At 62.1% G+C, this 55,780-nt stretch carries 52 protein-coding genes, 1 tRNA gene and 3 pseudogenes (2 of these 56 cut by a window edge); 19 read left to right on the top strand and 37 right to left on the bottom strand.

The features are described from left to right. The 16 genes and pseudogenes from ACWTU7_RS06020 to ACWTU7_RS05945 form a co-directional block, all read right to left on the bottom strand. On the bottom strand, positions 1-453 hold the start of the coding sequence (locus tag ACWTU7_RS06020) for an ABC transporter ATP-binding protein (RefSeq protein WP_455838126.1). Its footprint begins 486 nt before the window's first position; only the first 453 of its 939 coding nucleotides appear in the window; it begins with the start codon at positions 451-453; its stop codon lies off the left edge, out of view. Then, positions 450-1,613: an ABC transporter permease gene (locus ACWTU7_RS06015; RefSeq protein WP_455838125.1), complete on the bottom strand. Its 1,164-nt coding sequence runs from the start codon at positions 1,611-1,613 to the stop codon at positions 450-452. The genes ACWTU7_RS06020 and ACWTU7_RS06015 overlap by 4 nt, the downstream gene beginning before the upstream one ends. A gap of 251 nt (positions 1,614-1,864) precedes the next feature. Then, complete coding sequence (gene osmF, locus ACWTU7_RS06010; RefSeq protein WP_455838124.1) at positions 1,865-2,776, bottom strand: glycine betaine ABC transporter substrate-binding protein OsmF; 912 nt, start codon at positions 2,774-2,776, stop codon at positions 1,865-1,867. 278 nt (positions 2,777-3,054) lie between these two features. Beyond that, positions 3,055-4,275, bottom strand: coding sequence for an MFS transporter (locus tag ACWTU7_RS06005; protein WP_455838123.1), 1,221 nt, complete (start codon positions 4,273-4,275; stop codon positions 3,055-3,057). Then, complete coding sequence (nusB, locus tag ACWTU7_RS06000) at positions 4,272-4,772, bottom strand: transcription antitermination factor NusB (protein WP_029353406.1); 501 nt, start codon at positions 4,770-4,772, stop codon at positions 4,272-4,274. Before nusB ends, ACWTU7_RS06005 begins: the two co-directional genes overlap by 4 nt. Further along, a complete protein-coding gene (gene ribH, locus ACWTU7_RS05995) occupies positions 4,769-5,263 on the bottom strand; it encodes a 6,7-dimethyl-8-ribityllumazine synthase (RefSeq protein WP_029353404.1) in 495 nt (164 codons plus the stop codon). The genes nusB and ribH overlap by 4 nt, the downstream gene beginning before the upstream one ends. An 88-nt stretch (positions 5,264-5,351) precedes the next feature. Beyond that, a pseudogene (locus ACWTU7_RS05990) lies at positions 5,352-5,489 on the bottom strand (CopG family transcriptional regulator); the annotation flags it as partial. A 26-nt stretch (positions 5,490-5,515) separates the two neighbouring features. Next, the gene (locus ACWTU7_RS05985; protein ID WP_455838122.1) at positions 5,516-6,133 is read right to left on the bottom strand and encodes a riboflavin synthase; all 618 of its coding nucleotides are present in this window, start codon (positions 6,131-6,133) and stop codon (positions 5,516-5,518) included. Then, the gene (gene ribD, locus ACWTU7_RS05980; RefSeq protein WP_095521729.1) at positions 6,133-7,263 is read right to left on the bottom strand and encodes a bifunctional diaminohydroxyphosphoribosylaminopyrimidine deaminase/5-amino-6-(5-phosphoribosylamino)uracil reductase RibD; all 1,131 of its coding nucleotides are present in this window, start codon (positions 7,261-7,263) and stop codon (positions 6,133-6,135) included. The genes ACWTU7_RS05985 and ribD overlap by 1 nt, the downstream gene beginning before the upstream one ends. A gap of 2 nt (positions 7,264-7,265) precedes the next feature. Next, on the bottom strand, positions 7,266-7,742 hold the full coding sequence (nrdR, locus tag ACWTU7_RS05975) for a transcriptional regulator NrdR (RefSeq protein ID WP_065008049.1): 477 nt from the start codon (positions 7,740-7,742) through the stop codon (positions 7,266-7,268). A gap of 147 nt (positions 7,743-7,889) precedes the next feature. Continuing rightward, positions 7,890-8,474: a hypothetical protein gene (locus ACWTU7_RS05970; protein ID WP_455838300.1), complete on the bottom strand. Its 585-nt coding sequence runs from the start codon at positions 8,472-8,474 to the stop codon at positions 7,890-7,892. An 85-nt stretch (positions 8,475-8,559) separates the two neighbouring features. Beyond that, positions 8,560-9,873, bottom strand: coding sequence for a serine hydroxymethyltransferase (gene glyA / locus ACWTU7_RS05965; protein WP_029353390.1), 1,314 nt, complete (start codon positions 9,871-9,873; stop codon positions 8,560-8,562). 363 nt (positions 9,874-10,236) lie between these two features. Beyond that, the gene (locus ACWTU7_RS05960) at positions 10,237-11,490 is read right to left on the bottom strand and encodes a L,D-transpeptidase family protein (protein ID WP_065008046.1); all 1,254 of its coding nucleotides are present in this window, start codon (positions 11,488-11,490) and stop codon (positions 10,237-10,239) included. Between the two features lie 328 nt (positions 11,491-11,818). Beyond that, the gene (ldtR, locus tag ACWTU7_RS05955) at positions 11,819-12,334 is read right to left on the bottom strand and encodes a transcriptional regulator LdtR (RefSeq protein ID WP_095485756.1); all 516 of its coding nucleotides are present in this window, start codon (positions 12,332-12,334) and stop codon (positions 11,819-11,821) included. A gap of 255 nt (positions 12,335-12,589) precedes the next feature. Beyond that, on the bottom strand, positions 12,590-13,012 hold the full coding sequence (locus ACWTU7_RS05950) for a DUF6163 family protein (RefSeq protein ID WP_127212047.1): 423 nt from the start codon (positions 13,010-13,012) through the stop codon (positions 12,590-12,592). Continuing rightward, positions 13,009-14,052: an enoyl-CoA hydratase/isomerase family protein gene (locus tag ACWTU7_RS05945; RefSeq protein WP_455838121.1), complete on the bottom strand. Its 1,044-nt coding sequence runs from the start codon at positions 14,050-14,052 to the stop codon at positions 13,009-13,011. Before ACWTU7_RS05945 ends, ACWTU7_RS05950 begins: the two co-directional genes overlap by 4 nt. A 206-nt stretch (positions 14,053-14,258) precedes the next feature. Between ACWTU7_RS05945 and hemB the strand changes: the two genes are divergently transcribed. Both hemB and ACWTU7_RS05935 read left to right on the top strand, forming a co-directional pair. After that, positions 14,259-15,290 carry a porphobilinogen synthase gene (hemB, locus tag ACWTU7_RS05940; RefSeq protein ID WP_455838120.1) on the top strand — a complete coding sequence of 344 codons (1,032 nt, stop codon included), beginning with the start codon at positions 14,259-14,261 and terminating at the stop codon, positions 15,288-15,290. Between the two features lie 217 nt (positions 15,291-15,507). Beyond that, a complete protein-coding gene (locus ACWTU7_RS05935) occupies positions 15,508-16,152 on the top strand; it encodes a dihydrofolate reductase family protein (protein ID WP_455838119.1) in 645 nt (214 codons plus the stop codon). 244 nt (positions 16,153-16,396) lie between these two features. On the opposite strand, the pseudogene ppk2 reads toward ACWTU7_RS05935, so the two are convergent. Continuing rightward, positions 16,397-17,310: pseudogene (gene ppk2, locus ACWTU7_RS05930) on the bottom strand (polyphosphate kinase 2). Between the two features lie 259 nt (positions 17,311-17,569). Between ppk2 and ACWTU7_RS05925 the strand changes: the two are divergent. After that, a complete protein-coding gene (locus tag ACWTU7_RS05925; protein WP_455838118.1) occupies positions 17,570-18,613 on the top strand; it encodes an aldo/keto reductase in 1,044 nt (347 codons plus the stop codon). A gap of 34 nt (positions 18,614-18,647) precedes the next feature. Here ACWTU7_RS05925 and ACWTU7_RS05920 read toward each other — a convergent pair whose 3' ends face one another. Next, complete coding sequence (locus tag ACWTU7_RS05920; RefSeq protein ID WP_455838117.1) at positions 18,648-19,619, bottom strand: glycosyl transferase family 90; 972 nt, start codon at positions 19,617-19,619, stop codon at positions 18,648-18,650. Between the two features lie 200 nt (positions 19,620-19,819). On the opposite strand from ACWTU7_RS05920, the gene ACWTU7_RS05915 reads away from it, so the two are divergent. Continuing rightward, positions 19,820-19,978 (top strand): hypothetical protein, encoded by a 159-nt coding sequence (locus tag ACWTU7_RS05915; RefSeq protein WP_023798419.1) that lies wholly within the window; start codon positions 19,820-19,822, stop codon positions 19,976-19,978. A gap of 55 nt (positions 19,979-20,033) precedes the next feature. Here ACWTU7_RS05915 and ACWTU7_RS05910 read toward each other — a convergent pair whose 3' ends face one another. Then, on the bottom strand, positions 20,034-20,294 hold the full coding sequence (locus ACWTU7_RS05910; RefSeq protein ID WP_455838116.1) for a DUF982 domain-containing protein: 261 nt from the start codon (positions 20,292-20,294) through the stop codon (positions 20,034-20,036). Positions 20,295-20,352: 58 nt separating this feature from the next. Then, positions 20,353-21,018 carry a GntR family transcriptional regulator gene (locus ACWTU7_RS05905; RefSeq protein ID WP_455838115.1) on the bottom strand — a complete coding sequence of 222 codons (666 nt, stop codon included), beginning with the start codon at positions 21,016-21,018 and terminating at the stop codon, positions 20,353-20,355. Between the two features lie 161 nt (positions 21,019-21,179). Between ACWTU7_RS05905 and ACWTU7_RS05900 the strand changes: the two genes are divergently transcribed. Continuing rightward, complete coding sequence (locus tag ACWTU7_RS05900) at positions 21,180-22,439, top strand: multidrug efflux MFS transporter (protein ID WP_455838114.1); 1,260 nt, start codon at positions 21,180-21,182, stop codon at positions 22,437-22,439. A gap of 41 nt (positions 22,440-22,480) precedes the next feature. Beyond that, a complete protein-coding gene (locus ACWTU7_RS05895) occupies positions 22,481-22,855 on the top strand; it encodes a DUF423 domain-containing protein (protein WP_455838113.1) in 375 nt (124 codons plus the stop codon). A 49-nt stretch (positions 22,856-22,904) separates the two neighbouring features. Here ACWTU7_RS05895 and ACWTU7_RS05890 read toward each other — a convergent pair whose 3' ends face one another. Both ACWTU7_RS05890 and ACWTU7_RS05885 read right to left on the bottom strand, forming a co-directional pair. After that, positions 22,905-23,063 carry a hypothetical protein gene (locus ACWTU7_RS05890; RefSeq protein WP_455838112.1) on the bottom strand — a complete coding sequence of 53 codons (159 nt, stop codon included), beginning with the start codon at positions 23,061-23,063 and terminating at the stop codon, positions 22,905-22,907. 61 nt (positions 23,064-23,124) lie between these two features. Beyond that, the gene (locus ACWTU7_RS05885) at positions 23,125-23,268 is read right to left on the bottom strand and encodes a hypothetical protein (RefSeq protein WP_455838111.1); all 144 of its coding nucleotides are present in this window, start codon (positions 23,266-23,268) and stop codon (positions 23,125-23,127) included. 142 nt (positions 23,269-23,410) lie between these two features. On the opposite strand from ACWTU7_RS05885, the gene ACWTU7_RS05880 reads away from it, so the two are divergent. After that, positions 23,411-24,493, top strand: coding sequence for a LacI family DNA-binding transcriptional regulator (locus ACWTU7_RS05880; protein WP_455838110.1), 1,083 nt, complete (start codon positions 23,411-23,413; stop codon positions 24,491-24,493). A 10-nt stretch (positions 24,494-24,503) separates the two neighbouring features. Here the strand turns inward: ACWTU7_RS05880 and ACWTU7_RS05875 are convergent, their stop codons facing one another. Beyond that, positions 24,504-25,679: an OpgC family protein gene (locus ACWTU7_RS05875; RefSeq protein WP_455838109.1), complete on the bottom strand. Its 1,176-nt coding sequence runs from the start codon at positions 25,677-25,679 to the stop codon at positions 24,504-24,506. Positions 25,680-25,884: 205 nt separating this feature from the next. Between ACWTU7_RS05875 and ACWTU7_RS05870 the strand changes: the two genes are divergently transcribed. After that, positions 25,885-26,556, top strand: a complete 672-nt coding sequence (locus tag ACWTU7_RS05870) for an alpha/beta hydrolase (RefSeq protein ID WP_455838108.1) — start codon at positions 25,885-25,887, stop codon at positions 26,554-26,556. Between the two features lie 12 nt (positions 26,557-26,568). Here the strand turns inward: ACWTU7_RS05870 and ACWTU7_RS05865 are convergent. Next, positions 26,569-26,734, bottom strand: a pseudogene (locus tag ACWTU7_RS05865) (Si-specific NAD(P)(+) transhydrogenase); the annotation flags it as partial. A gap of 232 nt (positions 26,735-26,966) precedes the next feature. On the opposite strand from ACWTU7_RS05865, the gene ACWTU7_RS05860 reads away from it, so the two are divergent. From ACWTU7_RS05860 to ACWTU7_RS05850, 3 genes are all read left to right on the top strand, one after another. Further along, a complete protein-coding gene (locus tag ACWTU7_RS05860; protein WP_029353972.1) occupies positions 26,967-27,437 on the top strand; it encodes an RDD family protein in 471 nt (156 codons plus the stop codon). A gap of 138 nt (positions 27,438-27,575) precedes the next feature. Beyond that, positions 27,576-28,340 (top strand): arginyltransferase, encoded by a 765-nt coding sequence (locus ACWTU7_RS05855; protein ID WP_029353973.1) that lies wholly within the window; start codon positions 27,576-27,578, stop codon positions 28,338-28,340. Positions 28,341-28,467: 127 nt separating this feature from the next. Next, complete coding sequence (locus ACWTU7_RS05850; RefSeq protein WP_029353976.1) at positions 28,468-29,364, top strand: DMT family transporter; 897 nt, start codon at positions 28,468-28,470, stop codon at positions 29,362-29,364. Here the strand turns inward: ACWTU7_RS05850 and ACWTU7_RS05845 are convergent. Together ACWTU7_RS05845 and parC are read right to left on the bottom strand one after the other, a co-directional pair. After that, positions 29,352-30,560 (bottom strand): AI-2E family transporter, encoded by a 1,209-nt coding sequence (locus ACWTU7_RS05845; RefSeq protein ID WP_287340050.1) that lies wholly within the window; start codon positions 30,558-30,560, stop codon positions 29,352-29,354. The genes ACWTU7_RS05850 and ACWTU7_RS05845 overlap by 13 nt on opposite strands. Before the next feature lie 262 nt (positions 30,561-30,822). Then, positions 30,823-33,075 (bottom strand): DNA topoisomerase IV subunit A, encoded by a 2,253-nt coding sequence (parC, locus tag ACWTU7_RS05840; protein WP_455838107.1) that lies wholly within the window; start codon positions 33,073-33,075, stop codon positions 30,823-30,825. 264 nt (positions 33,076-33,339) lie between these two features. On the opposite strand from parC, the gene ACWTU7_RS05835 reads away from it, so the two are divergent. Next, positions 33,340-34,530: a hypothetical protein gene (locus tag ACWTU7_RS05835; RefSeq protein ID WP_455838106.1), complete on the top strand. Its 1,191-nt coding sequence runs from the start codon at positions 33,340-33,342 to the stop codon at positions 34,528-34,530. Between the two features lie 267 nt (positions 34,531-34,797). Here ACWTU7_RS05835 and aspS read toward each other — a convergent pair whose 3' ends face one another. Next, positions 34,798-36,588, bottom strand: coding sequence for an aspartate--tRNA ligase (gene aspS, locus ACWTU7_RS05830; RefSeq protein ID WP_455838299.1), 1,791 nt, complete (start codon positions 36,586-36,588; stop codon positions 34,798-34,800). A 260-nt stretch (positions 36,589-36,848) separates the two neighbouring features. Here aspS and ACWTU7_RS05825 point away from each other — a divergent pair, with 260 nt between their 5' ends. The 3 genes from ACWTU7_RS05825 to rnd all read left to right on the top strand — a co-directional run bounded on the left by ACWTU7_RS05825 (position 36,849) and on the right by rnd (position 40,013). Further along, positions 36,849-37,352 carry a DUF3280 domain-containing protein gene (locus tag ACWTU7_RS05825; protein WP_455838105.1) on the top strand — a complete coding sequence of 168 codons (504 nt, stop codon included), beginning with the start codon at positions 36,849-36,851 and terminating at the stop codon, positions 37,350-37,352. A 165-nt stretch (positions 37,353-37,517) separates the two neighbouring features. Next, positions 37,518-38,762, top strand: a complete 1,245-nt coding sequence (locus ACWTU7_RS05820) for an MFS transporter (protein ID WP_095521752.1) — start codon at positions 37,518-37,520, stop codon at positions 38,760-38,762. A gap of 99 nt (positions 38,763-38,861) precedes the next feature. Further along, positions 38,862-40,013 carry a ribonuclease D gene (gene rnd / locus ACWTU7_RS05815; protein ID WP_455838104.1) on the top strand — a complete coding sequence of 384 codons (1,152 nt, stop codon included), beginning with the start codon at positions 38,862-38,864 and terminating at the stop codon, positions 40,011-40,013. 35 nt (positions 40,014-40,048) lie between these two features. Here the strand turns inward: rnd and ACWTU7_RS05810 are convergent, their stop codons facing one another. The 3 genes from ACWTU7_RS05810 to ACWTU7_RS05800 all read right to left on the bottom strand — a co-directional run bounded on the left by ACWTU7_RS05810 (position 40,049) and on the right by ACWTU7_RS05800 (position 42,668). After that, complete coding sequence (locus tag ACWTU7_RS05810; protein ID WP_455838103.1) at positions 40,049-40,591, bottom strand: hypothetical protein; 543 nt, start codon at positions 40,589-40,591, stop codon at positions 40,049-40,051. A 25-nt stretch (positions 40,592-40,616) separates the two neighbouring features. Then, complete coding sequence (guaB, locus tag ACWTU7_RS05805; protein WP_455838102.1) at positions 40,617-42,119, bottom strand: IMP dehydrogenase; 1,503 nt, start codon at positions 42,117-42,119, stop codon at positions 40,617-40,619. Positions 42,120-42,392: 273 nt separating this feature from the next. Next, the gene (locus ACWTU7_RS05800; protein WP_455838101.1) at positions 42,393-42,668 is read right to left on the bottom strand and encodes a hypothetical protein; all 276 of its coding nucleotides are present in this window, start codon (positions 42,666-42,668) and stop codon (positions 42,393-42,395) included. A gap of 330 nt (positions 42,669-42,998) precedes the next feature. Here ACWTU7_RS05800 and ACWTU7_RS05795 point away from each other — a divergent pair, with 330 nt between their 5' ends. Further along, positions 42,999-44,417: a DHA2 family efflux MFS transporter permease subunit gene (locus ACWTU7_RS05795; RefSeq protein WP_455838100.1), complete on the top strand. Its 1,419-nt coding sequence runs from the start codon at positions 42,999-43,001 to the stop codon at positions 44,415-44,417. A gap of 182 nt (positions 44,418-44,599) precedes the next feature. Here the strand turns inward: ACWTU7_RS05795 and ACWTU7_RS05790 are convergent, their stop codons facing one another. Beyond that, positions 44,600-45,295 carry an RlmE family RNA methyltransferase gene (locus ACWTU7_RS05790; RefSeq protein ID WP_455838099.1) on the bottom strand — a complete coding sequence of 232 codons (696 nt, stop codon included), beginning with the start codon at positions 45,293-45,295 and terminating at the stop codon, positions 44,600-44,602. Beyond that, positions 45,292-46,758 (bottom strand): Ppx/GppA phosphatase family protein, encoded by a 1,467-nt coding sequence (locus ACWTU7_RS05785; protein ID WP_455838298.1) that lies wholly within the window; start codon positions 46,756-46,758, stop codon positions 45,292-45,294. The genes ACWTU7_RS05790 and ACWTU7_RS05785 overlap by 4 nt, the downstream gene beginning before the upstream one ends. Before the next feature lie 206 nt (positions 46,759-46,964). On the opposite strand from ACWTU7_RS05785, the gene ACWTU7_RS05780 reads away from it, so the two are divergent. Next, on the top strand, positions 46,965-47,897 hold the full coding sequence (locus ACWTU7_RS05780) for a lysylphosphatidylglycerol synthase domain-containing protein (protein WP_455838098.1): 933 nt from the start codon (positions 46,965-46,967) through the stop codon (positions 47,895-47,897). Positions 47,898-48,120: 223 nt separating this feature from the next. Beyond that, positions 48,121-48,194 (top strand) — tRNA-Gln (locus ACWTU7_RS05775). Positions 48,195-48,942: 748 nt separating this feature from the next. On the opposite strand, the gene ACWTU7_RS05770 is transcribed toward ACWTU7_RS05775, so the two are convergent. The 3 genes from ACWTU7_RS05770 to ACWTU7_RS05760 all read right to left on the bottom strand — a co-directional run bounded on the left by ACWTU7_RS05770 (position 48,943) and on the right by ACWTU7_RS05760 (position 51,326). After that, a complete protein-coding gene (locus ACWTU7_RS05770; RefSeq protein WP_455838097.1) occupies positions 48,943-49,764 on the bottom strand; it encodes a hypothetical protein in 822 nt (273 codons plus the stop codon). Between the two features lie 94 nt (positions 49,765-49,858). After that, positions 49,859-50,428 (bottom strand): acyl-homoserine-lactone synthase, encoded by a 570-nt coding sequence (locus ACWTU7_RS05765; protein ID WP_455838096.1) that lies wholly within the window; start codon positions 50,426-50,428, stop codon positions 49,859-49,861. Positions 50,429-50,600: 172 nt separating this feature from the next. After that, entirely contained in the window at positions 50,601-51,326 is a 726-nt protein-coding gene (locus ACWTU7_RS05760) for a LuxR family transcriptional regulator (RefSeq protein ID WP_455838095.1), read from the bottom strand. Positions 51,327-51,830: 504 nt separating this feature from the next. Between ACWTU7_RS05760 and ACWTU7_RS05755 the strand changes: the two genes are divergently transcribed. Continuing rightward, on the top strand, positions 51,831-52,721 hold the full coding sequence (locus tag ACWTU7_RS05755) for a hypothetical protein (RefSeq protein ID WP_455838094.1): 891 nt from the start codon (positions 51,831-51,833) through the stop codon (positions 52,719-52,721). 119 nt (positions 52,722-52,840) lie between these two features. Here the strand turns inward: ACWTU7_RS05755 and ACWTU7_RS05750 are convergent, their stop codons facing one another. Both ACWTU7_RS05750 and ACWTU7_RS05745 read right to left on the bottom strand, forming a co-directional pair. Further along, a complete protein-coding gene (locus ACWTU7_RS05750) occupies positions 52,841-55,420 on the bottom strand; it encodes a bifunctional diguanylate cyclase/phosphodiesterase (protein WP_455838297.1) in 2,580 nt (859 codons plus the stop codon). Between the two features lie 353 nt (positions 55,421-55,773). Further along, positions 55,774-55,780, bottom strand: the end of a protein-coding gene (locus ACWTU7_RS05745; protein ID WP_455838093.1) for a class I SAM-dependent methyltransferase. Its footprint extends 860 nt past the window's final position; the window shows 7 of its 867 coding nt (coding positions 861-867); its start codon lies beyond the right edge, outside the window — the gene reads right to left on this strand; the stop codon is at positions 55,774-55,776.

The following is a 55,780-nucleotide window of genomic DNA, read 5'->3' as shown; positions in this document are numbered from 1 at the left end:
GGCAAGCGCGCGGGCAACGCCGACGCGCTGCTGCTGGCCACCGGAAAGCTCGTGCGGATAGCGCGGCCCGAACGCCTCGGGGTCGAGCTGATAGAGCGTCATTAACTCTTCGACACGGGCCTTGATTCGAGCCTTGTCCCAGCCGAGCAGCACTGGCACGGTGGCGATGTTCTGCGCCACCGTGCGGTGCGGAAACAGGCCGTGGCCCTGGATGGCGTAGCCGATGCTGCGGCGCAGTTCGTAGCCGGGCAGCGAACGGTTGTCGGTGCCGTCTAGCTTGATGACGCCCGAGGTCGGCTCGACCAGCCGGTTGATCATGCGTAGCAGAGTCGTTTTGCCGGAGCCGGAAGTGCCGACAATCACGGCGATGGTGCGTGGTTCTATCAGCATCGACACGTCGTCGACGACGGTCGTCGCGTCATAGCGCTTGGTAATGCCTTCGATCTCGATCATGCCGTTTCAACCCTGCGCTTGGTGGCGGTCATTTCGATCACTGCGTCGAGGATGATGGCGGCGGCAAAGGCCATCGCCACAGTCGGCACGGCGCCGAGCAGCACCAGGTCCATCGCCGTCTGGCCGACGCCCTGGAACACGAACACGCCGAAGCCGCCGCCGCCGATCAGCGCGGCAATGGTGGCGAGGCCGATGTTCTGCACCAGCACGATGCGGATGCCAGTGAGGATGACCGGAAAAGCCAGCGGAAACTCAACGCCGAACAGGCGCTGGCGATCGGTCATGCCCATGCCGCGGGCGGCGTCGTTGGCGGCGCGCGGCACGCCGGCAAGGCCGACCACGGTGTTGGCCACCACCGGCAGCAGCGAATAGAGGAACAGCGCGAGGAAGGCGGGGGCGGTGCCGATGCCGCGAATGCCAAGCGCCGCCGCTCCCGGCACATGCGTGGCGACCCAGCCGAGCGGCGCGATCAGCAGGCCGAACAGCGCGATGGAAGGAATGGTCTGGATGATGTTGAGCACATTCAGCACGCCGGCGCGAATTTTGTCGACGCGGTGGCAGAGGATGCCGAGCGGCAGACCAACGACCACCGCCGCCGCCAGCGAGCCCAGCGCCAGCGTCACATGCTTGGAGCCCTCCGCCCAGAAACTGTCGGCGCGGTTGGCATATTCCTTGAGGATCGACAGGCTGTTCCAACTTCCCGAAGCCAAAAGCAGGCCGATTGCCAGCGCAGCTATGACGAGCCCGCCGAGGCGTGCCCATGGCGACAGATTCAATCGCGTCAGCACATCGGCAAGCAAAAGCGTGAAGGCGAAGATGAGCAGCCAGAAACCCGAGGCGGGCGAAATGCGCGCGAACGTATTACCCTCAGGCGTCAGGAAGCTGCCGGCGACGCCGATCAGGATGGCAAGGGCTGCAAGCGCGATCACGCTAGCCGCAAGGCGCAGGACGAGCGGCGTTTTCAAGAGCGCGATGATTGCCGCGATGACGAGGATCGCCAGCAGCAATGGGCCGACCGCCGCCGGCAAGGAATCAAGGATCGAGCGCGCCTCGCCGGGCACGATGCGGTTGGCGCGGGAGGTGGCGAAGGGTGCTGCGAACGCCGCATAGGCAACGATCGCGGCAATGACCACGCCGAGCTTGTCGAACCGGACTGTCATGCCTTGCATGTGCGAGCGCGGCGACTTGAGGATCTGACGTCAGGACCGTCGCGCTCCGTCGCGCCCCCCTCTGTCCTGCCGGACATCTCCCCGTCAAGGGGAGAGATTGGCAGCGTCAGCGCCGGTATACACCTTGCACAGCTGAAAGGTGGCGAAAGCCGTCGCGACATCTGATCTCCCCCCTTGAGGGGGAGATGGCCGGCGGGCCAGAGGGGGGCGCCGCGCACCGATGTCACGATTTCAGGAACGGCCTACTTCAAAAACCCGTTCTTCTTCAAAAAGTCTTCGGCGACGCCCTTGACCGGCTCGCCGCCGACCTGCACGCGGCCGTTCAGTTCCTGCAGGGTGACGAGGTCAAGCTTGGCGAAGACCGGCTTCAGCAGCGTCTCGATCTCGGGATGCTCCTTCAGCACCGCCTCGCGGATGATCGGAGCCGGCTGGTAGACCGGCTGCACGCCTTTGTCGTCATCGAGCACGACCAGGCCGGACGGCGCAATGCCGCCATCGGTGCCGTAGACCATGGCGGCATTGGCGCCGTTGGTCTGGTTCGCCGCAGCGGCGATGGTCGCCGCCGTATCGCCGCCGGACAGCGTGATCAGCTGGTCCGGCTTAAGCGTGAAGCCATAGGTGGTCTGGAAGGCCGGCAGCGCGGCAGCCGAATTGACGAACTCGGCCGAGGCCGCCAGCACCACCTGGCCGCCGCCGGCGACATATTTGCCGAAGTCGGACAGCGTCGCCAGCTTGTTGGTCTCGGCGACATCCTTGCGCAGCGCAATCGCCCAGGTGTTATTGGCCGGCGACGGCGACAGCCAGACGATCTTGTTGGCGTCATAGTCGAGCTTCTTGGCCATTTCATAGCCCTTGGCGGCATCCTTCCACACGGGGTCGTCGGCCTTTTCGAAGAAGAAGGCGGCATTGCCGGTGTATTCCGGATAAAGGTCGATTTCGCCGGCGGTGATCGCCTTGCGCACCACCGGAGTGCCGCCGAGCTGGATACGGTCGGTGGTCTGGATGTCGTTGGCGTTCAGCACGAGTTGGATGATGTTGCCGAGCACACCGCCCTCAGTGTCGATTTTCGACGACACGACCACCTGAGCGCTCGCCGAGGCTGCGGTGATGCCGAGCGCCAGAGCCGCGCCGGCCAAAACCTTGACTGAAAACATTTCACAAATATCCCTTGCTGAGAACCGGACTACGGCTGCCGCATATGAGCATGGCTTCACTGCTCCGTCGGGGTACACGGTTTCATAAGAAGGGGCATGGGCGCAATAATTGTTCGGAAGCGGGTGAGCTCGCGGCTGCCTCGTCCCGACATCGTCATGTCACTACAGCGCCGCGCGTCCGCTTGGACGCGCAAAGGACGCTGTAGCACTTTTGATTTTGCGCATGATCCCCAGCGAAATCGATTCCGATTTCGCCGAAGCGAACCTTCGGTTCGGGGTCATGCGCTGGTCGGCCGCGCGCTTGTCATCTTCAACACACCCAGTGCCACGAAGCACAGCACCGTCACCGGGAAGATGATCCAGTTCAGCATCTCCCAGCCCCAGGCGTTGTAGACGGCGCCCGACATCAGCGATGCAAAAGCGACGGAGCCGAACAGGACGAAGTCGTGAAAACCCTGGACCTTGCCCTTTTCGGATGGCCGGTAGCTGTCGGCGACCATGGCAGTGGCGCCGATAAAGCCGAAATTCCAGCCGAGGCCGAGCAGGATCAGCGCCGTCCAGAACTGCCACAGTGCCAAGCCCGACAGCGCCACCGCTGCGCAGCCGACGAGCAACACAAGTCCGGTTGCGACGATCCGTTCGGCGCCGAAGCGATAGATCAGCGAGCCGGTGAAGAAGCTCGGCGCGAACATCGCCATCACATGCCAGGAAATGCCGAGCGTGGCGTCGTCCGTCGACAGGCCGCAGCCGACCATGGCGAGCGGTGCGCCGGTCATGACGAAGCTCATCAGCGCGTAGCTGCCGACGGCACAAAACAGCGCCGCCACGAAGCGAGGCCTTGTGACGATCTCGGAGAGCGGCCGCGCATCGCTGTCGGCGATTTCCACCTTGACGGCTGCCTTGGCCGGGATGCGCAGGAACGACAGGATGGCGGCGCCGACAGCTGCCAGCACCAGGATCGACGCGAACGAGCCGGCAAACATCACCGGCGCAAACAATTCGCGGGTGAAGATGACGATCTGCGGCCCAAGGATGGCGGTGACGATGCCGCCGGCCAGCACGAAGGAAATGGCGCGCGCCTTGAATTCAGACGGCGCGTTGTCGGCGGCGGCGAAGCGGAATTGCTGGACGAAGGCACCGCCGATGCCGATCACCAGCAGGCCGAAGGCGAAGAGCCAAAAGCTGGCTTGAAACAGCGCCAGCGTGGCGATCAGACCACCGAGCGCAGTGACGATCGTGCCGGTCATGAAGCCGTCACGCTGGCCGAGCCGGCCGATGATGGCGGCGGCAGGCAAGGCGCCGAGCGCCACACCGACGTTGAAGCCGGTGATCGGCGCCGTCGCCAGCGACTTGTCGAAGCCGAGCAGATAATGCCCGGCCAACCCACCCACAGAAATGGCGATGGGTGCGGCCGAACCGATAATCGCCTGCGAAGCGGCAAGGATGAGCGCCGTGCGGCGCGCTTCCCTGCCAGCCTCGGCGATAGCGACGGCCGTCATGAAGCGTCCTTGCCACGCCCTTCGCCGCGCACCCGGCGCGACACGCGATCGAGCACCGCGTTGACCAGCTTCGGCTCGTCTTCTTCGTAAAACGCCTTGGCGATGTCGACATATTCCGAAACGATGACAGCCACCGGCACGTCCTCTCGCTTCATCAGTTCGTAGACGCCGGCGCGCAATATGGCGCGCAGCGTCGAATCGAGCCTGGACAGCGGCCAGTCCTCGGTCAGCGCCTGGCGGATGACCGGATCGATGGTTTTCTGGTTCTCGACGACGCCGGCGAGGATGGCGCGAAACCATTGTGCGTCCGCCTCGCGATAGAGCGCGCCGTCGACTTCCTTGCCGAGCCTGAATGCCTCATATTCGGCGGTGATTTCGAAGACGCCGCTGCCGGCCACATCCATCTGATAGAGCGCCTGCACTGCGGCCAGACGGGCAGCACCGCGCTTGTTGGCGAGGCGTGCTGCGGCCTGGCCGGGTGATGCGGGCCCGCTCACGATCGCTCTCCCAATTGTTGCTTGAGGGCAATCATAGTCAGCGCCGCACGCGCGGCAAAGCCGCCCTTGTCGCCTTCCGAGCGTTTGGCCCGCGTCCAGGCCTGTTCGTCATTTTCGGTGGTCAGGATGCCGTTGCCGATGCAGACCGCTTCCTGCACGGACAAGTCCATCAGGGCGCGGCTCGATTCATTGGCGACGATGTCGAAATGATAGGTGTCACCGCGCACGATGGTACCAAGGGCGACAAAACCGTCATAGCTCGGCCCGCCTTCGGCCGCGCCGTCAAGCGCGAAGGAAATCACCGCGGGAACCTCGAGCGAGCCCGGGACGGTGACGACATCGTATGTCGCGCCCGCTTCCTCGAGCGCGCTTGTCGCGCCTTCGAGCAGCGCATCAGCAAGATCGTCATGGAAGCGTGCCTCGATGATAAGAAGGTGGGCCTTCTTCTTCGGGCGAATGAACGCTTTGCCGTGTTGGGATGTGCCAGCCATAGATGTCTCCGGGATCGCCGGTGACTTAGGCCGAAGCCGGTTTGATCGCAAGCAGAAGATTGGTGGAGATGCGGGAGGTCTGCCGAAACTATTTTATTTCCCGGCGCGGCGTCTGACACGGATTCCTGGGATCAAGGCTCAAAGCCCAAGCCTGCACGACATGGTGGTCAATCACATTACCGGCGTCAACATCGGCTAACGCTTCGCGCGTCAGTTGCTCTTCCTGTCTGGAAGTCCTTCTGCCCTCAATCATCAAAGCCCCACTTTCGCGGCCTCGGCCAAACGCGCCGCGTAGCGGGCCATGGTGTCGATCTCAAGGTTGACCCGGTCGCCGACCTGGCGTTCGCCCCAGGTGGTCACCGTCAGCGAGTGATGGATCAGAAGCACGTCGAAGCGCGTGCCCTCAACCTTGTTGACGGTGAGCGAGGTACCGTCGAGCGCGACCGAACCCTTGGGCGCGATAAATTTGGCGAGGTCGCGCGGCGCTTCCAGCGTGAAGCGCACAGCATCGCCCTCGTCCTTGCGTTCGATGATCTCGGCCGTGCCGTCGACATGGCCTGAAACGATGTGGCCACCAAGGTCGTCGCCGATCTTCAGCGCCCGCTCCAGATTGATCCTCGTGCCGGATTTCCAGCCCATGGCCGTTGTCAGCCTGAGCGCCTCTTCCCAGGCCTCGACCTCGAACCAGCGCGCATTGGCGCCGCTTTCCGGCAAGGCCGTCACCGTCAGGCAGACGCCGCCACAACAAATCGAAGCACCGATGGCGATGGTCTGCGGGTCATAGGCGGTGTCGATGCGCAGGCCGACGCCCTCTCTCAGCGGCTTCACCGCAGCGACGGTGCCGACATCGGTGACAATCCCGGTAAACATCAGATGTCCCTTATCCACTCCGCGTAGCTGTCTTCGCCGAAACGCATGTCGCGCAATTTGCGAAATCCTGCCGGGATATGGTTGGCGTCGATGGGCGATACAATGCCGCTCCTGCCGATCGGCTCCTGCCCCTGGAACAGCACGATGCGGTCGACCAGCCCTTCGGCGAGGAAGGCCTTGGCCACCTTGGCGCCGCCCTCGACCAGCACGCTCGCCATCCCAAGCGCCGCCAGATCCTCGAGCAGTTCCGGCAACGCTATATCGCCTTCATACGTCTCGGTGCCGATGAAGCGCACGCCGGCGCGTTCGAGCGCGGCCCGCCGGTATGGGTCGGCTTCGGCGCAGGCGGCGACATAGAGCGGAACCCGGTCGACGCCGGCGACCAGCTTCGATGTTTCCGGCAGCCTGATCTGGCGGTCGAGCACGATGCGCGCCGGCGAACGGTTTTCCAGCCCCGGCAACCGCACCGTCAGCGCCGGATCGTCCTCCAGCGCCGTGCCGATGCCGATCAATATGCCATCGGCTTCGGCCCGCATCAGATAGACTTCGCGCCGGGCGATGTCGCCGGTGATCGAGACTTGCCCCTCGCCTTCCATGCCGATCTTGCCGTCGCTGGAAAGCGCAAGTTTCAGGATCACTTCCGGACGTTTTTTCAGAGATCGAATGAGATAGCCGGCCATCTGCTCGGCGGCTTCTGCCGCGAGCACCCTTTCGACAACCTCGACACCGGCGGCACGCAGGATCGCATAGCCCTTGCCGGACACGCGTGGATCGGGGTCGCTCACAGCCCCAACCACCCGCGTGACGCCGGCATTGAGCAGTGCATTGGCGCAAGGCGGCGTACGGCCATGGTGGGCGCAGGGCTCCAGCGTGACGTAGGCGGTGGCGCCGCGTGCGAGCTCGCCGGCCTCGGCCAGCGCCTCGGTCTCAGCATGCGGCCGGCCGCCGACAGCGGTGACACCGGTGCCGACGATCATCGGTCCGGTGCCGTCATCACGCACGATCAGCGTGCCGACGGAAGGGTTGGTCGCGGTCCGCCCGGCATTTTTGCGCGACAGCCTGAGTGCTGCCGCCATGAAGCGGCGATCAAGACCCTCTTGTTCGGCTTGGCTGCGCCCGGGCCCTGCCATGCTCAGCCGGCGTCCTCTTCCTTGAGCTCGTCACCTTTGAGCTCACCCAGCACCTCGTGAAAATCCTTGGCCTCGCGGAAATTGCGATAGACCGAGGCAAAGCGCACATAGGCGACGTCGTCGAGCGATTTCAGCGCCTCCATCACCAGGCGGCCGACCTCGCCCGAGGCGACCTCGGTCTCGCCCGAACTTTCGAGCTGGCGCACGATGCCGGTCACCGCGCGGTCGATGCGCTCGGGATCGACATTGCGCTTGCGCACCGCAATCTCGACCGAGCGCAGCAGCTTGTCGCGGTCGAACGGCACCTTGCGTCCGGACTTCTTCACCACCACGAGGTCGCGCAACTGCACACGCTCGAAGGTGGTGAAGCGGCCGCCGCAATCGGGGCAGACGCGCCGCCTGCGGATCGCCGCGCCGTCTTCGGCGGGGCGCGAATCCTTCACCTGCGTATCTTCGGACTGGCAGTAGGGACAGCGCATGGACAGCCTTGTGTTCGCGATTCTCGTGGAGCGAAAGGCTTAGAGGTTTTTGCCGCGATAGCAAAGTATCGGGTGGTCTCTCGCGCCTCAGAAATAGCGAGGCGCGAAGAAAATTGCCAGATCATACCAGACGGCAACACCGGCCGATTACGGCGCGGCGTCGACGGTTGGGAATCCACATGACACGCCGAGGCTGCGATAGGCCTTTGTGAAGCCGTCCATCGATACCGTCGCGACCGGTGTGTCGGCGAAGATCACATCAAGTGCGCTGGCGCGGCGCATGGCACGCAGCAGCGCCAGGCTGATCTCGGGCTTGTTTTTCAACATCCATTTTCCGCCGGCACCCGCCATGGCATCGACGGTCGCCTTGACCTTGCCGTTGCTGTCGCCGAACACCGCCGGAATGTTCTCGCCAGTCGGCAAGTCCTTGTTCTTCATGGCGATGACAAGGGTTGGATAGCCATCGGGCGGCAGTGCATCACCATTCGAGATGGCGAGCGTGAGGGTGCCGCTGGCACCGCTCGCGTCGAGAAAGGCGGTCGAGGCGACACAGGTCCTGCGCAGATCCTCACCGGTATCGATCTCGTCCACAGTGGTGGACCACTTGCCGAAGGTTTCGGTCTTCGGTGCGGCTGGGGTGGGCGCAGACTGTGCCAAAGCGGACAGCGGCAAGGTGGTCAGTGTCGCCAACACGCCAAGCGCGGCAAAGCCAGCGACACGGAAAATCTGCATCATCATCAAGGCTCCTGTCCGGACTCCGTCCCCACTGAAACAGTGCTTTTCGTCCGGCTGATAAGGGACGACACTTTGCGTGGGCTCAACCGAGATAGGGATAGAGCGGAAAACGATCCGTCAGCGCGGCCACCTTCGCCTTCACCGCTGCCTCGACGGCTGCATTGCCCTCGTCGGAATTCGCGGCCTTGAGCCCGTCCAGCACCTCGGCGATCAGCTTGCCGATCTCGCGGAACTCGGCCTGGCCGAAACCGCGCGTGGTGCCGGCCGGCGTGCCGAGCCGCACGCCCGAGGTGACGAACGGCTTTTCGGGATCGAAAGGGATGCCGTTCTTGTTGCAGGTGATGTTGGCGCGGCCAAGCGCTGCCTCGGCGCGTTTGCCGGTGGCGTTCTTCGGGCGCAGGTCGACCAGCATCAGATGGTTGTCGGTGCCGCCGGAGACGATGTCGAGACCGGTTTCCTGCAGGCTGGAGGCAAGCGCCTTGGCATTGGCGGCAACGCTCTCGGCGTAGAGTTTGAAGCTTGGCTTCAGCGCTTCGCCGAAGGCCACCGCCTTGGCGGCGATGACATGCATCAGCGGGCCACCCTGCAGGCCCGGAAACACGGCCGAATTCATCTTCTTGGCGATATCCTCGTCGTTGCACAGGATCATGCCGCCACGCGGGCCGCGCAGCGACTTGTGCGTGGTGGTGGTCACCACATGGGCATAGGGCAGCGGCGACGGATGCACGCCACCGGCGACCAGGCCGGCAATATGGGCCATGTCGACCATCAGATAGGCGCCGATCGAGTCGGCGATCTCGCGAAAGCGCTTCCAGTCCCAGACGCGCGAATAGGCGGTGCCGCCGGCCAGGATCAGCTTCGGCTTGGTTTCGTGGGCGGTCTTCTCGATCGCATCCATGTCGAGCAGATGATCGTCCCTGCGCACGCCGTAGGAAACGACCTTGAACCATTTGCCGCTCATATTGACCGGCGAGCCATGGGTCAGATGCCCGCCCGAGTTCAGGTCGAGACCCATGAAGGTATCGCCGGGCTGCAGCAGCGCCAGGAACACCGCCTGGTTCATCTGGCTGCCGGAATTCGGTTGGACGTTGGCGAAGTTACAGCCGAACAGCTTTTTCGCACGCTCGATGGCTAGTTCCTCGGCCACGTCGACGAACTGGCAGCCGCCATAGTAGCGCTTGCCCGGATAGCCCTCGGCGTATTTGTTGGTCATGATCGACCCCTGCGCTTCCAGCACGGCGCGGGAGACAATGTTTTCCGATGCAATCAGCTCGATCTCGTGGCGCTGGCGGCCGAGTTCGTTGCGGATCGCGCCGAAAATCTCCGGGTCGGCATCGGCAAGCGTGGTTTCGAAGAAGGATTCGAATTTGTTCGACACTGCCGCTGCTGTTGCCATGCTTGAGATCCTTGTCGTCCGGGGGGTCTGCCGCGCCATTAACACAGTTGATTTCGCCCCGCCACGTTTGCGGCGCGAAATTTGCTGGTCAGATTGCGGCAGCCAGGCCAAAGAGCCACCTATTTTCTTGCCTGCCGGCCGTTCAGCAACGCCTCGGTGAGCGTGATCTCGGTCAGCAGCGCCTGCTTCGTATGGTCGTTGATCTCACGGCTGCGAAACATGGCGAGCACCGCGCCTTGGCCGCGTGGCGACTTGCATGGCTCTGTACCGAACGGCGCTTTCCGGACCCGGCGCGAAGCGCGCGCTCCAGCCGGATACAAAGGCCGCCCTCACCGGCGGCCTTTCAGCAAAAAGATCAGTCGCTTAGAGCGCAGAGGTGATTTGCAGCTCGTTGGCTCCGTCGAGCCCGTAGATGTCGTCGCGGAACTGCACGACGCCAGGCCCAGTCGACCAGGCCGATATGTAAAGGAAATAGACCGGCACCGGATTGGTGACCTGCACCGGGATGTTCTCGCCGCTCTTGATCGCCGACTCGAAATACTGGCGGTTCCAGCCCGGCGTGTCGCGCAGGATCCAGGTGACGAGGTCGCGCACGTTCTGGACGCGCACGCAGCCCGAGGAATCGAAGCGCATCATCTTGCCGAACAGGCTCTGCTGCGGCGTGTCGTGCATGTAGACGCCGTCCGGGCTCGGGAAATTGATCTTGACCGAGGCCATCGCGTTGCCGGCGCCCGGATCCTGACGGAAGCGGTATTTCTCCGCGTCGTCGGTCGACCAGTCGACGGTCAGCGGATCGACCTCGCTGCCATCCGGTGCGAACAGGCGGATCTTGCTGTCCTTGAGGTAATTGGGGTCCTTCCGCATCAGCGGAATGATATCCTTGCGCACGATCGATACCGGCGCGTTCCAGTAGGGATTGACGATGATCTCGTTGATCTTGGAATCGACGATCGGCGTCTGGCGGTCGATCTTGCCGACAACGGCGGTGTGGCGCAGCACGACGCGGTCGTTCTCGACCGCCTCGATCTGGGCGCCCGGGATGTCGACCAACACATAACGGTTGCCCAGCGTGCCGGCGCGTTCGTTCAGCCGCTGCAGATTGGTCTGCAGCTGGCCAAGCCGGACCTGCGCCGAAACATTCATCGCCGCATAGGTATATTGGCCCAGGGTCCCGTCGGAAGGCAGGCCATGGCGCGCCTGGAAGCGCTTGACCGCCGCATCGACATAGGAATCGAAGGCCTCTGACAGGCCGGCGCTCTGCGCCAGGTCGCCCGAAATCATCAAGCGCCTGCGCAATGGCACCACGTCGGGGTCGACAACACCGAGCTGCAATTTCTTGGTATCCGGGACCGGCTCCCAGCCGCCCTGCGCGACAATGTTCTGATACTGCGCTATCGCCTGCTCGGTGTACGCAACGGTCTGCAGGCTGACGATCGGCAGCGTCGAGGCCACCTTGCCGCCCTGGCTGGCGCGGGCGTCGAACTGGTCGTTCCAGTTGCCGCGGCCTGAGGATTTCAGGATATCCGCGATCACGTCCTGCGCGCTGGCACCACCGGCAAGCATCGTCGCGGCCAACGCGGAGGCTCCGGAAAGGAAGAAACGGCGACTGGTTCTCATGTACGCTCCAGACATTCCTGTAACAATTTCACCGGGCGATCCCGCCCGCACTCTAGGGTTGGCATTGTTAACAATTAGCCAACCATGACCCCTATCACTTCGTGAGAGCGCGCCGGGGGCGACGCGCGTTCAGGGAGACGCCGGCTTTCGCCGCAACATCACCCGCAAACTCGCTTTCACCGGGAATATGGCGGCAACGTGGCCCTGACCGTGATTTGGATCGGCCGGTATGACGAAACGGAAAGACCGATGCTTTTCGGCACCGGTCCTTGATTGGTTGTCCCCGACCGCGCTTCTTTGGCGCGGCTCCCGATCTCGATGCGGCGCCTTACATCCGATACGCAATCGTATCGTTCCAGAACCGATCCAGCCGCTGCAGGGCGCGGTTCATCTGCTTGAATTCTTCCGTGTTGATGCCGCCGACCTGCTCGATCGAGCCGACATGGCGCTCGTAGAGGCCGCCGACGACTTCCGCCACCTCACTGCCCTTCGGCGTCAGCGAAACCCGCACCGAACGGCGGTCGATACGCGAGCGCTGGTGGTTGATGAAGCCGAGATCAACCAGCTTCTTCAGATTGTAGGAGACGTTCGAGCCGAGATAGTAGCCGCGCGAGCGCAGTTCGCCGGCGGTCAGTTCCGAATTGCCGATGTTGAAGAGCAGCAGCGCCTGGATGGCGTTGATGTCGGAACGGCCGTTGCGGTCGAATTCGTCCTTGATCACGTCAAGCAGACGGCGGTGCAGCCGCTCCACCAGCTGCAGCGATTCCATGTACAGCGAACGGATTGCCTCGCGGCGGTCATCGGATACGTTGGCGGTCTTCGCCGCCGGACGGGAATTGATCATTGTCTTTGCCTCTCGTTTGTCGCCTGGTGATTTTTTGTTTTTCACCTTGATCGCGACACTATCGAATACTCATAAAATTCGACTTAAACGCTAGGGCTAACAAGAGCTTACCGGTAAGAGGTTTCGAAAGAGGCTTAACGAAGGGTCACCCGAACAAGGATGATTAACCTAAAGATTTAGCCAATGGTTCCGGGCGAAATTTGCGCGTCCAATGGGACGAGCGGCGCTATTCTTGTTGAGCATCGGTCCGATGCTCTATTGCCGGCTCTGGCGCTTCTGCATCCAGATCACCACGCGAAAGACGATGTAGAGCAGCGCCACCGCCGCATGCGAGGCGAGGATCAGCGGCCGGTGGCCGAAGAGCTCGGGAAAGCCGGCATACATGACGATCTCGGTCGCCGCGCAGATGAACCAGATCACCGGCCCCCAGGAGGCCAGCATCCACAGACCGGCGGCGGCGAAGGGGAAGAAGACGGCGAGCGTCACCGCCGCCACCTGCCAATGCACCGGCATCAGGTCGAAGCGCCACAACGAGCCGGGATAGAAGCCGATCAGCCGGATCCAGTACAAAATCCCGAACAACAGGCAGTAGCCCGATATGACGCGCTGGAACCAGGCGAAGATGACCTCGACCGTCGAGGGCTGGAGCACGACGCGTCTCGACGTGACGTCGCTCACAGCTCGAGTTCCCGTTCGCCGAGCGGAGCAAAATAGGCATCGACCTCGGCAGCACTGACGTCGTCGATGCCTGCCGGCCGCCATTGCGGCGTCGAGCCCTTGTCGATGATGGCGGCGCGGATGCCTTCGTAGAAATCGTGGCCGGCAAGCATGCGGTTGAGGATGCGGAATTCCATCCGCATGCACTCGTCCATCGATAGCGTCAGCCCGGCGTTGATCTCGCGCCAGGCGACATGCAGACTGGTCGGCGAGCGGGTGCGGATCGTCGCCAGCGTCTTTGCCGCGAACGCATCGGCGGGTGCGGCGCGCTCCAGGCTGCCGATGACGTCACCCAGCGACGTTTGCGCGAAATGCCGGGCGATCGCTTCCATCGTCCGACTGTCAGTCTCGCGGCGGGCCGGGACGGAAAAGCCGCGCAGCGCCGATTCCGGGTCGCCGGTCGCGACCAGCCGGTCGAGAAAACCGGCCTGGTCCTGCGCCTTGATCGTATGCGTCGCCAGGCCCGACCACAAAGCGTCGCCATAGCGGATGCGGTTTCCGGTCAGGGCCAGATACATGCCGAAACTGCCGCCAAGGTTCGGCAGGAGATGACTGGCGCCGACATCCGGGAAAAAGCCGATCCCGACTTCCGGCATGGCGAATTGGGCGTTTTCGGTCAGCACCCGATGCGAACCGTGGAACGAGATGCCGACGCCGCCGCCCATGACGATGCCGTCGATCAGGGCGACATAGGGTTTTTTGAACCGCGCGATGCGGGCGTTCAGCCGGTATTCGTCGGCGAAGAAATCGACCGGCGGCTTTCCCGCCCGGCCGGCCTCGTAGATGTGGAGGATGTCGCCGCCGGCCGAAAACGCCCTGCCCTCGGCCTTGACGATGACGACGTCGACGCCGTCGTCCCGCTCCCAGGCGCGCAGCGCCTTGTCGAGCGCCTTGACCATGCGGTGGGTGACGGCATTGAGCGCTTGCGGCCGCGTCAGCGTGACGATGCGGGCCCTGTCCAATCGTTCGAAGCGGATCTCGTCGCTGCCGCCAAAATCCATCGCCTGACATTCCCTCCCCTGCGCCGCCGGGACTGAAGTGCTAAAGCGTGGCGCATGGGTGCGTCAATGCCAAGGTCAATCCTGTCCTGCAACGGTCAGCCGGATTTGGTATACCGATAGCCAGGTAATGCCAGCCTGGCACAAACGTGGCGCATTGGTCAGCGGCGGAAGCTCGTGGTAAAAGCTGCCGATCCGGAGTTTTGGCGATGAACAAATTCACCCCAGCAAAGCCTGCCGGCGCGCGCAGCGTCGACGAGATCACCGGCAGCCGCCGTTTGCGCCGCATGCGCAAGGCCGACTGGTCGCGCCGCCTCGTCCAGGAGAACCGGCTCTCCGTCGACGACCTGATCTGGCCGATCTTCGTCGTCGATGGGAAGAATATCCGCGAACCGATCGCCGCCATGCCCGGCGTCTTCCGCCTGTCGCTCGACCTTGCCGTCAAGGAGGCCGAGCGCGCGGCAAAGCTCGGCATTCCGGCGATCGCCACCTTCCCGAATGTCGAGCTCGGCCTGCGCGACCAGACCGGCTCGCATATCCTCGATCCGGAAAACATCATCAACCGCGCCACGCGCGCCATCAAACACGCGGTGCCAGAGATCGGCATCATCACCGACGCAGCGCTCGATCCCTTCACCTCGCACGGCCACGACGGCATCTTGCGCGACGGCATCATCGTCAACGACCAGACCGTGGAGCAGGTCACTGCGGCTGCCGTCATCCAGGCGGCGGCCGGCGCCGATATCATTGCCCCGTCCGACATGATGGATGGCCGCATCGGCGCCATCCGCGACGCGCTCGACGCCAATGGTTTTCAGGATGTGGCGATCATGTCCTACGCGACGAAATTCGCCTCCGCTTTCTACGGGCCCTATCGCGAGGCGGTCGGCACCGCCGGCCTGCTCAAGGGCGACAAGAAGACCTACTATCTCGACCACGCCAATTCCGACGAGGCCGTGCGCGAGGCCGAGCAGGACCTCGCCGAGGGCGCCGACATGCTGATGGTCAAGCCCGGCCTGCCCTATCTCGACATCATCCGCAGGCTGAAGGACGAATTCCGGATGCCGACCTTCGCCTATCAGGTGTCGGGCGAATATTCGATGATCAAGGCGGCCGCTGCCAATGGCTGGATCGAGGGCGACAAGGCGATGTTGGAATCGCTGCTAGCCTTCAAGCGCGCCGGCTGCGACGGCATCCTCACCTATTTCGCGCCCGAAGTGGCGGCGATGCTGGAGGGGTAGCATCCCCTTCAGCCGAACATTGGTTCGCGGCGCGAACAATAGCCGGCGATCCGCTTCGACATACAGGACAATTTCAGTTTCCGGCCGGTGAAACGCAGCGAGAGTCGCCTGGCCCTTCTCTCTCGCCTTGCCGTGTCCAAACACCGCTTGCAATTCGCAATCAGTTAAGCTACCAATAACTGATTGCATAACGCAACTGGTTATCGAGGAGGCTCTCATGTCCAAACTTCGTGTCAACGCTTTCACCCTGTCGCTCGACGGGTTCGGCGCGGGTCCTGACCAGGATCTCAGCAATCCTCTCGGTGTCGGCGGAGAAGATCTGCACAAATGGATGGTCGGCACTCGCACATTTCGTCAGATGGTTGGCAAGGAGGGCGGCACCATGGATGCCGACGAGGCGTTCACCGTGCGCAGCTTCGAAAATGTCGGCGCCTGGATCCTGGGCCGCAACATGTTCGGCCCGATCCGCGGCGAATGGCCGGACGAGAACTGGAAAGGCTGGTGGGGCGACAATCCACCTTACCACGTACCGGTCTTCGTGCTGACCCACCATCCACGCGACCCTATTGTGATGGAAGGCGGCACGACTTTCTCTTTCGTCACCGACGGCATCCACTCGGCGCTGGAACAGGCGAAGGCGGCGGCCGGCGGCAAGGATGTTCGGGTCGGCGGCGGCGTCGCCACCATCCGGCAATATCTGCAGGAGAAGCTGATTGACGAGATGCACCTGGCGGTGTCGCCGCTGCTGCTCGGCAAGGGTGAGAACCTTTTTGCCGGCCTCGACATGCTCAAGCTCGGCTATCAGTGCACCGAACAGGTGGCGACGCCGCTTGCCACGCACGTCATCATCAAGCGGGCTTAGCGGCACTTTTGCAACGTTGGTGATTGGCGAAACCCTCGGTGCAGGCCCATTTCTCCCCGTCACTATACGGGGAGAAATGCCCGGCAGGGCAATGATGGGCGGCGCAACCGATCGAAGATTGCGTCAGAATGAGTTTGGCCCACGCAGTAACTTGGCCGGGTTCAACTGCCGAGGTCGGCGCCGCCCCTCATCCGCCTGCCGGCACCTTCTCCCCGTATAGTGACGGGGAGAAGGGAACCCTGCCTCAATACTTCTCCGGTACATACAGCTCGCGCGGCAGCACCTGGCGCTCGTATTCGGGATTGAAGACGCGGTCGGGCAGCGTGATCTCTTCGTGCGGCACTTCTTCATAAGGCATCTGCTTGAGGAGATGATCGATGCAGTTCAGCCGCGCCCGCTTCTTGTCGTTGCCTTCGACGATGAACCAGGGGGCTTCGGGAATGTTGGTGCGGGCGAACGTCTCTTCTTTGGCCTTGGTGTACTGCTCCCAGCGCACGCGCGACTGCAGGTCCATCGGCGACAGCTTCCACTGCTTCATCGGATCATGGACTGGAAACGCATCTGCTGCTCCTCGTCGGTGATGGAGAACCAGTATTTGACCAGCGTGATGCCGGAGCGGACGAGCATGCGCTCGAACTCCGGCACGTCGCGAAAAAACTCCTCGACCTGATCCGGTTCGGCAAATCCCATCACCCTTTCGACGCCGGAGCGGTTGTACCAGGAGCGGTCGAACAGCACGATCTCGCCGCCTGCCGGCAGATGCGGGACGTAGCGCTGGAAATACCATTGCGACTTTTCGCGTTCGGTCGGCGCCGGAAGTGCTACGACGCGGCAGATGCGCGGATTCAGCCGCTGGGTGATGCGCTTGATGACGCCGCCCTTGCCGGCCGAATCGCGGCCCTCGAAAATCACGACCAGCTTCTTCTTGTGATATGCCACCCAGGACTGCAGCTTGATCAATTCGGATTGCAGCGTGATCAGGTCGCGAAAATATTGCTGGCGATCCATCGAGGGCGGATGCGCTTTCTTGTAGATCTTGGCGATCTCCAGCGACAGCGCCGGTTCCGACATTTCCAGCTCGTAATCTTCGTCAAGCGTGTCGGCGAGCTCCGCCTCCAGCCAGTCCTTGGCAGGAGAATTCTGTTTTGCTTCGGTCATTTATGCTGCTCCGCGTGCGAGCCCCTGTCGGCGTCCGGCCTGCCGGCCAAGACCGAACACCTTGAGCCGACTTGCATACAGGCCGGCAATGACGGTTTTATTTCAGCCGGCCTGTGTGCCGGTCGCGCAAATCCGTGAGATGTGATCGATCAGCCTCCATGGCATGCACGACAAGCGGCTCGAATTGTCCTACAAATGCCAGGCTCCCCTCGGGCGGCCTTCGAAGCAGCCCTTCTCAACGCAATTGCGAGGATCTGACATGGAATACCGCACTCTCGGCCGTTCCGGGCTGAAGGTTTCGACGCTGACCATGGGCACCATGACCTTTGGCGGCGCCGGCGCATTTTCGGCGGTCGGCAAGACCGATCTCGACGAGGCGCGCCGGATGATCGACCTCTGCATCGATTCCGGCATCAATCTCATCGACACCGCTAATGTCTATTCGAACGGGCTTTCGGAAGAGATCATCGGCGAAGCGCTCGGCGGCAAACGCAAGGGCGATGTGCTGATCGCCTCCAAGGCGCGCATGCGGATCGGCACGGGCCCCAACGACGAAGGGCTGTCGCGCTACCATCTGATCCGCGAGTGCGAGAAGAGCCTGAAGCGCCTCAGGACCGACGTCATCGACATCTATTTCCTGCACGAATGGGACGGCACGACGCCGCTCGAGGAGACCATCGCCGCGCTCGACACGCTCGTCAGCCAGGGTAAGGTCCGCTATGTCGGCTGTTCCAACTATTCCGGCTGGCAAGTGATGAAGGCGCTGGGGATCAGCGACCGCCAGCACCAGCCGCGCTTCGTCACCCAGCAGATCCACTACACGCTGGAAGCACGCGAAGCCGAATATGAACTGCTGCCGATCTCGGTCGACCAGGGGCTTGGCGTGTTGGTGTGGAGCCCGCTCGCCGGTGGACTGTTGTCCGGCAAATACCACCGCGATCAGGCCACCTCCCGCCAGCTCAGCGGCTGGACGGAGCCGCCGATCCGTGATGGAGACCGGCTGTGGCGGATCGTCGATGTGCTTGCCTATATCGGCAAGAACCATGGCATCTCGGCAGCGCAGGTGGCGCTTGCCTGGCTGCTCGGCCGGCCGGCCGTCAGCTCGCTGGTGATCGGCGGACGGACCGAAGCGCAGTTCAAGGACAATATCGCCGCTGCAAGCCTGGTGCTGACCAGCGATGAGCGCGCACGCCTGGACGCTGTGAGCCGCCCGCCCGTTCTGTATCCCTACTGGCACCAGCAATTCACGGCAAAGGACCGGTTTGGTCCGGCCGATCTGGTTCTTGACCGGGAAGATATCTGACAACGGTCCTGAGCAGGTCGAAGGTCGCCGCGGGTTAACCTGAGATAAAACGCCAGACCTCGGGATCAGGCTCGATCTGGCCGCTGAGCACGAAGTACTTGTAGAGCACGAGCAAGCAGATCGCCTGCTCGGCCCGTTCGTCGGCGAACTTGCGGCAATAGGCGTTGGCGGCGGCAACGATGCGCTCGGCCTCAGTTGGATGACGTTCGAGATATTGCACCCGCTCGGCAAGATCCGTGAAATCAGGTTCGAGCGGCACATAGTGAACATCGGCCACGAGTTCGCTTTCGGCGAACCATGTCTCATATGTCGGCGGCGGCATCAGGCACAGCGAATTCGAACTCATGATCCATTTTAGGTTGGTCGCCACATCGTTGCCTTCGAGCGAAATGATATAGCGACAGCGCCGCTGCTGATCGATGCTCAGATAAGATTTGCGATATTCCGGCGCTGCCGTCGGTTTGGGCGTGCCGACATCGCAAAAGGGCAGATCGCGCGCGGCCTCCAGAAGCAAGGTCCTTATCGGGTTGTTGAGCTCGCCGCGCCACACCGCAACCGGAAGCTTGTCCGCGAAGGCTACATCGTCGGCGGGCATGTGGAAGTGGCGGAACTTGTTGAGCTTGAAGAGGACCCCGTTCCTGTTGTCGCCGGCGATCGGCCGATCCTTGACGATCGATGGCATCGCAGGCACTTCAATGACGTCGCCGAATTCGAAGTCGATGCACAAATCGGGATCGAAGTAGCGGGCAAATTCCTTCAGATCGTAGTAATACATGCTCCGGCCTCTCGGCAGCCGGCTGACCGGCACGGCGCCGGCGCTCGGCGCGAAAGGGTCCTGCAACCTATTGTAATAATTGAGACGCGCGCGGACCGATCCATCCGAAAGCCTGGCCTGATCGAGCAGCCCGGCGAGCCTGCGGCGGAACATCGCCTGCGGTGCAATATCGCGTACGGCATTGCGCGCATAGTAGAATAGCTTCTGTGCGTTTCTTTGAAGGGTGGCCATAGGTCACTTGATAAAAGTCGGCTTGTGATTTGCCCCCCGGCCCCTCCTACACCATTGTGCCAGCCATCTTGCAAGCCACAGAACCGTGTTCAGCTAGCCTGCCGGCTGTGTATGGAGCCGATCGCTCTCTGCGGTGTTGTGTTTGGAGCCCAATGCTCCTAGGCAGGGCTAAGAGCCTTGGGATTGTGAAAGGAAGAGATATGGCGCGAGCACCGAATTACGGCCAGGAACGCAAGGAACGCGACCGGCAGAAGGCCGCCAAGAAGGCGGAAAAGCAGGCGGCCAAGGTGGCAGCCAAGGAGCGTTCGAAACCCGAAGACGAGACCACGTCCGAGACCGAAACGGAAACGGCAGAGTAAAACGCATCCGGCCCGCGAGGCGGATCGGATTTGGCCTAGGAATCGCGCTGCGTCTTCAGGCCGGCGCCTTGTCGCTGACGAACACGTTCACCTCGCGCGCGGCGGCGATGAAGGCGCGCCTTGCGGTCATCGCCGGTTTGTCGCCGGCCAGCGCATCATGGCAGGCCTGCAGCGCTTCGCGATGCTTTGGACTGCGCTTGCCGGGCCAGCTGTTGAGGAGGTAGTCGGAAGTCTCGCGGACGGTACGCAAGAGCTGAGTGGTTCCCTCCGCGCCCGACTTGACGGTCACGGGTGTTTCAAATCGGTTGTTTTCCATCGCCGCTCTTACGCCATCGGCGCTCGCGAAGCGAGGGCGAAAGTGGTTGCCTCCGCAATCACGCCGCGACGACGGCAAATCCCCTGGCGCGCAGGCCGCGCCGGTCATTGTGCAATGACATCACCAGCCGGTCGCGGCTGCCGACGATATGGGCCGAAAGCCGCCGTGCCGCCTCATCGGCATCGCCGGTCCGCACCGCTGCCAGAATGGCACGGTGTTGGGCCCAGGCACGGCCGAGTGCCGCCTCGTCGCGCACCTCCAGCCAACGGGCGCGTGACAGGCGCGTCATGGCATCGCGAACCGCCCTGAGCAGGAACTCGTTGCCGGACAGGCGTGCCAGCTCGATGTGAAAATCCATGCCGACGCGGTGCCATTCCTCGCGCGGGGTATTTTGGTCGCAGGAATCGAGCATCGCTTCGATAACATCAACGCCGCTTCTGTCACTCAGAGCACAAGTCAGCCTGAGCGCCGCGACCTCGACCGCCTCGCGGTAAACGGCGATCTGCTCGAGCTCGGTGAGGTTGATCGGCGATACCGTCCAGCCGCGCCCGTCGCGGCAGACCAGACCTTCCGTCTCGAGCCGCAGCAATGCTGCCCTGACCGGCGTACGCGAGGCCCCGAAGCGGCTTTCGATCCAGCGCTCCGTCAGCCGCTCGCCCGGGCCGATCTCGAGGCCGAGGATCATTCCGCGAAGGTGTTTTTCGACATTCTGCATCTGCGACATGGTGTTCCGTTCTGGCTATTTGTTCTGGCTATCTGGTCGCTGCTCAGCGTTGAGCGCCGCATTGACAGCCGTCGAGCTTGCGTCCATGACGGATACCAACTTGGTATCCCAAAACGATGTCTGCAGCAAGCCGCCGACAGACTTGCCGGACAGGACAGGACATGCCGCAAGACGCCACCCCTGCCACGCAAGGCGCCCACAACATGCACTGGCGCCGCAATCTCGCCGTGTGCTTTGCCGGCTCGTTCAGCACGCTTGTCGCGATGACGCTGCTGTTGCCCTTCCTGCCGCTTTACGTCGAGCAGTTGGGTGCCGAGGGGCACGCGGCTGTTGTACAGTGGTCCGGCATCGCCTATGGCGCGACGTTCTTCGCCGCCGCGCTGGTGGCGCCGCTGTGGGGACGGCTGGGCGACCGCTACGGCCGCAAGCTGACGCTGGTGCGTGCCAGTTTCGGCATGGCCGTCTGCATGTCGCTGACCGGCATGGTGGAGACTGTCTGGCAATTGGTGCTGCTGCGCCTGCTGATCGGTTTCGCCGGCGGCTATTCCTCGGGCTCGACCATTCTCGTCGCCATGCAGACGCCGAAGGACCGGTCAGGCTGGGCGCTTGGCGTGCTGTCGGCCGGCATGACCGCAGGCGCCCTCGTCGGCCCCCTGCTCGGCGGCGCGCTGCCGCCTTTGATCGGCATCCGCGCAACCTTCCTGCTCGCCGGCGGCGTCATTTTCCTGGCGTTCCTGGCAACGACTTTTCTCATCGAGGAGAACCCTCGCCCGGTAGCCGACAAATCAGCATCGACTGAGAAGCCGAAACGCGGCTGGTCGCAAATCTCGGACAAGCGCCCGGTCGTCGCCATGCTGGCGACCGGCACGCTGTTGAGCTTCGCCACAATGTCGATCGAGCCGATCATCACGGTCTACGTCCAACAGCTCATAGAGGATCAAAGCCGCGTCACGCTGATCTCCGGCGTCGTCATGTCGGCGGCAGCACTTGGCGCCATTCTGTCGGCCTCGCGTCTCGGAAAACTCGCCGACCGCGTCGGCCATTGGAACGTCATCATTGGGGCGCTTGCCGTCTCGGCGCTGCTGCTCATCCCGCAAGCCTTCGTCACGCAGGGCTGGCAGCTCGTCGGCCTGCGTTTCCTGATGGGGCTGGCGCTTGGCGGTCTTTTGCCCTGCATCACCAGCGTCATCCGCCACAATGTTCCGGACGGCGTCGGCGGCAATGTGCTCGGCCTATCGATCTCGGCGCAATATGTCGGACAGGTCGCCGGACCACTGCTCGGCGGCTTCGTCGGCGGTCATTTCGGCATGCGCGCGGTGTTTCTCGGCACATCCGTGCTGATGGCAGGCGGCGCTGCGTATAACTGGCTGGTCCAGTCGCGACGCGCGCGCGACATGCTGGTGCAGGCGGGCAAGTCGTGACACCGTTCGCGAGCTATCATTATTTGACGGAGACCAGAAACATGAGCACGGCCGAGCAGCCAGCAAGCGGCAGTGGCCGCATTCTCATTTTCACCGGCGGCCTGTGCGGCGCGGCCGGCGTGGCACTCTCCGCAGCGGCCGCGCACCTGGGCGGCGCTTTCGTCGGCACGGCCGCGTCCTTCCTGCTCATGCATGCGCCGTTCTTTCTTGCCGTCGGCCACGTCGGCGCAAACCGGATCCTGCGAACCGCAAGCCTTGTCCTTCTTGTCGGGCTTGTATTGTTCTGCAGTGATCTCCTCGCCCGTGACTTTCTCGGCTCGCGGCTTGTCCCGATGTCGGCGCCGATCGGCGGCACCCTGCTCATCGCCGGCTGGCTGGCGGTTGCAGCCTCGGCGCTCATGCGCCCGCGCTCCTGAGATGGCGCTTGCGGGCAAACGGCTGGGGCCCGTTTCCGCCAAACAACGATCAGTCAGACGATGACTGCCGGCGTTCGGGCCGGACCGGCAGGTCGCGATTGCGTGCAGCCGGCTTGGTCAGGCGGCGCCGCTCCGGCCTATCGATGGCCGGCGAGATGCCCCAATAGTTGCGATAGATGTCTTCGAACAGATGAGTGATCGGATGCATGGCTAGGCTCCTTTTTCAACTTGAATCGATCCAATCGACACGCCCGAAAATGCCGTGCCGATCAGCTCCGCTTGCGCTCCACGAGAAAACGCAGATCGCGGATCCACGGGCCCGCCCTGCCGCGCCGTGTCCGGGTCACCGCGTTCGAGGTTATGCTCCAGTCGTTGCGATAGACGTCTTCGAAAAGATAGTTGACGGGGTGCATGGCTGTCTCCTTCCTGAATCAATCCAATCGACAGATGGCATTTGAACTTGGATCGATTCAAAAGTACGCCCAACCGCACCGATGTCAAGCAAAACTTTGAATCGATCCAACGAAAGTGCTAGAGAGGAGTCTGGAGGCAAAAATGGCGTCGTCCACCGAAAGCAATACAAGACCCATCCGGCTGGCCGACATCGCCAAGGCCGCCGGGGTTTCGCACGGCACCGCCTCCAACGTGTTCAGCCGCCCTGAGATCGTGCGCGAGGAGGTCCGCGAACGGGTCAAAGCGGCCGCCGAGGCGCTGGGTTATGCCGGGCCCGACCCCAAGGGCCGGCTGCTGCGCGCCGGCAAGGTCAACGCGATCGGCGTCGCCACGACCGAGCCCCTCGCCTATTTCTTCGACGACCCCTTTGCCCGCGCGATGATGGCCGGGATTTCCGATGCATGTGACGCCACCGGCGCCGGCATCGCGCTGGTATCGGCCGGCAACCAGGAGAAGCTTGCCTGGAACATCCAGAGCGCCCTGGTCGACGGCTTCATTCTTTTCTGCATCGAGGGAGGTCCGCGCCTCGTCGAGCTAACACGCGAACGCAAGCTCCCCTTCGTGGCGCTCGAGCTCGGTTCCGAGGACGACACCGTGTCGGCGATCGGCGTCGACAATGTCGTCGGCGCCCGCATGGCGGCACGCCATCTGGCGGAGCTTGGTCATCGCCGCTTCGCCGTGCTGTCGCTTGCCCTCGCCGACGGTCGCACCGGTCTGGTCACACCAGAGCAGGTCCGCTCGGCGGTCTACACGGGAACACGCGACCGCTATGCAGGCTATTTCGAGGAGCTCTCCCGCTTCGGCGTGGATACAGCCAGCGTACCGGTCTTCGAGACCGAGAACGACGAGGCCAGCACCAGAGCGGGCCTCGAAACGGTATTCGCCTCGGCCGAGCCGCCCACCGCCATCCTGGCGATGTCGGACAGGATCGCCATGATCGCCATCGAGTGGCTGAAGGCACATGGCTTCTCGGTTCCCGGCGACGTTTCCATCGTCGGCTTCGATGGCGTGCCGGACGCGGCGCTTTGCGATCCTGCACTCACCACGATCGCCCAGCCGATCGCCGAGATCGGCCGCCGGGCGGCACGAACGATCCTTGATTTCGACGGCACAGTGCGGCGTGAGACGCTCGGCGTCGAGCTTGTCGTCAGGGCATCTTCCGGACCGCCGCCCAAAACAGCTTGAACTCGGACGCTTACGGATTGCTAGTCGCCATGGCCCCCACACCGAAGGGCGCATGGACAGGCGGCGCCTCACTACGGACCGGCTTGCTCTTACCGGGCTGTCCAATACCCGACAGCCATTCAAGATAATAAGCGAGCGCGAACTGTATGGCGATGCCGGCGGCGATCAGCAAACTGTCATAGGCAAACCCGCCCGGGTTGATCAGCTTCATCACCTGCGCCACCATAGCGATCACCGTGCCGGCGATGAAAACCGGCAGCGAACGTTTGCCCAATATGGCGAGCGGATGGTCGCGACTGGTGCGGAACAGGTTCGAGACAGAAGGAAAGGCCACAATCAGGTAGCTCACCGCCAGGATGTGGACCAGCCTCGGCAGCGACAGGAATGTCTTGTCGAAGCCGGTCAGCACCACGGGCAGGTTCAGCCACGATACGTGCCCCCATAGCGGGCTGTGCACCCAAATCAATGCCGCCGCGACATAGACCGCCGCCGTGCCGACCAGCCAACGGTTGACCGGAATGGTGCCGCCGCGCTTGATATGCAGCATACTCGCCAGGCCGATGTTGAAGAGGAACTGCCACGACAGCGGATTGAGGAACCAGAAGCCGGGCTCAGGATAATTCGGCGGCGCGATCTGATAGATCCCGGCAACCAGCCACAGAGCTCCCGATATCGCGAGCGCCGCCACGGGTCTGTAGCTGATGAACAGCAGGAAGGTTGGCGCCATCAGCAGCAGCACCGCATAGACCGGCAGGATGTTGTTGTAACCGAGCTGATGGCCAAGCGTGACGATGCCGATCAGCACTTGCTGCGGGTTCCTGATCAATGGCTCGATGTTGATCAGCGTCAGCATGTCCGGCCGCTTCTCGAACACCGCCGCCGCGCAGAAAATGGCCACCACCACCATCGTCGTTACGATGTGGGCGACATAGAGCACACCGGCGCGACGCCACAATTTCAGTATCGCCATGAGCCGGTTTCCGGGCTGGAATTTTGAGCCATAGGCGAGCGCAACGGACATGCCGGAGATCAGCACGAAGGCTTCCGCGGCATCCGAAAAGCCGAAATTCTTGTAGGTCAGGGTTTCGAAAACCGTGCCCGGGACATGGTCGACAAATATGATCAGCAGAGCGAGAGCGCGGAACACATCGATACGCGTATCGCGTTCCGAATTTTGCATGGTCATCGATAAAAGGCCTCAAAGCTGGTTGTTCATGCCGGCGATCGATGCGACCGCCCGACGCACCGCTTCGATTCCTCCCCGCAGGAGCATATCGCGAACAAACGGACGGAAATGCGCCCGATTCAATCAACTTTGAAAGAGCCCGAAAATATTCCGTTTTGAAGCCGGCAAATGAACAAAAACGACGCGAAATCAAAAGGATGCAACTATGGCCGAAAAACCTCCGGAAGACGGCTTTTTGCGGCGCGACCTGCCGTTTTTCTATCGCCTCTACAGACCAGCAGAACCAACCGGCGAATGCCTTTTTCTTCTGCATGGATCCGGTGTCGACGAGACGACGCTGGTGGCGCTGGGGCAGCAAATCGCGCCGCACGCGTTGTTGGTGGCGGTGCGTGGCCGTATCGCTCAGGAGGACGGTTTCCGCTGGTTCAGACGGATCTCGCCCATACGCTTCGAACAGGGTAGCATCCGCAAAGAGGCGGACGCTTTCGCGGCCTTCATCACCGAGGTGGCGCAACGCCACGACCTCGTCCTCTCCCAGGCAATTTTTCTCGGCTATTCGAACGGCGCCAACCTGGTTTCAAGCGTGATGCTGCTGCATCCGCAGCTCATCGCCCGAGCAGCATTGCTGCGGCCCATGCCCGTGCTGGACGAGGTGCCGCCGGCGGATCTCCGCAAGGCACGGGTGGCAATCATCTCCGGCGCCGCCGACCTGACCTATGGGCCCTTCGCACTTGCGCTGGTCGGACTGCTCGGCCGGCATGGTGCCGAGGTCGAGGCCCACACGATCGCCTCCGGCCATGAAATCGGCGATCGGGATGCTGAAATCGTCAGGCAATGGCTGGCCGGCCCCGCAACCGCTATTGCGCAGGCAAATTGATGAGCCGAGATCTTACCCTCGCCCCATCCGGTTCCAGGCATCCAGCCCGGCGATCTTGTAGGCTTCGGCCAGCGTCGGATAGTTGAAAGGTGTTGTTGACGAAGAACTCGACGGTGCCACCGACATTGATCACCGCCTGGCCGATATGGATCAGTTCGGTCGCGCCCCCGCCGACGATAGCCGATGACCAGCATGTCGTAATCCATGTCGCCCCGTCCCTCGCCTGCACTTTGTTGCGCTGCAGCAAGCTAGCGCCATCGGCGCTGCAAATTCAACCGATGCGGGCTGTACCCGGCCCGGTTCCAACCGCATGCCGCGGAAACGCCCGATCTTGATTCCGTCGCAAGACTTCACCATTTCAAAACCAGGCGGCCCGCACCCTAGCCCGGGCCTGATTGCGAGGAAATGACATGAACGCGCGCGTTCTCGACGGCGAAATCATCACCTCCCGGCTCGATGATATTAGGGCCTATGACGGCGTGCGCACGCGGCGTGTCCTCGCCTTCGTCATCGACTATTGCATCGTCGCGCTGCTCACCATTCCGTTCGCGATCCTGGTATTCTTCCTTGGGATTCTGACGCTCGGCCTCGGCTGGATGCTGTTTTCCGTCCTCGTGCCGGCCGTCGCGATCCTCTACATCTGGAATACGCTCGGCAGCGCCGACCAGGCCACGACAGGCATGAAGATGATGGGGATCCGGCTCGACCGTCTGGACGGCACCCGCATCGACGGGCTGACGGCGGTGGTGCATTCGGTGCTGTTCTGGGCCGGCAACGTCATCCTGACGCCGCTGGTCCTTCTGGTGTCGCTGTTTGCCGACCGCAAACGCACGTTGCACGACCTGCTGCTGGGCACAGTGGTCAGCCGCAGTGACCGCTAAGATCAGCTTTTCATCAGTCCTGCGAGCTTTTATATGCAAAGTGACGGCTTCCGCTCCCCCACGCCTTCACAATCCTGTTGAATTTTTTGCCGTCCGCGCCAAAGGTATGATGATTCGCAGGAGTGTTTCCAAGGTTCGATGACGCACCATCCTACCCAGTCGCCGCAGTTCTTCCTGACCGCGCCGTCGCCGTGCCCGTATCTTGAGGGCCAGTTCGAGCGCAAGGTGTTCACGCATCTGGTCGGCGACAAGGCACCGGAGATGAACGACCTTTTGACGCAAGGCGGCTTCCGGCGATCGCAGAACATCGCCTACCGCCCGGCCTGCGAGACCTGCCGCGCCTGCGTTTCGGTACGCATCCTGGCCCAGGAATTCACTGCCAGCCGCAACATGAAGCGGGTGATACAGCACAATTCAGACCTCATCGGCGCCATGCACGACGCGCAACCATCCACCGAGCAGTATTCGCTGTTCCGCAGCTATCTCGATGCCCGCCATCGCCGCGGCGGCATGTCCGACATGACGGTGCTCGACTACGCCATGATGGTCGAGGACACCCATGTTGATACCAAGGTCATCGAATACCGGCGCCGCGGCCCCGACAGCTTCATCACCGGCAAGGGCCAGGGCGAGCTGATCGCGGTGGCGCTCACCGATAAGATGGCCGATGGCCTGTCGATGGTCTATTCCTATTTCAATCCGGACTTCGAGGACCGCTCGCTCGGCACCTTCATGATCCTCGACCACATCGCCCGCGCCAGGGCGATGGGCTTGCCCCATGTCTATCTCGGCTACTGGGTCAACGGCTCGCGCAAGATGAACTATAAGATGCGCTTCATGCCGCAGGAGCATCTCGGCCCGAAAGGCTGGGAACGCTACGACCACGAAGCGGTTTCGCGCTGATCCGCCCTTTCGCCAACCATCCTTAAAACTGTTTCAAGGAGGATGCCGCTGGTTTTCGGCCGCTTGGCTGGAACGACAGACGCTGGGCCAATTTTGCGCCTGCCTCCACATCATTGCGAGAATTGCCATGTCGTCCCACAACGATCACCAGAAGGGCCTTCTCATCACCGCCATCGGCGGGCTGACGCTGACCATCGACATTCCACTGATCCGGCTCGCCGACGGCGGCGCGTGGACGATCCTCCTGCTGCGCACCGGCACCACCTTGGTCGCGGCGCTGATCATCTGGGCCGTCTGGCGCTCGCTGAGCAGGAACGCGCCGCAGCTCATCCCCGGCTGGTCGGGGCTCGTTGTCGCGATATGCTATGGGCTGACCTCCGTCACCTTCGTCACCAGCATCTATTATACCACGACCGCCAATCTGGTCTTCATCCTGGCCTTCAACACCGTGTTTGCGGCACTGCTTTCCTGGCTGTTCCTGAAGGAGCGGCCACGACTGGTCACGGTGGCCGCGATGCTGGTCATGATTGTCGGCGTCGCGATCATCGTCGGCGATTCGATCGGCACCGGGCACCTGTTCGGCGACCTCATGGCGCTGTGCTCGGCTTTCTTCATCGCGCTGGCCATCACCATCTCGCGCGCCAGCGGCAAGGACATGGGGTTCACATCGCTGGTCGGCGTGATCCTGCCCCTGGCCGTCGCAGTGTTCATGGTCTCAGGCGAAGGCCTTCAGGTGAACGCGCCGTGGTGGATCATCTTCAATGGCGCCGTAGTCATGCCGATCTCGTTCTTCTGCCTCGCCAACGGGCCGAAATATATTTCGGGACCGGAAGTGGCGATGTTCTATCTACTCGAAACCGTGCTGGCGCCGGTCTGGATGTGGATGATCTTTGCCGAGACGCCGTCGCGCAACAGCCTGATCGGCGGCGCGATCCTGATCGTCACGCTGGTCGCCCATTCGCTGTGGCAGCTGCATGAGGGGCGCAAGCGCCGCGCAAGCCTTGCGGTCAGTCACCCGGCCTGAGACTTCTTCTCGGCAACGATTTCGATTTGCGGCGGCGACCCTTCCAGCTCCGCCGGTGCTACGGGGGCGAGTTCGTCGGCCAATTCCACCTCGCGCAGCCATTCGCGCCAGATCGCGACCAGCAATGCCATCAGCACCGGGCCGATGAACAGGCCGAGAAAGCCCATCGTCTTAACGCCGCCGATCAGGCCGAAAAAGGTCGGCAGGAACGGCAGCTTTATCGGGCCGCCGACCAGTTTCGGGCGCAATGTCTTGTCGACGATGAACAGTTCGACGCTCCCCCAGATGAACAGCGCCAACCCGGCCATCGGCGAGCCGCTGGCGGCGAGATAGATCGAAACAAGCGTGAAGGACAGCGGTGCGCCGCCGGGGATCAGCGCCATGATGCCGGTCAGGGCGCCGAGCGTCACCGGCGACGGCACGCCGGCCAGCCAGTAGGCCACGCCCAGCACCACCCCCTCGCCGATGGCGATAATGGTCATGCCGGTTACCGTCGAGGAAATCGTCGCCGGCACGACGCGTGAAATCCGCTCCCACCTGGTCGGCAGGATGCGTTCGCCGAGACGGTCGACCTGCCCGGCAAAATGCTCGCCGTCGCGATAGGCAAAGAACAGCGCGATCATCATGAACAGCAGCGCCAGCAGAAGGCCGAAGGCGCTGCCGCCGGCGGCCAGCACGCCGCGGTAGATGCTGCCGATGTTGGCGCCGCTGATCAGCTGGATCAGTTCGCCGATGCCGCCGGGATGGCCGAGATTGCGCGTCCACTGCTCGTTCAGCCAGTCGCCCACCACAGGCAGCGTGGCGATCCAGTGCGGCGTCACCGCGCCTTCGCGGTTGGTCTCGATCGCCCAGCCGACCCATTCGCGGACTTCGTTGCTGGCGTAGGCGCCGGCGAGCGCGATCGGCACCACCAGGAAAGTGAGGATGAACAGGATCGCCAATGTCGCGGCGATCGTGCGGTTGCCGCCGACAGCAGCAAGCAGCCGCCGATAGAGCGGCCAGCTGGCAAAGGCGATGACGAGAGCAGCCAGCACCGGGACCAGGAAACCATGAAAGAAATAGACCCCGGCGGCAACGATCAGCACCAGGAGCCAGCGCGCCGCCGACAGCGGCGGAATGACGGCGGATCTGACCGGCGTCGACAGGCCGAACAAGCGCTGCTGCCCTTCCGGTTTCTTAATCCTGGCTTCTTTCAAATGCCCATTTCTCCCAAAGGCGTGTGTCCCCGCCTTATGTAGCGATGCTTATGTACCATGATAGTGCAGCAATCGTGACGACATTCCAAATGTTTGCATGGAGGCGCTAATCTCCCAGCTTGAGGGGGAGACGTCGCCGAAGGGCGACAGAGCGGTCGGGACGTTCAGACGCGACCTCTTAGTGCGAACAGGGAAGGCTGGCGCTTCATGCGCGGGGACCCCTCTGGCCTGCCGGCCATCTCCCCTCAAGGGGGGAGATTACCTACCCAAACTTCCCCGCCCTCGGGAATCCCTTCGGCACCATGCGTCCGGCCGAGGCTCGAGCACCGATCCACTCAATCAGCTCTTCGCGTGATTTGACGAAGGTGCGGTCGGCCGAATCCTGCCAGGAGAGACCGCCTGCGAGCGTGAAGGTCTTGAGGTCGAGGACGGCGCCATCCTTGTATTTCTGCAGGCGAACGCCCTTGCCGCGACCCATCTCAGGGATCTCGGCGAGCGGGAAGACCAGCATCTTGCGGTTCTCGCCGACGATGGCGAGATGGTCGCCGGCGACCGGCACACAGCGCTGGGCCTCGTCGGGCGCCTTGACGTTCATCACCTGCTTGCCCTTGCGGGTGTTGGCGACGACTTCCTCTTCCGGCACGATGAAGCCATTGCCGTCGTGAGACACCAGCAGCAGCTTGCGTTTGGGATCATGGACAAAGGCGGTGACGATGTCCTGGTCGTTGTCCATGTCGACAATGATGCGGATCGGTTCGCCATGGCCGCGCCCGCCCGGCAGCCGGTCGGCGCCGATCGTGTAGAACTTGCCGCCGGTGGTGAAGACCAGCACCTTGTCGGTGGTCTGAGCGTGGAAGGCGAGCTTGAGGCTGTCGCCCTCCTTGAACGTCAGCAACGAATGATCGGTCAGGTGACCTTTCATCGCCCTGAGCCAGCCCTTTTCCGAAACGACCACGGTGACCGGCTCGCGCTCGATCATCGCATGGGCGATGTCGGTCAGGTCATGTTCGGGCGCGTCGGCGAACTGGGTCCGGCGCTTGCCGAGCTCGGTCTCCGGTCCGAATTTCTCGCGGATGCTGGAGACTTCCCATTTGATCGTCGACCACTGCCTGGCGTCGGACGCAAGCAGCGCCTCGATCTGCTTTTTCTCGATAGTGAGGCCGTCGAATTCCTTGCGGATCTCGAATTCCTCGAGCTTGCGCAGGGCCCTGAGCCGCATGTTGAGGATGGCTTCGGCCTGGTTGTCGGTGAGCGACCAGCGCGCCATCATCACTTGCTTGGGCTCGTCCTCCTCGCGGATGATCCTGATCACCTCGTCGATGTTGAGATAGGCGATCAGATAACCGGCGAGGATCTCCAGCCGCCTTTCGATCTCGCCCAAGCGATGCCTGGAGCGGCGGATCAGCACCTCGCGGCGGTGCTCAAGCCATTCCTTGAGCACGCCTTTCAGCGACAGCACGTTGGGTATCTTGCCGCGCGACAGGACGTTCATGTTGAGCGGAAAGCGGCTTTCGAGCTCGGTCAGCTTGAACAGCGATTCCATCAGGATGCCGGGATCGACCGAACGGCTCTTCGGCACCAGCACGACGCGGACGTCTTCGGCGCTCTCGTCGCGGATGTCTTCGAGCAGCGGCAATTTGCGCGCCATCAGAAGCTCGGCGATCTTTTCGATCAGCCGCGCCTTCTGGACGCCGTAGGGGATTTCGGTGACGACGATGCTCCAGGTGCCCCTGCCCTGGTCCTCTTGGCTCCATTTCGCCCTGACGCGGAAACCACCGCGACCGGTTTCATAGGCTTCGAGGATCGAGGCGCGGCTATCGACGATGATGCCGCCGGTCGGAAAATCCGGACCTTGGAAGAAGTCCATCAACGCCGTCACCGGCGCATCGGGGTGCTCGATCAGATGCAGCGCGGCGTCGCAGAGCTCGGCGGCATTGTGCGGCGGGATCGAGGTCGCCATGCCCACGGCAATGCCGGACGAGCCGTTGGCGAGCAGGTTCGGGAAGGCGCCGGGCAGCACGACCGGCTCCTCGTCCTCCTCATTGTAGGTCGGCCGGTAGTCGACCGCATCCTCGGTGATGCCGGACAGCAGCTCGGTCGCCACATCGGTCATGCGCGCTTCGGTGTAGCGCATGGCGGCGGCGTTATCGCCGTCGATATTGCCGAAATTGCCCTGCCCGTCGACCAGGGGATAGCGCATCGAAAAATCCTGCGCCAGCCGCACCAGCGCGTCGTAGATCGACTGGTCGCCATGCGGATGAAACTTGCCCATCACCTCGCCGACGATGCGGGCGCATTTGGCGAACCCCTGGTCGGGGTTGAGCCTGAGCAGCCGCATGGCATGCATAATGCGGCGATGGACCGGTTTCAGCCCGTCGCGCACGTCCGGCAGCGCCCGGTGCATGATGGTCGACAGCGCATAGGCGAGATAGCGCTCTTCCAGCGCTTTCTTCAGATCGACCGGCTCGATGTTGTCGCCACCGCCATCGCCAGGCGGCAAAAGCCTTTTTCCCATGGGCTGGGACTAGCCGAGCGGGTGATTCGCGGCAAGAGGCGCTTGACTGCGCCTCCTTCCGCAACACGAACTGGATGCACTGCTGCGCCGACCAACATCAATCGGTTACATCCCGGCTCTATGGCAATGGATCGGATTTGCCTTTCGCCATGGTTTTCGACCATTGTGCGGGAGAACGCCTTTTTCCCGTCCAGTTCATCACGGAAGGGTGACGGCGCAACGAGTTGAAAAAACAATCTTCAGGACACTCTCAGGGGACTTGCCATGACGATCAGACGCTCGACACTCAACAAACTTGCTTTTTCGACGTTTTTGCTGACGCTGCCGCTGAACGCGGCCTTGGCGCAGGATGCGGCGGTCGCCGACCGGCTGAAGGCGGCTCTCGCCGCCCAGGGCGTCGACATCTCCTGGACCGGGGTGGCGGGCGATGCCTCCAGCATGGTGCTGCAAGGCGTGGCCTTCAAACCGGCGGCCGAAAAGGAAGCGTTCAAGATCGGCGACGTCACACTCGAAGGCGTGACCGAAGCCAATGGCGGCTATGAAATTGAAACCGTCTCGACTGCGGCGTTCCGGCACAGCGAGGACGGCGTCACGGTCGACCTCAGCCCCTTCATCATCCACGACATGACGGTTCCGGCGGACGGCGCCACAGGCCCGCTGGGCTCAATGATGATGTATAAATCGGCCGAACTCGACAACATGACCGTCAAGGTTGCCGACAAGACCGCATTCTCGATGGACGGACTCGCCATCGAAATCACCCCACCGGCCGACGGCAAGGCGATGGAATTTTCCGGAACCACGGAAAAGTTCAATGCCGACCTGACGCTGGTCGAGGACCCGAAGTCCAAGGACGTGATCAACGCGCTCGGTTACCAGAACATCACCGGGAACCTTGAAATGAAGGGCGCCTGGCAGCCTGCGGACGGCAAGATGGAGCTGTCGAAATACGACATCTCCGTCGACAATGCCGGAACGCTCGGCATGACCTTCGGTCTCGGCGGCTACACGTTGGACGTCATCAAGTCGCTGCAGGAGATGCAGAAGAAGATGGCGGCTCAGCCCGAAGGCGCCGACAACTCGGCGCAAGGCATGGCCATGCTCGGCGTCCTGCAGCAGCTTTCATTCAACAGCGCTTCGATTCGCTTCGACGACGATTCGCTGACCAACAAGGTCCTGGACTACGTCGGCAAGCAGCAAGGCATGTCCGGCAAGGACATCGCCAACCAGGCCAAGGCGATCGTGCCTTTCGGCATGGCGCAGCTCAACAATCCCGAATTGACGGCGCAGGTGTCGGCGGCAGTCGGCAAATTTCTCGACGATCCGCAGAGCCTCGAGATCTTGGCCGAGCCGCCGGCGGCAGTGCCGTTCGCGCTGATCATGGCGGGCGCGATGTCCAACCCGCTCGACCTGCCGAAGACGCTTGGCGTGACGGTCAAGGCGAACGAAGACTGACCGGCACGTCTCTGGCCGGTTCTGCAAAATGCGCTTACATTGGAAGTGTCAGCGTCGCCCCTCATCCGCCTGCCGGCACGTTCTCCCCGTATAGTGACGGGGAGAAGGGAAATGGCCGCGACCTTGGCGCCCATTTTGCAACGCAGGCAGCTGGCGAAACCATTCGTGACGGCGTCTTTCTCCCCGTCACTATACGGGGAGAAATGCCCGGCAGGGCAATGAGGGGCAGCGCAAACCGACAGCGTTTAGAATCGGTTGCTGAAGGTTTTAAGCCTCTTTCTTGGTCACGGCGACGCGCAACGATAGTTCGCGGAGCTGCTGCGGGCTGGCTTCCGACGGCGCGCTCATCAACAGGTCATAGGCCTGCTGGTTCATCGGGAACATCGTCACTTCGCGCAGGTTTTTGGCGCCGACCAGCAGCATGACGACGCGGTCGATGCCGGCCGCCATGCCGCCATGCGGCGGTGCGCCGTACTGGAAGGCGCGGTAGAGGCCGCCGAAGCGCTCCTCGACCGTCTCGCGGTCCAGCCCGACGGTCTCGAACGCCTTGACCATGGTTTCCGGCAGATGGTTGCGGATTCCGCCAGACGCGATCTCGAAACCATTGCAGACCATGTCATACTGGAACGCCTTGATCCCAAGCAGATCCTCGCCGTTGAGCGCGTCGATGCCGCCTTGCGGCATGGAAAACGGATTGTGGGCGAAATCGATCTTTTTCTCGTCCTCGTTCCATTCGAAGAAGGGAAAGTCGACGATCCAGCACAGTTCGAAGCGGTCGCGGTCGACAAGGTTCAGCTCCTCGCCGGCGCGAGTGCGCGCCGCGCCCGCGAACGAGACGAATTTCTTTGGGTCGCCGGCGACGAAGAAGGCGGCGTCGCCATCGGCAAGACCGAGTTGCTGGCGGATCGCCTCGGTGCGCTCCTCGCCGATGTTCTTGGCGAGCGGCCCGGCGCCTTCGAGCTTCTCTCCCTCCTTTCGCCAGAAAATATAGCCGAGGCCCGGCTGGCCCTCGCCTTGCGCCCAGGAATTCATGCGGTCGCAGAAGGCGCGCGAACCGCCGGTCTTGGCCGGAATGGCCCAGACCTCGGCCTTCGGGTCGTTAGCGAGGATATTGGCGAACACCTTGAAGCCGGAATCGCGGAAATGATCAGAGACCGCCTGCATCTCGATCGGGTTGCGCAGGTCCGGCTTGTCGGTGCCGTATTTGCGCATGGCGACGTCATGGGCGATGCGCGGAAACTCCTGCGTCACCGGCTTGCCGGCGGCAAAGGTCTCGAACACACCGCGCATCACCGGCTCCATGGTCGCCAGCACGTCGTGTTGCTCGACGAAGCTCATTTCCACGTCGAGCTGGTAGAATTCGCCCGGCAGGCGGTCGGCGCGCGGATCCTCGTCGCGGAAGCACGGCGCGATCTGAAAGTAACGGTCGAAGCCCGAAACCATGATCAGTTGCTTGTATATCTGCGGCGCCTGCGGCAGCGCGTAGAAGGTGCCGGGATGGATGCGCGACGGCACCAGGAAGTCACGCGCCCCTTCAGGCGACGAAGCGGTCAGGATCGGCGTCGAGAATTCGGTGAAGCCGACCTCGCCCATGCGCTTGCGCATCTCGGCGATGATTTTCGTACGCGCCACGATGTTCTTGTGCAGCGTGTCCCGGCGCAGATCGAGGAAGCGATATTTGAGACGTATGTCCTCGGGATAATCCGGCTCGCCGAACACCGGCAGCGGCAGTTCCTTGGCCGCCGACAGCACTTCGATCTCGCGCGCGAAAACCTCGATCTCGCCGGTCGGCAGGTTGGCGTTCGCGGTCTCCGCCAGGCGCGCCTTGACCTCGCCGTCGACACGGATGACCCACTCGCCGCGCACCGTCTCCGCGATCTTGAAGGCCGGCGAATCCGGATCGGCGACGATCTGGGTCAGGCCATAGTGGTCGCGCAAATCGATGAAGAGCAGGCCGCCATGATCGCGCACGCGATGCACCCAGCCCGACAGGCGAACGGAAGAGCCGACGTCGCTCTTCCTCAACTGGGCACAGGTATGGCTGCGGTAACGATGCATTGTCATTGATAAGTCCGGATGTTGATTGCGGCCAAGGCATGATGGCCCGGCCCGAAAATTTGGGCGAAAAGCACATGAGAGGCCGCCTTTGTCAAGGCAGGCGGCGCACGGGCAGCATCTCTCGGTTTGAACTTCGGCTTGTAAACCCTGGCTGTGTGAAAACTCCACACCACAGTCAAAGCGTAGAATTTGCTCCGCTTGATCGTGATCGGGGTGGTCAAGCCGTGTACAATGGCCATTACACGGACGGGAGGACTACCATGAGCATTCGCACATTGACTGTCCTGGTGACGCTGCTTGTCGGCACCTGCGCATTTGCACACGCTCAGACAAAGCCGATGTCAATCGAGGTGTTTCCATTCGAATTGGAGGACAAGAGCGCTGGGGCGGGAATAATTCCGCCGGATGAACACGATAGGCGCTATCTGTCCGAGTCGGCACAAGTGGCGAAGGACATGCTCTCCCAGTCCGGACGTTTTACAGTGGTTGATGCGCCGGTGTCAGATGAGCAGGCGGTTGCACCGCACGGATTGCGCAATTGCGGTGGCTGTGAAAGCAAAATCGCCAAAGAGCACGGCGCATCTCTTGCCTTGCTAGGCGTCGTAACACGCGTCAACCGAACAGAACATACCATGTTCATTCGCATCCTCGACGCTGAAACCGGGAAACCTGTTTCGCAGGGCTTTACCGATCTTCGCATGGGTCCGAATTACGCGTGGCCCCGCTCCGTGAAATGGCTGATGACAAATAGAATTCTGCGGTAGGACGCCCCCCACCCCAGCGCGCCATCGGGAGCGCGAAAGATCGCCCCACAGCTAAAAATCAAACCGAGAAACTGATTGTCGGCGCTGGTCTGCTAATCGCCGGGAATTGCCGCTGGCATTGGCGCGGGCGATGGTTCAAGAAGGATCAACGACAGGCCTTCCTTCATGTCCTCCATGCGCCCGCTGATCCCGCTCCTTATTGCCGCCGGCATCCTGCTCGGCGGCAACGGCCTGCAGAGCACCCTGATCGCGCTGCGCGGTGCGCAGGAGGGATTTTCGGCCTCGACCATCGGCCTGATGGGCACGTTCTATTTCGCCGGGTTCCTGCTCGGCTGCCTCGCCGTCACCCACATCATGAAGGCCGTCGGCCATGTCCGCGCCTTTTCCGCGCTGGCGGCGATCGCTTCCGCCGGGACATTGCTTTTGGTGCTGGTCGTCGACCCGGTCATGTGGTGCGTGTTGCGCCTCGCCGGCGGCTTCTGCTTCGCCGGCCTGTTCACCATCATGGAAGCCTGGCTCAATTCCGGAGCCGCCAACAAGGACCGCGCGCGGGTACTGGCCATCTACCGGATGGTCGACATCGGTTCGGTCACAGGCGCACAGTTCCTGATCCCGATCGTCGGCGCCGGCGGTTTCGCCATCTTCGCCGTCATGTCGATCATGATCACGCTCTCGCTGGTGCCGGTGTCGCTCGGCGACCGCTCCAACCCGACCCCGCCGGAAGACGTCAAGCTCGACCTGGCCCGCGTCTGGCGGATTTCGCCGCTCGGCTGCTTCGGCTGCATTGCCGTCGGTGTCACCAACAGCGCCTTCCGCACATTGTCGCCGGTCTATGCCGAACAGATCGGCATGTCGGTCACCGACGTCGTCACCTTCGTCAGTGTCGGCATCTTCGGCGGCGCCATCATCCAGTATCCGCTCGGCTATCTGTCCGACCGCTGGGACCGGCGTTCCGTGCTGCTGATCACGACGTGCTGCGCGATGCTCGTGTCGCTGGCGCTGGTGTTCTGGGCGGGCAGCGACCCGTCGCTCAACTTCGTGATCGTCTTCATCTTCGGCTGCTTCGCCATGCCGCTCTACTCGCTATCGGCGGCGCATTCCAACGACCGCGCCGACAAGGGCGAGTTTGTGCTGATCAACGCGGCGCTGATGCTGTTCTATTCCTTCGGCGCCATTGGCGGGCCGTTCGCCGCCTCGACGGCTATGCAGTATTTCGGGCCAAGCGCGCTGTTCGTGTTCACCGCCACCGTCTACGCCATCTTTGTCGTCGTCATCCTGTACCGGATGCAGGTGCGATCGGGCGTGCCGGCCGGCCATCGCAGCCGTTTCATCGGCCTTTTGCGCACATCGACGGTGTTCGCCCGACTGGCCAAGCGCAACGATGATTCCGACGGGCCTGCGAAGCAATGATGACGGTCCCCGATGTCTTGAACCCGGGGCTGCCGCTTGACGAAAGCCCGCGCGGCTGAAATTGAAGGAGACCTTACCCCCTTTGCCAAAAGCGATTTGATGCACGTCATATCAACCCAAGAAGAGCTCGAAACCGCTGTTGCCGCGTTCGAAAAGTCGGATTTCGTCACCGTCGACACCGAATTCATTCGCGAGACGACCTTTTGGCCGATCCTCTGCCTGATCCAGATGGCGGCGCCTGGGGTGACGGCACTGATCGATCCGCTGTCACCCGATATCGATCTGAAGCCGTTCTTCAGGCTGATGGCCAACGAGGCCGTCGTCAAAGTCTTCCATGCGGCGCGCCAGGACATCGAAATCATCGTTCATCTCGGCGACCTGGTCCCGCATCCGGTATTCGACACCCAGGTGGCGGCGATGGTTTGCGGCTTCGGCGACAGCGTCTCCTATGATCAGCTCGTCCAGAAGATCACCGGCGCTCGGCTCGACAAGTCCTCACGTTTCACCGACTGGCGCCACCGGCCGCTTTCCGAAAAGCAGCTCGACTACGCGCTCGCCGATGTCACCCATTTAATCGAGGTCTACCAGCGACTCAGCGCCGAACTGGTGCGGGAAAACCGCGCTCATTGGCTGAACGAAGAGATGGAGGTTCTGACTGCGCGTGAGACCTACGATCCGCATCCGGAGGATGCCTGGAAGCGGCTGAAGATGCGGCTGCGCAAGCCGCAGGAGCTGGCGATCGTGCAAGCGGTGGCGGCATGGCGCGAGCGCGAGGCGCGCGAACGCGACGTGCCGCGCGGCCGGGTGCTCAAGGACGACGCCATCTACGAGGTGGCGCAGCAGGCGCCGCGCGATGCGGCAGCACTCGGCAAGCTGCGCACCACGCCGAAGGGTTGGGAACGGTCGGCGACGGCAACGGCGCTGCTTGGCGCGATCAACAGCGCGCTTGCCTTGCCCAGGGAAGCGATGCCGAAGCTGCCGAAGAGTTTTCAGCCGCCCGAAGGCTCCAATGCCGCCGCGGAATTGTTGAAAGTCCTGTTGCGGATCGTCGCCGAAAGGGAGGGCGTCGCTTCGAAGGTGCTGGCCTCCAGCGACGACATCGACCGCATCGCCGCCGAGGGCGAGGCCGCCGACGTGCCGGCCTTGCAAGGCTGGCGACGCGCCGTGTTCGGCGAGGCCGCGCTCAAACTGGTGCGCGGCGAGATTGCGATCAAGTTCGACAAGCGCAAGATCGCGCTGTTCGATTTGTAGCACATCCTTCACCCTTTGTTGTGGGAGAAGGGAAGTCAACGCTGGCGCGGCTGACCGGTCAGGTGGAAAACCGCGATGACGATGACCGGTATCGCCAGAAGCGCGAATTTGGTGACGATCAGCGCCGAGGCGAAGGACAGCGAATCCGGATTGGCCGACAGGAAATCCGAGAGCAGGCGGGCCACAGCGATGTTCTGCGCATAATCGGCAAGCGTGTAGGGCAGCACCAGAACAAGCGCGAACAGCGACTGGAGCTGCGCGGGCAGAGCCCGGAAGTTCTTCAGCCGCCGCCCCGTGGCCAGGATCAGGCTGACCAGCGTCAGCGACAGCAGCGCCGGGAACAAGAGGTCGAAGGTCAGATAGTGCCAGACCAGAATGATCTCGCTGCCGCGCCGGCCGAGCGCCGTCAGCCAGGCCATGCCCTCATCCGGGGTGAAACCGGTCCAGCGCAAATCGAGTGACGGCAGGCCACCACTCAGCTGGCGGAAATAGAGGAATTCCATCGCGGTCATGGCGACGAAAACCGCCGCGCAGGCAAAACAGAGCGCGGCAGCGTGGCGCGACAGCCGCAGCGCCATTGCCGTCAGGCTTCGTGCGAGTTGGTTAGGCTCCGCCGGGGTAATTCGGGCTTTCGCGGGTGATCGTGACGTCATGGGCGTGGCTTTCACGAAGTCCGGCGTTGGATATGCGTACAAAGGTGGCGCGGTCGCGGAAATCGGCAAGATCGCGACCGCCGACATAGCCCATAGCGGCCTTCAGGCCGCCGGCAAGCTGGTGCAGCACGCCGGACACAGGTCCTTTGTAGGGCACCTGCCCTTCGATGCCTTCCGGCACCAGTTTCAGCGTGTCGCGCACCTCGGCCTGGAAGTAACGGTCGGCGGAGCCGCGGGCCATGGCGCCGACCGAGCCCATGCCGCGATAGGCTTTGAACGAGCGGCCTTGGTGCAGATAGACTTCGCCCGGGCTCTCGTCGGTGCCGGCCAGCAGCGAGCCGATCATTGCGGCACTGGCGCCGGCGGCGAGCGCCTTGGCGAGATCGCCGGAATATTTGATGCCGCCATCGGCAATGACCGAGACGCCCGATTTCTGCGCTGTCTCGACCGCCGACATGATTGCCGAAAGCTGCGGCACGCCGACGCCGGCAACGATGCGGGTGGTGCAGATGGAGCCGGGCCCGATGCCGACCTTGACGGCATCGGCGCCGGCATCGATCAGCGCCAGCGTGCCTTCTGACGTGGCGACGTTGCCGGCCAGGATGCGGACCGAATTGGACAGCTTCTTGGCCCGCGTCACAGCATCCAGAACACGTTGCGAATGACCATGCGCGGTGTCGATCACCAGAAGGTCGACGCCGGCATCGATGAGGCGCTCGGCGCGCTCGAACCCGTCATCGCCGACGCTGGTGGCGGCCGCCGCGCGCAAGCGTCCCTGCACGTCCTTGGTGGCGTGCGGGTTGAGCTGCGACTTCTCGATGTCCTTGACTGTGATCAGCCCGACGCAATTGCCGTCGCTATCGACCACGACCAGCTTTTCGATGCGGTGCTGGTGCAGGAGCCGCTTGGCCTCGTCCTGATCGACATTTTCCTTGACCGTGATCAGGTTCTCACGGGTCATCAGCTCGTAGACTTTCTGGGCCGGGTCGGAAGCGAAGCGCACGTCGCGGTTGGTCAGGATGCCGACCAGCCGTCCGACCCTATGCCCGCCGGCGCCGCCATTCTCGACCACCGGAATGCCCGAGATGCTGTAGGTGCGCATCAGCCCCAAGGCGTCGGCGAGCGTCGCGTCGGGGCCGATGGTAACGGGGTTGACCACCATGCCGGATTCGAATTTCTTGACCTGCCGCACCTGCTCGGCCTGTTCGGCCGGCGAGAAATTGCGGTGGATGACGCCGATGCCGCCAGCCTGGGCCATGGCGATGGCAAGACGCGCCTCGGTCACGGTATCCATGGCGGCGGACAGGATCGGCACGTTGAGGTCGATGTCGCCGGCAATGCGGGTGCGGATGTCGGTCTCGCCCGGCATGACCTCGGAATGACCCGGCTGCAGCAGCACATCGTCAAAGGTCAGCGCCAATGCGCCCGTGGACGTTTCGATAATCTTTGCCATGGCCAGCCCTCGGAATGCATGAAAAGCGCTGGACCGGATGGACAGCGCCGACTCGTCTTCTTCCCTTTCAGGATTGGCGCTGGCTCGTAACACGTCCTGTCGCCGATGAAAAGCCGATTGCTTGTGCACGGCAGGGCTGCGAACTCAGCTTGGTGCCTTCGCGGTGACAGATTGGTGACCGGAATTCGCCGCTGCTCTGCGAGCGCAGCGGGAAGATACGCGCTCGGGTAGTGGGTCAGGTTGAAATTTGAGCGCCGGCAGGCGATGGATGGCCTAATAGTAATCGTAAACGCGCCGCTTGCCCCGCTTGCACTTGATCTCTTCCTTGTACTCGTCACCTTCCCACTTGCGCTCGATCGTGCAGTTGCCGCGCCGATATTCCTCTTTGTAGCTGTAGCGTTCCCGCTTCCGCTCATAATTATCTTCGTATCGGTAGCGGTCCTGCCATTTGCCATGGCCGCTCTCGTCCTTCCACGGATCGGCAGCAGCCACGCTGTTGCCTCCGACGATTGCAACCCACGCGGCAAGCATGGTACCTAGCATCTTCATGACGCATCTCACTTCAAAGGGGTTTAACTCGGATAAACCGGTTCCGGTTCCCGGCGCTTCCGCGCTCGTGATCCGTTGGCAGTTATGCTATTGATTTGTGCATGGTGCTGATTTGCGCCAACCGACCCGCCGCCGAGGCGGGTATTTTATTTTAAGCGCCATTCTTCGCAAGGCTTCGGACTGGCACGGCTGCCCGGGTCGCACAAATGTGACGGCAAATTAAGGCGACATCCGACCCAACCCGTGGTAACCCGCCCTGCCTGTCGGCCTGCCCCTCCCCTGGACCGGCAAAGCAATCGACGACGCAACATTCAAATCCGGACGCGTTCCATGAACCGCACCATTCCGCTTATCCTGGCGGTCGCTCTGTTCATGGAAAACATGGATTCGACCGTTATCGCAACGTCGCTGCCGGCGATCGCCACCGACCTCCAGACCAGCCCGGTTGCACTCAAGCTGGCGCTGACCGCCTATCTGGTGTCGCTGGCGGTCTTCATTCCGATCAGCGGCTGGATGGCCGACCGCTTCGGCGCCAAGAACGTGTTTCGGGCGGCGATCGCCGTGTTCATCGTCGGTTCGGTCGCTTGCGCCGTGTCCAATTCGCTGCCGGGTTTCGTGATGTCGCGCTTCCTGCAAGGCATTGGCGGCGCCATGATGACGCCAGTGGGCCGGCTTGTGCTGGTGCGCGCCACGCCGAAAAGCGAGCTTGTCGCCGCCATGTCCTGGCTGAGCATCCCGGCGCTGGTCGGGCCGCTGGTCGGTCCGCCGGTCGGCGGTTTCATCACAACCTATTGCAGCTGGCACTGGATCTTCCTGATCAATGTGCCGATCGGGCTGATCGGCATCTGGCTCGCCACACGCTTCCTGCCGGAGACCGAATCGGCGCAGACGCCGCCGCTCGACTTCATCGGCTTCGTGCTGAGCGGGCTGGCGGCATCGGGCATCGTGTTCGGCCTGTCGGTGGTCAGCCTGCCCGCTTTGCCGCCGAACGCCGGCTTTCTCACCGTGGCTGTCGGGCTGGCGTCAGCCGTGCTTTATCTCCTGCATGCGCGCCGCGCCAAGAATCCGCTATTGGCGCTCGAGCTGTTCCGCAACCAGGTGTTCCGCTCCTCGGTTCTCGGCGGCGGGCTGTTCCGCATCGGCATTGGCGCCGTGCCTTTCCTTTTGCCGCTGATGTTCCAGATCGGCTTCGGGCTGACGCCGTTCCAGTCGGGAATGATCACCTTCGTGGCGGCGATTGGCGCGATCGGCATGAAATTCGTCACGGCGCTGATCTTCAGGGTCGCCGGCTTCCGCCGGGTGCTGATCTTCGGCTCGCTGATAGCGGCGGCGTCGATCGCCATCAACGGCTTGTTCACGCCCGACACGCCCTATGTGCTGATCCTCGCCGCCCTGCTCGTCGGCGGCTTCATCCGCTCGATGTTTTTCACCGGCATCAACGCGCTTGCCTATGCCGAGATTTCGACCGCCGACACCAGCAAGGCAACGCCGATCGCCGCGGTGTTCCAGCAACTGTCGATCGCGCTCGGCGTGGCGCTGGCCGGCGGCATCCTGGAAGTGTCGACGACAATCCATGGCGGGCCGCTGACGCTGAGCGACTTCCACATCGCGTTCTTCATCGTCGCGGCGGTGTCGGCGGCCGCATCGCTGTCATTCATGCGGCTGGCGCCGGACGCCGGCAACGCCGTGTCAGGATATGGCGGGCTGACGGCGCCCAAGACGCTGGAGGCGGGTCCACCGGCGAGTTGAGGCTCCTTCCCTTCTCCCCGTGTGGGAGAAGGTGGATCGGCGCGCAGCGCCGAGACGGACGAGGGGTGTTGCAAGAACGAGGCAATGATAACTGCAGGCGTGTTGCCAAGCTGGAACACCCCTCATCCGACCTCGCTTCGCGAGGCCACCTTCTCCCACAAGAAGGAGAGAAGGGAAAGACGCTACCCCTTAAAATCCTTCGCCAGCAGATAAAGCTCGACCGACTCGTCCCGCGAGGCCGGCGGCTTGACGTGATGGACCGAGCGGAAATTCTGCTTGAGCCTGGCGAGCAATTCGTTCTCGGCGCCGCCCTGAAACGTCTTGGCAAGGAAATGGCCGCCCGGCTTCAACACCGAAAGGGCGAAATCAGCCGCCACATCGCACAGATACATCGTGCGGATGTGATCGGTCCGGCGGTGGCCGGTCGTCGGCGCCGCCATGTCGGACAAAACGATGTCCGGTTGGCCACCGAGCGTTTCGGCGAGCTTTTCCGGCGCCTGCGGGTCGAGGAAATCCATCAACAGCACCGGCGCGCCGGGCACCGCGTCCATCTCCAGATAGTCGATGCCGACGACATGCGGGTGTTCGGCCGTCGATTTCGTCCGCGCGGCGGCGACCTGGCACCAGCCGCCGGGTGCCGCACCAAGGTCGATGACCTTCATGCCGGGCTTGAGCAGATGGTGCTTGTCGTCGATCTCGATCAGCTTGTAGGCCGCGCGCGAGCGGTAGCCGTCGGCCTTGGAGCGTTGGACATAGGGATCGTTGATGTGGCGCTGCAGCCAGCGGCGCGACGATTCCTTCAGGCCGCTCTTCTTCTTGATCCGCGTCTTCAGCACGCGAATGCCGGCTGAGCCTGGTTTTTCCGGCTTCTTGATCATCGCCTATCACGCCCATTGCTGCGCCAGACGCCGTCGTCGGCCATCAATTCGCTCAATATGCCCTCGCGCAGGCCGCGGTCGGCGACACGCAGCCGCTCCGACGGCCACACCGCGCGGATCGCTTCCAGGATGGCGCAGCCGGCCAGCACCAGATCGGCGCGGTCGGCGCCGATGCAAGGGTTGGCGACGCGCTGCTGGAAATCCCAGCCGACCAGCTTCTCGACCATCCGGTCGACGCTGTCGCGGTCCATCCACAGCCCGTCGACCCGGCGGCGGTCGTAGCGTTCCAGGTCAAGGTGGACGCCGGCCAGCGTCGTCACCGTGCCCGAGGTGCCGAGCAAATGAAATTTCGGGCTGGCGAGCACATGGCTGAGCCGGTCGCGCCCATCGAAGGCATGCAGGCGCACAGCCACATCTTCCACCATGGCGGCGAAAACCTCCCGGGTGACGGTGCGGCCGCCGAAGCGCTCGGCCAGCGAAACCACGCCGACCGGCAGCGACGTCCAGGAGACGATATGGTTGGCGAGCCTCGGCGAGCGGTGGCCGGTGAGGTCGATCAGCGCGATTTCCGAGGAGCCGCCGCCGATGTCGAACAGGACGACGCCTTGTGTGTCGCGGTCGACCAGCGAGCCGCAGCCCGACACCGCCAGCCGCGCCTCGGTCTGGCGGTCGATGATTTCGAGCTTCAGGCCCGCCTCGCGCTCGACGCGGTCGAGGAACTCGGCGCCGTTCGCGGCAGTACGGCAGGCTTCGGTGGCGATCAGTCTTGCCTTCCTGATCCTGCGGCTGCGCAATTTGTCGCCGCAGATCTTCAGCGCCTCGACCGCGCGGTCCATTGCGGGCTGCCCGAGCCGGCCATTGGCTGTGAGGCCCTCGCCCAGCCTGACGATGCGCGAGAAAGCGTCGATGACACGGAACTGGCCGTGGCGCGTCGGCACCGCCACCAGCAGCCGGCAATTGTTCGTGCCGAGATCGAGTGCGGCAAACACCGGCAGTTCCTGCAGCGGTGCGCGGCGAACATCCTGCTCCGGCCTTGCCTGCAAGGCTGAGGGCAAAGGCGCGACCGTCACCTCGGGCGGACGGCTGGCGGGAGCGCCGGTTGCGGCAGGCGCTGACAGTCCGGCGGCTGCGAAGTGAGCGTCATCGCGCACGAAAACCTTGCGGCCGCGCCGGCGTTTGCGCCGCTTCCTGGTCTTGGCCTTCTGATTCTGGCCATTCTGATGCTGGGACGCGTCGCCTGCCTGTCCGTGACCGGACCAAGCCTGCACCGGGCGGCCATTCTGCCGGCCGGCGGACGGGCTTGCCTGGCCTGAAGGCGGCGGCGAAGCCCTCGACACGCCCACTCCCGGCGCGCCAGCGCCGGTGTCGTGGTCTTCCACTTCAGTTCCTTCCGGCGCCGCGCGAACCGGAGATCGGACGCAGCAGGCGCTTTCATGTGTTCTAAGTTGCCGCCAGACTAGCAGCGCCGGGCCGGATCACCAAGAGCGCAGGGGCCGAATTTTGCCGGCGGCATGAAGCGGCAGCAGGAAGAGCCGCGCGTTGCCGGTTGAATAGCCGGCTTCGATAAGGCATTTCTGAAATGGCGGAATGGAACATTCGGAATCGCGGCCAGTTTCCCTGACGCGAACCGAAAGAGGGCAACGGGGCTGCAACGCATGATCGTCACGCCATGAACTGGAGGCGCTATTTCTGGCCGGTCGTCGGCATTGCGGCGGTCGTATTCTCGCTGTGGCTGCTACTGCACGAACTGCGCGGCATCTCGCTAGACGATGTCTGGGACGGCATCGTCGCCATCCCTGCCCGCGGCTGGATGCTCGCCGCGCTGAGCTCGGTTATCGCTTATGCATCGCTGGCCGGCTACGACCACATCGCGCTCCTGCATATCGGCAAGAAGGTCTCTTGGCTCTTCGTCACCTTCTGCTCATTCACTACCTATGCGCTGTCGCACAACATCGGCGGCTCGGTATTTTCAGGCGCGGTGATCCGCTACCGCGCCTACGGAACCAGGGGCCTCACCGGAAAGGACGTCGGCGTGCTGGTGGCGATCTGCTGGATCACCTTCGTGCTGTCGACGATCCTCGTCTCCGGCCTCGTGCTGGTCTTCGAGCCTGAAATCATCGACCGGTTCTCCGGCGCACCGCATCATGGCCTGACCATGGCCGCGGGCGTCGCCATGCTGCTGCTGGTGGCGGCCTATGTCTTCGGCAGCTGGCTGCATCTCAGGCCGCTGAAGATCGGCAGCTTTCAGATTCATTATCCGGCCCTGCCGATCGTCGCGCGGCAATTGCTGATCGGCCCGATCGAGCTTCTGGCGGCGGCGGCGATCATCTACTTCGCCCTGCCTGCGGCTGGCAATCCCGGCTATTTCGTCGTGCTCGGCGTCTTCCTGGTGTCGTTCTCGGTCGCCCAGATCTCGCATGCGCCGGGCGGGCTCGGCGTGTTCGAAGTCGTCTTCCTCGCCGGGCTTTCGCATATGGACCCGGTCGGCGTGCTGGCAGCGCTGCTGGTGTTCCGGCTGTTCTACCTGATCATCCCGCTGGTGATAGCGCTCGGCGTCGTGCTGTATTTTGAGCACTCGCAGCTTGGGCGGGGTGAGAATTGAGGGGCACCGGCCCTTCTTCCTTCTCCCCTTCTTGTGGGAGAAGGAAGAGCCCACGAGACAAGCGGCTCGCCCCGGAATGGGCAAGAGTGAGGGCAAGTCAAACCGGAAGCAATCGCGCCGATTGAAATGCCTGGGCAGGCTTGACTATTTTCCGGCGGCGGCTACAAGGCACGCGCGGCGCCATCGCCGCCCTGCCCGCGCGGTTTTCTTCAACCGCGCCTGCTGGGGAATAGGTTAACGGTAGACCCACGGACTCTGACTCCGTTAGTCCTGGTTCGAATCCAGGTTCCCCAGCCATACCGGATGCCCTGTGGACAACTTAACGTTTGCGGGTCTCTTCCGTTACTGCAGCCGCCGTTAAGTCAAATGGTTGCCTAGTCTAGAAGGCTGTGCAAACCTCGCCTTGATGCATTCGCAGTTCGATAGCACCAGATTTAGAAGCTGTTTCTTATGGTTGGGAGCTTGTCGAGCGAACAGTTGGCCGGCGTTGCGGGCCATTCCAGGAGGAGCAAACAGTCCTCCATGTATGATTCTTCTGCCTGACTATGGCGCTCGATCTCACGCAGCAGAGGCGACTGCTCGATCCGCCACTGCGCCGACATGAAAAAGCAAATTCACAGCCATAGGCTTGCCGCGGTGCAGACAGCGATGCATGAACGCTGAGCCAAGTTTGAACTTCCCTGTCTATCGAGCTTCCGGCTTTACGAATACGACTGTTAGTGCACGAGCGAAACCTTGCAGTTAAATAAGTTGGCCCATCGCCTTCAGAAACAACAAGCCTGTTATTGTATACGAGAAATCTCACTTCGTTCGGCTGCTTTTTGGCGTGGCGCGTTTTATCACGAGCTCGCCTATAACAATTGCGCCAGGAACTCCGTCTCTTTGCCAATATCGAAGATGCGAGCCTTGCGCGATCCGACGCGCAAGCATTTGATAGGCACGATCATTATGGTGCTAACCCGGTCACAACGTTTTAGCGCACAATCACAGCCTAGTGATCTCATACGATACCGCGGCCAAAAAGTGCTTCGGGCCACAAGCAGGCTCAGAGGCATTCCGATGGAATTTGGAATATTTTGCCTCCGGAACCCGTTTTGCCACCCCTGTGGACGACGCACCCTTGGTTCGGAACCTCGGGAGTTTGTTCGGGTTTTTGCGAGCGTTTTTCTGGCTTGCTCGGAATCCCGCCAAAAGGAGTCCCTCCAGTCCTAATGATCTTTCCCCCGATAATATGAACCGCGTCGATCTTGACGTTTAGGTGTTGGATGTCGGACCGCGAAGAATCATAAGACGCGTTACCCTTTACAGGAACGATGTCGAACTCAACGTTGAGTCCAGCCTTTTGAACAACCACGAAATCGCTATCGTATTCGTAGCTCTGCATTGAGACTTTCGGTGCGCCTGCTACAGCGGCATCCAGGCTCGCAACTACTTGCCCTATCCAACCGGAGAATCCTGCATCACGGCCAACTGCGTATGGAGCGTTGCAGACATCGAGGTTCGCGGCGCTCATATCGACGTTGAAATGAATTTCGCTATTGTTTGTAAGGGTTCTGTCGTTCAATACCGTAAAGCCGGGCGTAAGGCTTCCAGCAGTGGCTACTGGGATGCCTACGCTGGCACCTCCGCCTATGGTTTTTCCCTTAACGACGTTAACCTTCAGAGTAACCTTGGAAACACCGGACAAGAGGCCCGTTCGACCACTCTTGTCCAGATATATTGCCTTCGCAAGCCCACACTTTATCGAGCCGATTACTTCGTGAAGAGGCACAACCGGCGTGGCCTTCGGGTCGCTCTGAAACTGCGTCGCTGCGCAGCCTTGCAACAAACTCAATACTACTGAGTAAAGAACTGTGGCGCCCCTCATGCCGCCCGCTCCCCCATTTGCGTAACTAACTGATTACTTTTATGAAAAACGACATTTTTTTTAACAACACATATAGATTTGACTCGAATTTGCGTCACATTGATACTTGCAGTTTCTTTTCTGTAATCTCGATGAAGGGTTTTTGGATACCGCGCCGAACCAGCAGCGACTGCTCGATCCCAAGTATCTTCCGCACACTCGCCAGCGCCGCCTCATTCACCTCGATATACGCGACGATGTACCACTCGCCGTTCTCTTCCCTCGCCATGCCCATCGGCTCGGCCCGCCATTTCAGCGCCCCATGGTGCGGCATGAAGTAGGTTTCCTGGACGCCGCCCACGGCGCTCAGGCCCTCGTCGAGGGCGTATTCCATCACCGCGCAGCACAGCTGCGTCAGCGTGCCCCGCAACCCCGTCGAGCGTTTGTCGGGAACGACGAAAGTGCGGGTCCATTCGGCCCAATCGGGACGTCTCGGGACGCCCGATTTTTCGCCCATGTGAGAAAAGACCTCCGAGACCATGTGCGGCTCGCTCGTTGGGATCAATCGAGCCGAGGTCACGACGCGGCCATCTTCAATACCGAGCAGGTAAGTCGCTGCGTCCGTATCGAACTGGTCTAGCTCGCGACCGTCCGGGCTCGGAGGGCGCCAGTGTTTTTGGCGCACGAAAAAGTCGTGCCGCCGGCGCAGAAATTCGTCGAATTCGTTCTCGTAGAGATGCTGTTAGACGCATTGACTACGTGGGCCGTTATCATGGCGCGATCCCCCGATCGTTTTCAAAGGGATATTCGCAGTCGCGCTAATATACGTCACCTGTCCGATGGGACAGTTGACGCGTTTAGGGATGGATCAAACGTCGGCGCACTGCCTCGACCACCGCTTGCGTGGTCGTTACGACGCCAAAAGCTTCCCTGGCTCGTGTGGAGTGCCATTTGACCGTGCGCTCGGTCAATCCGAGAATTTGTGAGGTTTCGGATGAGGTCTTGCCGGCAGCTGCCCACAAGAGCACTTCCTTTTCCCGATCGGTCAGCGGACCTTCGTCTTCGCCGTCCTCGTCATTCGACAAGGCCTGGATCGACATGCCAGCATAGACCGCCATGGTGACCAGTTGCACTTGATGTCGCGGCGACAGGATGCAGGACTTTGCGGACGACGCAAACGACAGCACGGACTGCCAATGGTGAATGCTGAGCATCGGCACGGCGAAGCCGCTCCAGATGCCGAACTCCGTCGCCTCGCCGGCGACACGTCGTGAACCTTCAGTATCCGACCACTTTGTCGGGACTTCGGACCAAAGGAACGGCTTCAAGGTCTTTGCCGAGTAGATGCAAACACCATCAACTGCGGCATGCTCGGCTTCGACATAGCGTTCGAACCAGCCGGCCGGCCAGCCATTCAGTTCAACCATCGGTGCAAGCTTCTGCCCACCGAGCGGCACGCCGCTAAGAATGAGGTGCTCGAAGCCGAGATTCCTCACGGTTTCGAGCAGATCGCTCAGCAGCGCCCCGGTACCTGTGTGCTTCCTGCAGCGTTCGACAAAGTCGAACACCTCTGAATCAATCATGCCAGAGGCCCCGTCTCCTCGCCGAAATTTTAGCATACCTCAAATTAGAATCTTCAAATATACCACCGCTACCTTGCCAATCACAACGTTGCGTTTCCCCACACTCGTGCCAGCGCAACTTTTCCGCAATCGGCCCGGGGTCGCCGGCAGACTTGTAAGAAGGGAATGGATCGTTTCGACCTCGGCACCTATCGGCGACCCATCTCCAGGTGCAGCGCTGCGCGCAGCAATAATTCTTGAAGCCGCCGCCGAGAACAGCAAACGGACTCTCGATGCTATCTTCGCCATAGGCAGGCGCATCGGCCGAACGAATGAAAAAGGCCCGCGCCTCTGGCGGAGAGCGGGCGCGATCGGATTAGGCCGACCTGCAGCGGGGAAGCGCAAGGTGGCGCCCCCACTGCTCACAGACAATCATTAGAGATCGCTAATTTTCTGCTTGACGACCTCTTCGCCGGCACCAAAATCGTGGTCTTAAGCTCAAGCGTTCGGACGGGGGATATCGCCATGCCTGACGGCATCGAAATCTACTTCAGTGCGAGCCTGGCGCCGGGTCAGCGCGAAATAGTCGAGCAGTCGATCGCGTCGGCGGCGGAGCGCACGCGTGCGGAGGCCGACGCCGCGCGCGAGCGAGCGGCCGAGGAGGACAAGCTGCATGACGCGATCACGGCGCGGCTTGCGAAGCTGATCCGAGCGGACCCCGGAGTTGCAGAGGCGCTCGAAGGGGTCGGCATGCGGCCATTCAAGGCTAAGGACAGCCTGCGCCTGGAGGGCCCGCCTGGCGGAGGGCGCGATCACGCGATCCCTGCGTCGCCGACTGACAGCAGCGTCGAGCAGCGGCTTCCTCCCTACGACTTCGCCTGGAGATGGCATCACAACGGAGGGGCCCCTCCGTTCAACCAGAGTGGCGACCAACGGGGACGCCTCGGCGTGGATGCGCGGGCCGGCGGCGGGGTCGCGGGCGGCGCCAGCCGTTTTGTCCACGCACACATCGGCGTCGGCTGCATCGTGCGGACCGATCGTCCGATCGCCGTCGAGTTGTTCGCGCCGCGCTCATCGCGCCATTCCTTCGCCATTGGCGCACGCGGCATTGGTGCGAGCGCCACCTCGGAGGGTGGCCTGGAGACGACTTTTATGAGGGGTGGCCAGGTCTTGATGGCGGGCACCTTTCCGTTGTGGCGCAGGCGCGGGAGCAGCCTCTCAGAGAATGCGAGGGGTCGGACTGGCTTCACGAGCGTATTCCCCAGTGGCATGGGAGGACGAATCGACCCGGGCGAATACACCTTCAACGTGGGCATCTGGGCATTCGCCGATTACGCCTCAGGCATTGGAAGCGCGGGAGTGCAGTCGCTGGTCGAGAGCAAGATCATCGAGATGCGAATCCATCGCCGAGACTGAACCGGCCGAAAGACAGATTCACGCACCAAGCCAGTCATACACCGCTGCCGTACAAGCTCGTCGTGTGCGTGCAGAACCAGCCGCTTCCCTGCCGGAGGCCTTGAGGCAGACGTCAACAGTTAGCTGGCCGTGCGCAGACGCCGAGATCGAACAAAGGCCTTTAGTCCGTCGGAATCCAACGCATGCCCGAAGGCATAACCCTGCAGTATGTCGCAGCCCAAGCTCTTGAGTGTCTGTGCGTGCTCCATAGTCTCGACACCCTCCGCTACGACCTCAATACCCAGGGATTTGCCGATTTCAATGATCGACGAGACGACCTGCCTTCGTTGCGGCGATTTGACAATTGGGACGACCAGCTGGCGATCTATCTTCAGCCGGCGAGGCTGCAGCTTGAGCAAGCTGACTATTGAGGCATAGCCCGTACCAAAATCGTCTATTTCTACGTCAATGCCGAGATCTTTTATCTGCTCAAGATTCCAGGTAACAAAATCATCATTTTCGTCAAGGAAAATTGACTCAACGAGCTCGAATGAAATCGTTCCTTTCTTGATATTCAGCTTCCTAAGACTCTTTATGAGTTCCTCATCTTGAAGGCGGCGCGCCGAAACGTTGACTGACACCCGCGGAATGTGAAGATTCGCAGCAGACCACCCTTCGAAATCCAAAAGCGATTGCTCTAATATGGTTCGATCGATGATCGAGACGACATTCAGTTCTTCCGCAACCCTTAGGAATACGTCGGGCGCCAAAATACCCTTCTCCGGATGTCTCCATCGCGCCAGCGCCTCAACCCCAACAATTTCGAGCGTTTTTGCGTCAAATTGCGGCTGGTAGAAGGGAATGAATTCGTTGCGCTCAAGGCCGCCGAGAATTTCGTCGGCAATCCGTTTAGTGTCGACGATTTCGCTTTGCATCGCCTCGGTGAAGAATTCGTATCGATTGCGCCCACGCCTCTTTGCTCGGTAAAGCGCGATGTCAGCGTTGACCAGCAGGTGTTTGGCCTCGACATCTTTTCCGTTGTCGACTGCAATTCCCACGCTCACACCAAAACGGCATCGATGGCCTTGGTAGTAGACGGGTTCGCGCATCTGGCTGATGACCCGGTCAGCGAGCCGCGCCAGTTGCTCGACATCGTCATGCACCACGCACAGGACGATGAATTCGTCTCCTCCGATCCGAGCGACGAATCCCTCACCATCGACCTTGGATCGGAGGACAGTTGACGCGTGAACAAGCATTGCGTCGCCTGCGGCGTGGCCAAGCGTATCGTTGATGTGCTTGAACCGATCCAGATCTATGTGAAGCAGTGCCGCATACCCGCCGGCGCGCCTGGCGTTTGCTGCGTAATCTTCCAGCACTTGGTCGAGGTAACGCCGGTTGGGCAAACCGGTCAGCGAATCGTGGAGCGCAGTGTGCTCTATGCGCGCCTTAGCCGACTCGAGTTCTGCGTTTTTCGACTCGGAAAGCTGTTTTGCGCGAACCAGGTCCTTGTTCAGCAGGACATCGGCTGTCACATCCCATTCGGCTCCAATCATTTTTGGGGTGTCGTTTGCGACCCGGTGAATTATCGCTTTGGATCGGACATGGCGAATCTCGCCATCCGGCCGAATGATCCGGTACTCCGACAAATATGGCCCGCCGACGGCCATCGCGCTGTCGAAATCGGCGTGGGCGCCAGCCAAATCGTCCGGGTGGATTGCTCCCGCCCAGTCCAGGTAGCCGCGGTGCTCCCCAGTCGGTTTGCCGTATATTTCATTGACGCGGTCGTCCCACGTAAGTTCGTTGGTCGCGAGATCGTGCTCCCAAACGCCAATAGCTGACGCTTCCAGGGCGAGTTCCAGGCGTCTCGATAATCGACTCAGTTCCGCATAGTTGCGCTGTCTCTCGCCAATCAGGCGACCCGTAACCAGGAATGGGATCACAACCAACGCCCCGGCCACCGCCATGATTGCGCGCAAGAACCAGGCGTTGTCGGGCGTCGAAGGCCAGCCGTTTTTGGGAATGGCTGCGATCCGCCACGAACCGGACGGGAGCAGAACGTCGGCTGTCACCGGATTGCTTTTGGCGACGCCCTCATTGCCGAAGAATTGATCTCCACTTGGACCGAGAGCGTCCTTACCGATCAGCGCTATGTCAATCCCGAGATCATCGTCAAGCAGGCCGCTCGCCTTATAAAGGCGCTGAACGTCGACAACGGCCGAAATGATGCCCCAGAACCTTTCGGTGTTGCCCGCACTCCGTACAAAAACCGGAATACGACCGACGAAGCCTTGCCCTCCCTGCCTCAAGTCGACGGGACCGGCAAGAATTAGCTCGCGCTCGTCTCGCGCCCTTAGCGCGGCCACGCGCTGGCGCTCGTCCTTGCGGTAATCGAGGCCTATCGCCTTCTCGTTGCCCTCCATCGGGTACATCAGGGAAATGACCAGATCGGGCGCGCCGGCAATATTTTTCAATTGCGAGCCCCCGCCAAACAGGTTGCTCGCGAGCGAGGCGAAGCGTTGCTGTCCCATATAGGGCTCAGTCACGACCGCCGCGACCAGGCCCTGCACCAGTTGAAGGTTTCCGTTGATGTTACCTTCAAGCTTGGCGCGGATAAGATTGACCTTGGCCAGGACATCCGCACGGGCGGCTTGATCCGAGACGACTTTGTTCTGGTGGTCCGCGAACGCTGCGCCAACGGCAATAACTATCACCGCCATTGCCGCCGGGATATTTGCCGACGAAAAAACAGCCTTCTTAATACCGCCGAACTTAGCGCGGAAAAGAGCCAATAGGCGATTCCTCAGCTGCTATTCGGGTTCTCGGGCAACCCGACCAAGGAACATTAGCTATCAATATTTAATTTTGACCTTCACGGGTCCTAAAATTTTTGCACTTTCCACCGCCTGGTGCCCCGGAGTGGTTGGAACAGACCTGCGGCTCGCTTGACACCTTGGAATTGCTCGCAGTCGCTGAAGGTGCATGGGTTGCCCTCGTGGAGGGAATAACCGTGCTCACCTTTCCGGCATCAGATCGACGAGATGACAATGCAAAAACTGGAATAAGAGTAGGATTAGTGG

The sequence above is a fragment of the Mesorhizobium sp. BHscii genome, from assembly GCF_053848065.1.
Note: the sequence above shows the minus strand (reverse complement) of the source record. Positions and strands in the feature narration are given on the sequence as shown.

What these genes read in the sequence shown, in the direction of transcription:
- ACWTU7_RS06015 (WP_455838125.1), bottom strand. Translation starts at nt 1,613, where the DNA reads ATGACAGTCCGGTTCGACAAGCTCGGCGTGGTCATTGCCGCGATCGTT.
- osmF (WP_455838124.1), bottom strand. Translation starts at nt 2,776, where the DNA reads ATGTTTTCAGTCAAGGTTTTGGCCGGCGCGGCTCTGGCGCTCGGCATC.
- ACWTU7_RS06005 (WP_455838123.1), bottom strand. Translation starts at nt 4,275, where the DNA reads ATGACGGCCGTCGCTATCGCCGAGGCTGGCAGGGAAGCGCGCCGCACG.
- ribH (WP_029353404.1), bottom strand. Translation starts at nt 5,263, where the DNA reads ATGGCTGGCACATCCCAACACGGCAAAGCGTTCATTCGCCCGAAGAAG.
- ACWTU7_RS05985 (WP_455838122.1), bottom strand. Translation starts at nt 6,133, where the DNA reads ATGTTTACCGGGATTGTCACCGATGTCGGCACCGTCGCTGCGGTGAAG.
- ribD (WP_095521729.1), bottom strand. Translation starts at nt 7,263, where the DNA reads ATGGCAGGGCCCGGGCGCAGCCAAGCCGAACAAGAGGGTCTTGATCGC.
- nrdR (WP_065008049.1), bottom strand. Translation starts at nt 7,742, where the DNA reads ATGCGCTGTCCCTACTGCCAGTCCGAAGATACGCAGGTGAAGGATTCG.
- ACWTU7_RS05970 (WP_455838300.1), bottom strand. Translation starts at nt 8,474, where the DNA reads ATGCAGATTTTCCGTGTCGCTGGCTTTGCCGCGCTTGGCGTGTTGGCG.
- glyA (WP_029353390.1), bottom strand. Translation starts at nt 9,873, where the DNA reads ATGGCAACAGCAGCGGCAGTGTCGAACAAATTCGAATCCTTCTTCGAA.
- ACWTU7_RS05960 (WP_065008046.1), bottom strand. Translation starts at nt 11,490, where the DNA reads ATGAGAACCAGTCGCCGTTTCTTCCTTTCCGGAGCCTCCGCGTTGGCC.
- ldtR (WP_095485756.1), bottom strand. Translation starts at nt 12,334, where the DNA reads ATGATCAATTCCCGTCCGGCGGCGAAGACCGCCAACGTATCCGATGAC.
- ACWTU7_RS05945 (WP_455838121.1), bottom strand. Translation starts at nt 14,052, where the DNA reads ATGGATTTTGGCGGCAGCGACGAGATCCGCTTCGAACGATTGGACAGG.
- hemB (WP_455838120.1), top strand. Translation starts at nt 14,259, where the DNA reads ATGAACAAATTCACCCCAGCAAAGCCTGCCGGCGCGCGCAGCGTCGAC.
- ACWTU7_RS05935 (WP_455838119.1), top strand. Translation starts at nt 15,508, where the DNA reads ATGTCCAAACTTCGTGTCAACGCTTTCACCCTGTCGCTCGACGGGTTC.
- ACWTU7_RS05925 (WP_455838118.1), top strand. Translation starts at nt 17,570, where the DNA reads ATGGAATACCGCACTCTCGGCCGTTCCGGGCTGAAGGTTTCGACGCTG.
- ACWTU7_RS05920 (WP_455838117.1), bottom strand. Translation starts at nt 19,619, where the DNA reads ATGGCCACCCTTCAAAGAAACGCACAGAAGCTATTCTACTATGCGCGC.
- ACWTU7_RS05915 (WP_023798419.1), top strand. Translation starts at nt 19,820, where the DNA reads ATGGCGCGAGCACCGAATTACGGCCAGGAACGCAAGGAACGCGACCGG.
- ACWTU7_RS05910 (WP_455838116.1), bottom strand. Translation starts at nt 20,294, where the DNA reads ATGGAAAACAACCGATTTGAAACACCCGTGACCGTCAAGTCGGGCGCG.
- ACWTU7_RS05905 (WP_455838115.1), bottom strand. Translation starts at nt 21,018, where the DNA reads ATGTCGCAGATGCAGAATGTCGAAAAACACCTTCGCGGAATGATCCTC.
- ACWTU7_RS05900 (WP_455838114.1), top strand. Translation starts at nt 21,180, where the DNA reads ATGCCGCAAGACGCCACCCCTGCCACGCAAGGCGCCCACAACATGCAC.
- ACWTU7_RS05895 (WP_455838113.1), top strand. Translation starts at nt 22,481, where the DNA reads ATGAGCACGGCCGAGCAGCCAGCAAGCGGCAGTGGCCGCATTCTCATT.
- ACWTU7_RS05890 (WP_455838112.1), bottom strand. Translation starts at nt 23,063, where the DNA reads ATGCATCCGATCACTCATCTGTTCGAAGACATCTATCGCAACTATTGG.
- ACWTU7_RS05885 (WP_455838111.1), bottom strand. Translation starts at nt 23,268, where the DNA reads ATGCACCCCGTCAACTATCTTTTCGAAGACGTCTATCGCAACGACTGG.
- ACWTU7_RS05880 (WP_455838110.1), top strand. Translation starts at nt 23,411, where the DNA reads ATGGCGTCGTCCACCGAAAGCAATACAAGACCCATCCGGCTGGCCGAC.
- ACWTU7_RS05875 (WP_455838109.1), bottom strand. Translation starts at nt 25,679, where the DNA reads ATGACCATGCAAAATTCGGAACGCGATACGCGTATCGATGTGTTCCGC.
- ACWTU7_RS05870 (WP_455838108.1), top strand. Translation starts at nt 25,885, where the DNA reads ATGGCCGAAAAACCTCCGGAAGACGGCTTTTTGCGGCGCGACCTGCCG.
- ACWTU7_RS05860 (WP_029353972.1), top strand. Translation starts at nt 26,967, where the DNA reads ATGAACGCGCGCGTTCTCGACGGCGAAATCATCACCTCCCGGCTCGAT.
- ACWTU7_RS05855 (WP_029353973.1), top strand. Translation starts at nt 27,576, where the DNA reads ATGACGCACCATCCTACCCAGTCGCCGCAGTTCTTCCTGACCGCGCCG.
- ACWTU7_RS05850 (WP_029353976.1), top strand. Translation starts at nt 28,468, where the DNA reads ATGTCGTCCCACAACGATCACCAGAAGGGCCTTCTCATCACCGCCATC.
- parC (WP_455838107.1), bottom strand. Translation starts at nt 33,075, where the DNA reads ATGGGAAAAAGGCTTTTGCCGCCTGGCGATGGCGGTGGCGACAACATC.
- ACWTU7_RS05835 (WP_455838106.1), top strand. Translation starts at nt 33,340, where the DNA reads ATGACGATCAGACGCTCGACACTCAACAAACTTGCTTTTTCGACGTTT.
- aspS (WP_455838299.1), bottom strand. Translation starts at nt 36,588, where the DNA reads ATGCATCGTTACCGCAGCCATACCTGTGCCCAGTTGAGGAAGAGCGAC.
- ACWTU7_RS05825 (WP_455838105.1), top strand. Translation starts at nt 36,849, where the DNA reads ATGAGCATTCGCACATTGACTGTCCTGGTGACGCTGCTTGTCGGCACC.
- ACWTU7_RS05820 (WP_095521752.1), top strand. Translation starts at nt 37,518, where the DNA reads ATGTCCTCCATGCGCCCGCTGATCCCGCTCCTTATTGCCGCCGGCATC.
- rnd (WP_455838104.1), top strand. Translation starts at nt 38,862, where the DNA reads ATGCACGTCATATCAACCCAAGAAGAGCTCGAAACCGCTGTTGCCGCG.
- ACWTU7_RS05810 (WP_455838103.1), bottom strand. Translation starts at nt 40,591, where the DNA reads ATGGCGCTGCGGCTGTCGCGCCACGCTGCCGCGCTCTGTTTTGCCTGC.
- guaB (WP_455838102.1), bottom strand. Translation starts at nt 42,119, where the DNA reads ATGGCAAAGATTATCGAAACGTCCACGGGCGCATTGGCGCTGACCTTT.
- ACWTU7_RS05800 (WP_455838101.1), bottom strand. Translation starts at nt 42,668, where the DNA reads ATGAAGATGCTAGGTACCATGCTTGCCGCGTGGGTTGCAATCGTCGGA.
- ACWTU7_RS05795 (WP_455838100.1), top strand. Translation starts at nt 42,999, where the DNA reads ATGAACCGCACCATTCCGCTTATCCTGGCGGTCGCTCTGTTCATGGAA.
- ACWTU7_RS05790 (WP_455838099.1), bottom strand. Translation starts at nt 45,295, where the DNA reads ATGATCAAGAAGCCGGAAAAACCAGGCTCAGCCGGCATTCGCGTGCTG.
- ACWTU7_RS05780 (WP_455838098.1), top strand. Translation starts at nt 46,965, where the DNA reads ATGAACTGGAGGCGCTATTTCTGGCCGGTCGTCGGCATTGCGGCGGTC.
- ACWTU7_RS05770 (WP_455838097.1), bottom strand. Translation starts at nt 49,764, where the DNA reads ATGAGGGGCGCCACAGTTCTTTACTCAGTAGTATTGAGTTTGTTGCAA.
- ACWTU7_RS05760 (WP_455838095.1), bottom strand. Translation starts at nt 51,326, where the DNA reads ATGATTGATTCAGAGGTGTTCGACTTTGTCGAACGCTGCAGGAAGCAC.
- ACWTU7_RS05755 (WP_455838094.1), top strand. Translation starts at nt 51,831, where the DNA reads ATGCCTGACGGCATCGAAATCTACTTCAGTGCGAGCCTGGCGCCGGGT.
- ACWTU7_RS05750 (WP_455838297.1), bottom strand. Translation starts at nt 55,420, where the DNA reads ATGGCGGTGATAGTTATTGCCGTTGGCGCAGCGTTCGCGGACCACCAG.